This is a genomic window from Burkholderia sp. AU4i, from assembly GCF_000466765.1.
GTDB lineage: Bacteria > Pseudomonadota > Gammaproteobacteria > Burkholderiales > Burkholderiaceae > Burkholderia > Burkholderia cepacia.
Genome location: NZ_ASSI01000093.1, coordinates 1 through 56,047, shown reverse-complemented (window position 1 = coordinate 56,047; position 56,047 = coordinate 1). Strand labels below are relative to the sequence as shown.

At 66.8% G+C, this 56,047-nt stretch carries 54 protein-coding genes; 29 read left to right on the top strand and 25 right to left on the bottom strand.

Annotated features, from left to right (window positions below):
- Positions 1-153: 153 nt before the first annotated feature.
- Positions 154-987, top strand: coding sequence for a presqualene diphosphate synthase HpnD (gene hpnD / locus L810_RS21425; protein ID WP_021160390.1), 834 nt, complete (start codon positions 154-156; stop codon positions 985-987).
- A 13-nt stretch (positions 988-1,000) separates the two neighbouring features.
- Here the strand turns inward: hpnD and L810_RS21420 are convergent, their stop codons facing one another.
- From L810_RS21420 to L810_RS21410, 3 genes are all read right to left on the bottom strand, one after another.
- Positions 1,001-2,209: a DUF1501 domain-containing protein gene (locus L810_RS21420; protein WP_021160389.1), complete on the bottom strand. Its 1,209-nt coding sequence runs from the start codon at positions 2,207-2,209 to the stop codon at positions 1,001-1,003.
- 67 nt (positions 2,210-2,276) lie between these two features.
- The gene (locus L810_RS21415; protein ID WP_042975615.1) at positions 2,277-3,779 is read right to left on the bottom strand and encodes a DUF1800 domain-containing protein; all 1,503 of its coding nucleotides are present in this window, start codon (positions 3,777-3,779) and stop codon (positions 2,277-2,279) included.
- 140 nt (positions 3,780-3,919) lie between these two features.
- Positions 3,920-4,198 (bottom strand): hypothetical protein, encoded by a 279-nt coding sequence (locus L810_RS21410; RefSeq protein WP_011352385.1) that lies wholly within the window; start codon positions 4,196-4,198, stop codon positions 3,920-3,922.
- Positions 4,199-4,456: 258 nt separating this feature from the next.
- On the opposite strand from L810_RS21410, the gene ompR reads away from it, so the two are divergent.
- From ompR to L810_RS21390, 4 genes are all read left to right on the top strand, one after another.
- Positions 4,457-5,191 carry an osmolarity response regulator transcription factor OmpR gene (ompR, locus tag L810_RS21405; protein ID WP_006478565.1) on the top strand — a complete coding sequence of 245 codons (735 nt, stop codon included), beginning with the start codon at positions 4,457-4,459 and terminating at the stop codon, positions 5,189-5,191.
- A 40-nt stretch (positions 5,192-5,231) separates the two neighbouring features.
- Positions 5,232-6,593 carry an ATP-binding protein gene (locus tag L810_RS21400; RefSeq protein WP_021160387.1) on the top strand — a complete coding sequence of 454 codons (1,362 nt, stop codon included), beginning with the start codon at positions 5,232-5,234 and terminating at the stop codon, positions 6,591-6,593.
- Positions 6,594-6,782: 189 nt separating this feature from the next.
- Positions 6,783-7,331, top strand: a complete 549-nt coding sequence (locus L810_RS21395; protein ID WP_006478563.1) for a peroxiredoxin — start codon at positions 6,783-6,785, stop codon at positions 7,329-7,331.
- A 76-nt stretch (positions 7,332-7,407) separates the two neighbouring features.
- Positions 7,408-7,935, top strand: coding sequence for a carboxymuconolactone decarboxylase family protein (locus L810_RS21390; protein ID WP_011352388.1), 528 nt, complete (start codon positions 7,408-7,410; stop codon positions 7,933-7,935).
- Positions 7,936-8,071: 136 nt separating this feature from the next.
- On the opposite strand, the gene ispF is transcribed toward L810_RS21390, so the two are convergent.
- Positions 8,072-8,557: a 2-C-methyl-D-erythritol 2,4-cyclodiphosphate synthase gene (ispF, locus tag L810_RS21385; protein WP_021160386.1), complete on the bottom strand. Its 486-nt coding sequence runs from the start codon at positions 8,555-8,557 to the stop codon at positions 8,072-8,074.
- 28 nt (positions 8,558-8,585) lie between these two features.
- Positions 8,586-9,296 (bottom strand): 2-C-methyl-D-erythritol 4-phosphate cytidylyltransferase, encoded by a 711-nt coding sequence (gene ispD, locus L810_RS21380; protein WP_021160385.1) that lies wholly within the window; start codon positions 9,294-9,296, stop codon positions 8,586-8,588.
- Positions 9,297-9,403: 107 nt separating this feature from the next.
- On the opposite strand from ispD, the gene mfd reads away from it, so the two are divergent.
- The 4 genes from mfd (at position 9,404) to L810_RS21360 (ending at position 15,906) form a co-directional block, all read left to right on the top strand.
- On the top strand, positions 9,404-12,874 hold the full coding sequence (gene mfd, locus L810_RS21375; protein ID WP_042975611.1) for a transcription-repair coupling factor: 3,471 nt from the start codon (positions 9,404-9,406) through the stop codon (positions 12,872-12,874).
- A 115-nt stretch (positions 12,875-12,989) separates the two neighbouring features.
- Positions 12,990-14,210 (top strand): acetylornithine deacetylase, encoded by a 1,221-nt coding sequence (gene argE, locus L810_RS21370; protein ID WP_021160382.1) that lies wholly within the window; start codon positions 12,990-12,992, stop codon positions 14,208-14,210.
- A gap of 60 nt (positions 14,211-14,270) precedes the next feature.
- Complete coding sequence (locus tag L810_RS21365) at positions 14,271-15,290, top strand: threonine/serine dehydratase (protein WP_021160381.1); 1,020 nt, start codon at positions 14,271-14,273, stop codon at positions 15,288-15,290.
- 196 nt (positions 15,291-15,486) lie between these two features.
- Entirely contained in the window at positions 15,487-15,906 is a 420-nt protein-coding gene (locus L810_RS21360; protein WP_021160380.1) for a DUF3574 domain-containing protein, read from the top strand.
- Positions 15,907-15,990: 84 nt separating this feature from the next.
- On the opposite strand, the gene L810_RS21355 is transcribed toward L810_RS21360, so the two are convergent.
- On the bottom strand, positions 15,991-18,510 hold the full coding sequence (locus L810_RS21355; RefSeq protein ID WP_021160379.1) for a penicillin-binding protein 1A: 2,520 nt from the start codon (positions 18,508-18,510) through the stop codon (positions 15,991-15,993).
- 443 nt (positions 18,511-18,953) lie between these two features.
- On the opposite strand from L810_RS21355, the gene L810_RS21350 reads away from it, so the two are divergent.
- The 4 genes from L810_RS21350 (at position 18,954) to L810_RS21335 (ending at position 22,332) form a co-directional block, all read left to right on the top strand.
- Positions 18,954-19,634, top strand: coding sequence for a PspA/IM30 family protein (locus tag L810_RS21350; protein ID WP_021160377.1), 681 nt, complete (start codon positions 18,954-18,956; stop codon positions 19,632-19,634).
- A 90-nt stretch (positions 19,635-19,724) separates the two neighbouring features.
- On the top strand, positions 19,725-20,888 hold the full coding sequence (locus tag L810_RS21345; protein ID WP_021160376.1) for a tetratricopeptide repeat protein: 1,164 nt from the start codon (positions 19,725-19,727) through the stop codon (positions 20,886-20,888).
- Positions 20,889-21,120: 232 nt separating this feature from the next.
- A complete protein-coding gene (gene mscL / locus L810_RS21340; protein ID WP_006487991.1) occupies positions 21,121-21,552 on the top strand; it encodes a large conductance mechanosensitive channel protein MscL in 432 nt (143 codons plus the stop codon).
- Positions 21,553-21,885: 333 nt separating this feature from the next.
- Positions 21,886-22,332 (top strand): hypothetical protein, encoded by a 447-nt coding sequence (locus L810_RS21335; RefSeq protein ID WP_027784713.1) that lies wholly within the window; start codon positions 21,886-21,888, stop codon positions 22,330-22,332.
- Positions 22,333-22,398: 66 nt separating this feature from the next.
- Here L810_RS21335 and L810_RS21330 read toward each other — a convergent pair whose 3' ends face one another.
- Entirely contained in the window at positions 22,399-23,292 is an 894-nt protein-coding gene (locus L810_RS21330; protein WP_021160373.1) for an NAD(P)-dependent oxidoreductase, read from the bottom strand.
- A 135-nt stretch (positions 23,293-23,427) separates the two neighbouring features.
- Here L810_RS21330 and L810_RS21325 point away from each other — a divergent pair, with 135 nt between their 5' ends.
- Together L810_RS21325 and L810_RS21320 are read left to right on the top strand one after the other, a co-directional pair.
- The gene (locus L810_RS21325) at positions 23,428-23,637 is read left to right on the top strand and encodes a dodecin (protein WP_021160372.1); all 210 of its coding nucleotides are present in this window, start codon (positions 23,428-23,430) and stop codon (positions 23,635-23,637) included.
- Between the two features lie 222 nt (positions 23,638-23,859).
- On the top strand, positions 23,860-24,789 hold the full coding sequence (locus L810_RS21320; protein ID WP_006478550.1) for a LysR substrate-binding domain-containing protein: 930 nt from the start codon (positions 23,860-23,862) through the stop codon (positions 24,787-24,789).
- Positions 24,790-24,936: 147 nt separating this feature from the next.
- Here the strand turns inward: L810_RS21320 and L810_RS21315 are convergent, their stop codons facing one another.
- Positions 24,937-26,349 (bottom strand): 8-oxoguanine deaminase, encoded by a 1,413-nt coding sequence (locus L810_RS21315; protein ID WP_021160371.1) that lies wholly within the window; start codon positions 26,347-26,349, stop codon positions 24,937-24,939.
- A 518-nt stretch (positions 26,350-26,867) separates the two neighbouring features.
- Between L810_RS21315 and uraH the strand changes: the two genes are divergently transcribed.
- Together uraH and L810_RS21305 are read left to right on the top strand one after the other, a co-directional pair.
- Positions 26,868-27,221, top strand: a complete 354-nt coding sequence (uraH, locus tag L810_RS21310; protein WP_021160369.1) for a hydroxyisourate hydrolase — start codon at positions 26,868-26,870, stop codon at positions 27,219-27,221.
- 52 nt (positions 27,222-27,273) lie between these two features.
- Positions 27,274-28,467 (top strand): urate hydroxylase PuuD, encoded by a 1,194-nt coding sequence (locus tag L810_RS21305; protein WP_021160368.1) that lies wholly within the window; start codon positions 27,274-27,276, stop codon positions 28,465-28,467.
- 101 nt (positions 28,468-28,568) lie between these two features.
- On the opposite strand, the gene L810_RS21300 is transcribed toward L810_RS21305, so the two are convergent.
- Together L810_RS21300 and L810_RS21295 are read right to left on the bottom strand one after the other, a co-directional pair.
- Positions 28,569-28,979, bottom strand: coding sequence for an ACT domain-containing protein (locus L810_RS21300; protein WP_021160367.1), 411 nt, complete (start codon positions 28,977-28,979; stop codon positions 28,569-28,571).
- An 81-nt stretch (positions 28,980-29,060) separates the two neighbouring features.
- Positions 29,061-29,981, bottom strand: a complete 921-nt coding sequence (locus tag L810_RS21295) for a LysR substrate-binding domain-containing protein (RefSeq protein ID WP_021160366.1) — start codon at positions 29,979-29,981, stop codon at positions 29,061-29,063.
- Positions 29,982-30,115: 134 nt separating this feature from the next.
- Here L810_RS21295 and L810_RS21290 point away from each other — a divergent pair, with 134 nt between their 5' ends.
- Positions 30,116-30,931 (top strand): aminotransferase class IV family protein, encoded by an 816-nt coding sequence (locus L810_RS21290; protein WP_042975610.1) that lies wholly within the window; start codon positions 30,116-30,118, stop codon positions 30,929-30,931.
- Between the two features lie 26 nt (positions 30,932-30,957).
- On the opposite strand, the gene L810_RS21285 is transcribed toward L810_RS21290, so the two are convergent.
- A complete protein-coding gene (locus tag L810_RS21285) occupies positions 30,958-31,362 on the bottom strand; it encodes a RidA family protein (protein WP_042975609.1) in 405 nt (134 codons plus the stop codon).
- A 152-nt stretch (positions 31,363-31,514) separates the two neighbouring features.
- On the opposite strand from L810_RS21285, the gene L810_RS21280 reads away from it, so the two are divergent.
- Positions 31,515-32,480 carry a LysR family transcriptional regulator gene (locus tag L810_RS21280; RefSeq protein WP_021160364.1) on the top strand — a complete coding sequence of 322 codons (966 nt, stop codon included), beginning with the start codon at positions 31,515-31,517 and terminating at the stop codon, positions 32,478-32,480.
- Between the two features lie 86 nt (positions 32,481-32,566).
- Here L810_RS21280 and L810_RS21275 read toward each other — a convergent pair whose 3' ends face one another.
- From L810_RS21275 to L810_RS21225, 11 genes are all read right to left on the bottom strand, one after another.
- Positions 32,567-33,079, bottom strand: a complete 513-nt coding sequence (locus L810_RS21275) for an ureidoglycolate lyase (protein WP_021160363.1) — start codon at positions 33,077-33,079, stop codon at positions 32,567-32,569.
- Positions 33,076-34,089, bottom strand: a complete 1,014-nt coding sequence (gene alc / locus L810_RS21270; RefSeq protein WP_021160362.1) for an allantoicase — start codon at positions 34,087-34,089, stop codon at positions 33,076-33,078. Before alc ends, L810_RS21275 begins: the two co-directional genes overlap by 4 nt.
- A gap of 62 nt (positions 34,090-34,151) precedes the next feature.
- Positions 34,152-34,673: a 2-oxo-4-hydroxy-4-carboxy-5-ureidoimidazoline decarboxylase gene (gene uraD, locus L810_RS21265; protein ID WP_021160361.1), complete on the bottom strand. Its 522-nt coding sequence runs from the start codon at positions 34,671-34,673 to the stop codon at positions 34,152-34,154.
- On the bottom strand, positions 34,670-35,623 hold the full coding sequence (gene puuE / locus L810_RS21260; protein WP_027787128.1) for an allantoinase PuuE: 954 nt from the start codon (positions 35,621-35,623) through the stop codon (positions 34,670-34,672). Before puuE ends, uraD begins: the two co-directional genes overlap by 4 nt.
- Positions 35,624-35,771: 148 nt before the next feature.
- Positions 35,772-36,563, bottom strand: a complete 792-nt coding sequence (locus tag L810_RS21255) for an aspartate/glutamate racemase family protein (RefSeq protein WP_021160359.1) — start codon at positions 36,561-36,563, stop codon at positions 35,772-35,774.
- 10 nt (positions 36,564-36,573) lie between these two features.
- Positions 36,574-38,058 carry an NCS1 family nucleobase:cation symporter-1 gene (locus tag L810_RS21250; RefSeq protein ID WP_021160358.1) on the bottom strand — a complete coding sequence of 495 codons (1,485 nt, stop codon included), beginning with the start codon at positions 38,056-38,058 and terminating at the stop codon, positions 36,574-36,576.
- 149 nt (positions 38,059-38,207) lie between these two features.
- Positions 38,208-38,912, bottom strand: coding sequence for a GntR family transcriptional regulator (locus tag L810_RS21245; protein ID WP_021160357.1), 705 nt, complete (start codon positions 38,910-38,912; stop codon positions 38,208-38,210).
- Positions 38,913-39,219: 307 nt separating this feature from the next.
- The gene (ldcA, locus tag L810_RS21240; protein WP_021160356.1) at positions 39,220-40,158 is read right to left on the bottom strand and encodes a muramoyltetrapeptide carboxypeptidase; all 939 of its coding nucleotides are present in this window, start codon (positions 40,156-40,158) and stop codon (positions 39,220-39,222) included.
- Between the two features lie 100 nt (positions 40,159-40,258).
- The gene (gene tadA / locus L810_RS21235; RefSeq protein WP_021160355.1) at positions 40,259-40,855 is read right to left on the bottom strand and encodes a tRNA adenosine(34) deaminase TadA; all 597 of its coding nucleotides are present in this window, start codon (positions 40,853-40,855) and stop codon (positions 40,259-40,261) included.
- Complete coding sequence (locus L810_RS21230) at positions 40,852-41,253, bottom strand: DnaJ family domain-containing protein (protein ID WP_006478536.1); 402 nt, start codon at positions 41,251-41,253, stop codon at positions 40,852-40,854. Before L810_RS21230 ends, tadA begins: the two co-directional genes overlap by 4 nt.
- A gap of 278 nt (positions 41,254-41,531) precedes the next feature.
- Positions 41,532-42,770, bottom strand: coding sequence for an MFS transporter (locus L810_RS21225; protein ID WP_021160354.1), 1,239 nt, complete (start codon positions 42,768-42,770; stop codon positions 41,532-41,534).
- Between the two features lie 324 nt (positions 42,771-43,094).
- On the opposite strand from L810_RS21225, the gene L810_RS21220 reads away from it, so the two are divergent.
- From L810_RS21220 to L810_RS21185, 8 genes are all read left to right on the top strand, one after another.
- Complete coding sequence (locus L810_RS21220; RefSeq protein WP_021160352.1) at positions 43,095-43,865, top strand: GntR family transcriptional regulator; 771 nt, start codon at positions 43,095-43,097, stop codon at positions 43,863-43,865.
- The gene (locus tag L810_RS21215; protein ID WP_042975607.1) at positions 43,862-45,601 is read left to right on the top strand and encodes a fumarate reductase/succinate dehydrogenase flavoprotein subunit; all 1,740 of its coding nucleotides are present in this window, start codon (positions 43,862-43,864) and stop codon (positions 45,599-45,601) included. The genes L810_RS21220 and L810_RS21215 overlap by 4 nt, the downstream gene beginning before the upstream one ends.
- 11 nt (positions 45,602-45,612) lie before the next feature.
- On the top strand, positions 45,613-45,858 hold the full coding sequence (locus L810_RS21210) for a 4Fe-4S dicluster domain-containing protein (protein ID WP_006764074.1): 246 nt from the start codon (positions 45,613-45,615) through the stop codon (positions 45,856-45,858).
- Positions 45,859-46,024: 166 nt separating this feature from the next.
- Complete coding sequence (locus L810_RS21205) at positions 46,025-47,020, top strand: HEAT repeat domain-containing protein (protein WP_021160349.1); 996 nt, start codon at positions 46,025-46,027, stop codon at positions 47,018-47,020.
- Positions 47,017-47,340, top strand: a complete 324-nt coding sequence (locus L810_RS21200; protein WP_021160348.1) for a gamma-butyrobetaine hydroxylase-like domain-containing protein — start codon at positions 47,017-47,019, stop codon at positions 47,338-47,340. The genes L810_RS21205 and L810_RS21200 overlap by 4 nt, the downstream gene beginning before the upstream one ends.
- Positions 47,341-47,437: 97 nt before the next feature.
- Entirely contained in the window at positions 47,438-48,322 is an 885-nt protein-coding gene (locus L810_RS21195) for an NAD(P)-dependent oxidoreductase (RefSeq protein WP_021160347.1), read from the top strand.
- A 46-nt stretch (positions 48,323-48,368) separates the two neighbouring features.
- Positions 48,369-48,860, top strand: a complete 492-nt coding sequence (locus tag L810_RS21190) for an NUDIX hydrolase (protein WP_021160346.1) — start codon at positions 48,369-48,371, stop codon at positions 48,858-48,860.
- Between the two features lie 102 nt (positions 48,861-48,962).
- On the top strand, positions 48,963-49,427 hold the full coding sequence (locus tag L810_RS21185; protein ID WP_021160345.1) for an acetyltransferase: 465 nt from the start codon (positions 48,963-48,965) through the stop codon (positions 49,425-49,427).
- A gap of 129 nt (positions 49,428-49,556) precedes the next feature.
- Here L810_RS21185 and L810_RS21180 read toward each other — a convergent pair whose 3' ends face one another.
- Positions 49,557-50,111 carry a TetR/AcrR family transcriptional regulator gene (locus L810_RS21180; RefSeq protein WP_042975612.1) on the bottom strand — a complete coding sequence of 185 codons (555 nt, stop codon included), beginning with the start codon at positions 50,109-50,111 and terminating at the stop codon, positions 49,557-49,559.
- Between the two features lie 108 nt (positions 50,112-50,219).
- Between L810_RS21180 and L810_RS21175 the strand changes: the two genes are divergently transcribed.
- Together L810_RS21175 and L810_RS21170 are read left to right on the top strand one after the other, a co-directional pair.
- On the top strand, positions 50,220-50,873 hold the full coding sequence (locus tag L810_RS21175) for a DJ-1/PfpI family protein (protein ID WP_021160343.1): 654 nt from the start codon (positions 50,220-50,222) through the stop codon (positions 50,871-50,873).
- 235 nt (positions 50,874-51,108) lie between these two features.
- Positions 51,109-51,726, top strand: a complete 618-nt coding sequence (locus L810_RS21170; RefSeq protein WP_042975604.1) for a 3'-5' exonuclease — start codon at positions 51,109-51,111, stop codon at positions 51,724-51,726.
- A 205-nt stretch (positions 51,727-51,931) separates the two neighbouring features.
- Here the strand turns inward: L810_RS21170 and L810_RS21165 are convergent, their stop codons facing one another.
- Together L810_RS21165 and guaA are read right to left on the bottom strand one after the other, a co-directional pair.
- Positions 51,932-53,287, bottom strand: coding sequence for a glycosyl hydrolase family 18 protein (locus L810_RS21165; RefSeq protein WP_021160341.1), 1,356 nt, complete (start codon positions 53,285-53,287; stop codon positions 51,932-51,934).
- Between the two features lie 845 nt (positions 53,288-54,132).
- Entirely contained in the window at positions 54,133-55,752 is a 1,620-nt protein-coding gene (gene guaA / locus L810_RS21160) for a glutamine-hydrolyzing GMP synthase (RefSeq protein WP_021160340.1), read from the bottom strand.
- Positions 55,753-56,047: the final 295 nt, after the last annotated feature.

Here is a 56,047-nt window from a genome sequence, read left to right as displayed (position 1 = left end):
CCCGATCAGGCGAGCGCGAGATTCTACCCGATCCGGGCGGCGTTGTCTCGCCCCGCCGGCACCCGTCGTGCGGCGGTGCTAGAATGCCGCGCTCGACGTTTCGGCACCGCGCCGCCGCGCGTCCCCCGAACCCGCCCCCACACGATTCCGCCCGTGAACTTCGACGACTACTGTCAGCAAAAGGCCGCCCCTGCGGGCTCCAGCGTCTACTACGCGCTGCGTCAGGCGCCGCTCGCCACGCAACCGCGCCTGACCGCGCTGTTCGCGCTGCGCCGCGAACTCGAGGAAACCGTCAAGGAAACCAGTGACCCGACCGTCGGACACACGAAGCTCGCGTGGTGGCACAAGGAACTCGCAGCGCTGGCCGACGGACAGCCGTCGCATCCGGTCACGAAGGCACTCGCGCAGCATCACCCCGCGATCGTCGCCGAAGCCGACGCGTTGCGCACGCTCGTCAACGGCTACGGGATGGATCTCGAACAGGCGCGCTACCTCGATTTCGCGAATCTGCAGCGCTACATCGCGCTGGTCGGCGGCACGTTCGCGTCGCTGGTCGCGCGCGCCAGTTCAGCCAACCCGGCCGACCCGCAGCCGTGGGCCGCGGACGCCGGCCGCGCGCTGATGCTCGCGCAGTTCGTGCAGGAACTCGGCAACGACGCGCGCCACGGCCGCATCTACCTGCCGATCGACGAACTGCAGCGCTACAACGTGACGGCGGCCGACCTGCTGAACCGTCGCTACAGCCCGGCGTTCACCGAGCTGCTGCAATTCCAGACGGCACGGGCGCGCGAAGCGCTTGCGGCCGCCGAAGCGGCGATCCCCGCATCCGGGCGCCGCGCACAGCGCACGCTGCGCGCGCAGATTGCACTGGCCGGCGCGCTGCTCGACGAAATCGAGCGCGACGATTACCAGGTGCTGCACCAGCGCATTGCGCTGACGCCGATCCGCAAGCTGTGGATCGCGTGGCGCGCCGCGCGCCGTCGCTGAACGTCACGACGCATCACGCCTTCAACAACGGCAGCGTGTCGAAGCGCTGCTGCAGCACGCGCGTCGCATCGAGCCCCCACCACGGCCCGAGCACGGTCGCATAAAGCTGGCGGAAATCGACCGCGACCGGCAGGTTGCCGTTGCCGTCGAGCCGCCCGAGCGCCGGCGGTGCGCCGTACAGCCCGCCGGCCACGCGACCGCCCATCACGAAATGCGGCGCGGCCGTGCCGTGATCGGTGCCGTTGCTCTGGTTCTCCCGCACGCGCCGCCCGAATTCCGCATACGTCATCACGAGCGTCTGGTTCCAGCGCCCGAGTTCGATCAATGCGCCGCGCATCGCGCTCATCCCTTCCGCGAACTGCTTGAGCAGCGCGGCCTGCTGCCCCGGCTGGTTCTGGTGCGTGTCGAAGCCGTTGAGCGTCAGGCGCAGCACCGCGACACCATCCTGCGCGCCGGGCCCGGACGCTTCGCACGCGGCCAGCACCTGCATCGCGGTCTTCACCGACGTGCCGAACGCGCCGGCCGGAAACGCCGTCCGGAATTCGCGCATCCCGCCGCGCGGGCGCAGCCGGTCGGCGGCCTTCACGATGTCGTTCTCGACGTCGATGATGTGTGCGAGCGCGGGGTTCTGTTCGCGCAGCGACGACGGCTCGGCGAGGCGGGCCGCACGGATGAACTGCGCGGGATTGACGAGCGCGATCGCGCGCGCGCCGTTCGCGAGCGGCCCCATCTCGGCGCTGCCGAGCACGACGCCGTCCGCCGCGAACCCGGGCGGCACCGGCGCCTGCGCGAACGTCCGCGTGAGCCAGCCTTCGTGCAGGTACTGGTCGGAGCGTGACGCGGTATCCCAGATCTCGATCGAGCGGAAATGCGACAGGTTCGGCTGCGGATAACCGACGCCCTGCACGACCGCGACCTGCCCGTCGCGCCACAGCGGCATCAGCGGCGCGAGCGACGGATGCAGCCCCGTGTGGGCGTCGAGTTGCAGCACCTGCTCGCGCTTGATGCCGATGCTGCGCCGGAACTGGTAGTACAGCGGATCGGCATACGGCACCACCGTGTTGAGGCCATCGTTGCCGCCCTTCAGCTCGACGAGGATCAGCACGTTCGCATACCCTGCCTCCGGCTGCCGTCCGGTGGCAGCCATCGCGGGCGCCTGCCACAGCGACACGCCGGCTGCGGCCGCGGCGCCCGTCAGCGTCAGAAAATCACGTCGGTTCATCGCGCATCCTTTGGTTCGCCGCCCGGCACCTTTGCCGCACCGGCTCCCCGCTTCATCGTCGTTCGAATCATTTCAGTTGATAGGCCGGGTCCATCAGCAGCGCCTCGAGATACGCGCTGCCGGTCGAATCCGTGTCGATCGCCGCGACCGGCGAAAGCTGCAGCACCGCGTGCTGCAACTGAAGCTCGGTCGACAAGCCCGCGATCGCCTGCGGCCGCGCCCGATATTGCGCGAGCCAGCGTTCGAGGTCGAAACGCAGGCCGCCGCGCGCGGGCCTGGCAGGCGCCGCGCGCATGCCGGCGGCGGACGCCGCATCGACCACCGGCATCGCGTGCGCGCGGACATTCGGCGGCGGCACCGTCGCACGCGCCGGCGGGTGCATGCCGGCCGTCTCGGTCGCGCGGAACAGTTGCTCGACGAACTGCTTGCGCGCGAGCAGCGTGGTGCTGTTGATCCACAGCGCGCCGCCCGGCCAGCCCTTCACGTTCGGCGGATAAAACAGGTTCTGCCCGAGCGTGCGCACGGTGTTCGCAAGCATCTGCGGATCGCCGTACGCAACGTCGAACAGCCGTACCGAGCCGACGACGAATTCCGCCGGCGACTTGACGAGCACGCCGCGATTGCGCGGGTCCCAGAAGGCGTCGGTCGACCACAGCGCGGCGAGCGCCGCGCGAATGTCGTAGCCGCTCGAGCGAAACCGCTCGGCCACCGCATCGAGCGCGCCCGGGTCGGGCGTATCCGACACGAACTCGCGCCACAGCTTGCCGGCGATGAAGCGCGCGGTGCCGGGCCGCTTCAGCAGGATGTCGAGAAAGCCGTCGCCGTCGAACGGCCCGGTTTCGCCGAGGATCGTCTTGTCGCCCGCATCGTGCCATTCCGGCCGCACCTCGAAGCGCAGCGTGTCGGGATCGACCGTCCAGCCCGTCATCGCGCGCGCGGCTTCGGTCACGTCGTATTGCGTGTAATGCCCTTCGCCGAGCGTGAACAGCTCCATCACCTCGCGTGCGAAGTTCTCGTTCGGGCGGCCCTTGCGATTGCTCGCACCGTCGAGATACTGAAGCATCGCCGGATCCTTCGCGACCGCGTGCAGCAGCACGCCGAAGTTGCCGAGCGCCTCGCGGCGAAACAGCGCGTTCTGCGCGGCCATCGTCTGCGGGTAAGGCACCTTGTCCTGCCCCGACGTGAAGTGCCCGTGCCAGAACAGCGTCATGCGCTCGGTCAGCGGCGACGGCGTGACGATCATCTCGTTGATCCAGGCCGCGCGCAGCGCATCGTAGCGGACATTGCGCTCGCGCTGCTCGTCGCGCCGCATGTCGGGGGTCAGCGCCTGGCGTTGCGCGCGCGTCGGCGGCAACTCGGCGATCCAGTCCGGCCACGTCGTGACGGGCTCGCGCCGAACACTGCCGAGCGTGTCGGCCACGACCTGCGCGCGCGTCATGCCGACGATGCGCGCGACATCGGCGGGCGCGGGAGAAAAACCGGTACGGCTCAGGAAAAACAATGCATCGTCGGCGTCGAGCGGCGACTGCATGGCGGGCGACGGCGCCGGTGCGGCAGCGTTCGCTTTCATCGTCATGGACTCCCGGTGCGCACCGGCGGTGCGGATGCCGGTACAACGGCAATCGGCAGGCGAAAGTTGACGGAAAAATTGCTACGAATCTTTTCCGCGCGATGGATCGCGTTGTGATCCGCAGGGCGAAAGACGGCGCGTCAGCGCTTGTACAGCTCGCGAACGGCGTCCTCGATGTGCTGGCGCAAAAGGTGGCGCTCCTCGGGCGTCATGTGCCCGTCGCGGCGGCGCTGTTCGAGATCGGGAGGCACGGCGGAACGAACCGTCATCTCGGCGGTACGATCCGACTGCGGCGCTTTGCCGCGCGGCAGCTTGCGCGACGATGCGCCCTGCTCGGGGCGCTGCGCATACGCGAAGTTCGACGCATACGGACCGGCGAGCGCGATCGTCAGCATCAGTGCAATCCGGGCAGATCGCATGACCGTCCTCGCTTCTTTGGTCGATTTGTTCCCTTCGTCACGCGGCAACCGGTTACCTCTGGTACTTGAAAAACCCTGCGGAATTCGGGTGTGCAAAGATGAATGATGGAGTGCAGGGGAGTATCTACCGAATTTCGGCTTCGAGTAAAGGAATCTCTATAGCCTGCCTTTACTCGGCGCGACACTACGGGTAAATTTTGTAACCGACTGTAACGCACGAAAATACGCGGCCGTGCGTCAATTCCCATTCGCGATAAGATGCCGATCATGGAAACGAAAAACCCCTCCAAGATTCTCGTCGTCGACGACGACCCGCGCCTGCGCGATCTGCTGCGCCGCTATCTCGGCGAGCAGGGTTTCAATGTCTACGTCGCCGAAAACGCGACCGCAATGAACAAGCTCTGGGTCCGCGAGCGTTTCGACCTGCTCGTGCTCGACCTGATGCTCCCGGGCGAAGACGGCCTGTCGATCTGTCGCCGCCTGCGCGGCAGCAACGACCGCACGCCGATCATCATGCTCACCGCGAAGGGCGAGGACGTCGATCGCATCGTCGGCCTCGAGATGGGCGCCGACGATTACCTGCCGAAGCCGTTCAACCCGCGCGAGCTCGTCGCGCGCATTCATGCGGTGCTGCGCCGCCAGGCGCCGGCCGAACTGCCGGGCGCACCGTCGGAAACCACCGAGGTGTTCGAGTTCGGCGAGTTCTCGCTGAACCTCGCGACCCGCACACTGACGAAATCCGGCCAGGAAATTCCACTGACGACCGGCGAATTCTCGGTGCTGAAGGTATTCGCGCGCCATCCGCGCCAGCCGCTGTCGCGCGAGAAGCTGATGGAGCTCGCGCGCGGCCGTGAATACGAAGTGTTCGACCGCAGCCTCGACGTGCAGATCTCGCGCCTGCGCAAGCTGATCGAACCGGATCCGGGCAGCCCGCGTTTCATCCAGACCGTCTGGGGCCTCGGCTACGTGTTCATCCCGGACGGCGCCGCCTGATCTTTTTCCTTTCCGGTTTCGCCCGCCCACGGCCCGTCCCATGCGTATCGACCGGCGCCTCCTGCAGCTCGCGTTCGGCGGGCTGTTCTGGCGCACCTTCCTGCTGATCGCGCTGCTGATCTCGGTCAGTCTCGCCGCGTGGTTCCAGAGCTTTCGTGTGATCGAGCGCGAGCCGCGCGCGCAGCGCGTGGCGCTGCAGCTCGTCGCGGTCGTGAAGCTCACGCGCACCGCCCTGCTCTACTCCGATCCCGACCTGCGGCGCGCGCTGCTGCAGGATCTCGAGAGCAACGAGGGCGTGCGCGTGTACCCGCGCGAAAAGACCGACAAGTTCAAGCTGCAGCCCGACGAATCGCTGAACCGCCTGATCGAGCACGACATCCGCAGCCGCCTCGGCGACGATACCGTGATCGCACAGTCGGTCAACGACATTCCCGGCGTGTGGATCAGCTTCAAGATCGACGACGACGATTACTGGGTCGCGCTCGACCGCGACCAGCTCGACAACGTCACGGGCCTGCAGTGGGCCGGCTGGGGGTTGTTCGCGCTCGCGCTGTCGCTGTTCGGCTCCGCGTTCATCACCAGCCTCGTGAACCGGCCGTTCTCGCGGCTCGCGCTCGTCGCGCGCCAGGTCGGCTCGGGGCAGGCGCCCGACCCGCTGCCCGAGCGCGGGATGGGCGTCGCGGCCGACACCAACCGCAGCTTCAACCAGATGGTGCGCGACCTCGAGCAGCTCGAGGCCGATCGCGCGCTGATGCTCGCTGGCATCTCGCACGACCTGCGCACGCCGCTCGCGCGGCTGCGGCTCGAGACCGAGATGAGCCCGTCCGACCAGGCGACCAAGGACGCGATGGTCGACGACATCGAGCAAATGGATCGCATCATCGCGGCCTTCATCGACTACGCGCGTCCGACCCAGCGCAAGCCGGAGCCGGTCGACCTGTCGTCGATCGCGCACGAAGTCGCTGCGCGCGTGTCGGGCGAGGACGGCGTCCAGATCCGCACGCGGCTCGCGCCGAATGCCGTGATCGAAGCCGACGAGACCGACATGCGCCGCGTGATCGGCAACCTCGTCGAAAATGCGCGCAAATACGGCCAGAGCCGCGACGACGGCGTGTCGCGCATCACGCTCGAGACGCGCGTGACGCACGCGCGCGTCGAGTTGTCGGTGAGCGACGAGGGCCCCGGCATCCCCGAGGACCAGCTGCCGCTCGTGATGCGGCCGTTCTATCGCGTCGACACGGCGCGCACCAAGGCGGACGGCACGGGGCTCGGGATGGCGATCGTGCTGCGCCTCGTCGGCCGCTATCGCGGTGCGCTGCGCCTGCGCAACCGCAGCCCCGACGCGGGCCTCGAAGTCACGCTCGAATTCCCCGGCGCCGGCAAGGCACGTGCGACGGCGTGACGCGCTCGCGTACGCCTGCCGCCCTTCACACTATCGATCCGGTTGAAAAAAACTATGGATGGCGTTAGTCAAAATCTATTGAAGCGCCTTACTAATAGTGTTACAGTCCCACCCATGCTGTCACACCATCGTTGCAGCACCGAGGTAGCTTGACTCAGTCTTCTTCCCAACTCATACAGGAGTATCCGCATGAAAACCGTTGGCGATAAACTCGAAGCTTTCACCGTCGTGGCCGCGAAGCCGGGCTTCAACAACCACGAAGAAAACGGCCAGTCGGCATTCGAGACCGTCACCGAAGCGTCGTTCCCGGGCAAGTGGAAGATCATCTACTTCTACCCGAAGGACTTCACGTTCGTGTGCCCGACGGAAATCGTCGAATTCGCAAAGCTCACGAAGCAGTTCGAAGAGCGCGACGCCGTGCTGCTGGGCGGCAGCTCGGACAACGAATTCGTCAAGCTCGCATGGCGCCGTGAGCACAAGGACCTCGACAAGCTGAACCACTACTCGTTCGGCGACGTCAAGGGCGAGCTGATCGACCAGCTCGGCGTGCGCGACAAGGAAGCCGGCGTGGCCCTGCGTGCAACGTTCATCGTCGATCCGGACAACACGATCCAGCACGTTTCGGTGAACAACCTGAACGTCGGCCGCAGCCCGGAAGAAGTCCTGCGGATTCTGGACGGCCTGCAAACGGACGAACTCTGCCCGTGCAACCGTGCAGTCGGCGGCGCAACGCTGTAAGCGCATCGATGCACGAAGCCCGCGGCGCACGTCCTGCCTGCGGGCTTTTTTAACGGCCAACCCATAGGAGATATCAATGGAATTCATCGATTCGATTAAGGCACGTATTCCCGACTACGCGAAGGACATTCGCCTGAACCTCGACGGCACGATCTCGCGCTCGTCGCTCGAAGGCACCGACGCTGTCGGCGTCGCGCTGGCGGCGGCGATCGCGGCGAAGAGCACGGTGCTCATCAAGACGATCCGCGAAGCCGGCGTCCTGTCGCCCGAAGAGACGAACGCCGTGCTGACGGCGGCCGCGCTGATGGGGATGAACAACACCTGGTATCCGTATGTCGAGATGGCCGACGACGCCGACCTGAAGACGCAACGCGCCGAACTGCGGATGGGCGCGTACGCGACGCACGGCGGCGTCGACAAGCGCAAGTTCGAGATGTACGCGCTCGCCGCGTCGATCGTCGGCAAGTGCCACTTCTGCGTGAAGTCGCACTATGCGCTGCTGAAGAACGAGCAAGGGATGACCGTCACGCAGCTGCGCGACGTCGGCCGTATCGCATCGGTGATCAACGCCGCCGCGCAGGTGATCGCCGCCGAAGGCGAATAAGCGGTTGCGCCGCGCGCACCGGCGGCGATGCCGGGAGCGACGCCCGCTTCAAACGAAAATGCCACGCTGATGCGTGGCATTTTCGTTTCCTCGGGGACGACGTGCGGCGCGAACCGCGCGCCGCCACGGACAACCGTCAGCCGCCCTGCTTCACCAGCAGCGCGGCGGCCTGCGCCTCGATCCCTTCGCCGCGGCCGAGATAGCCGAGCTTTTCGTTGGTCTTCGCCTTCACGTTCACACGATCGAGCGGCAGCCCGAGATCGGCCGCGATGTTCGCGCGCATCCCGTCGATATGCGGTGCCAGCTTCGGCGCCTGGGCGATCACGGTGCTGTCGACGTTCTGGATCGTGAAGCCGGCCGCCTTGATGCGGGCCGCGCACTCGCGCAGCAGCACGCGGCTGTCGGCGCCCTTGAATGCCGCGTCCGTGTCGGAGAAGTGGCGGCCGATGTCGCCGAGCGCCGCCGCGCCGAACAGCGCGTCGGTGATCGCGTGCAGCAGCACGTCCGCGTCCGAGTGGCCGAGCAGGCCGCGTTCGTACGGAATCGTCACGCCGCCGATGATGAGGGGGCGCCCCTCGACGAGCTGGTGCACGTCGTAGCCTTGTCCGATTCTGAAATCCATGCGTGTTCCGATAAAGAGGGGGTGAAAGTCAGGAGGCGTTCGCGGGGCGCGCGAGGATCGCTTCCGCGAGCGCGAAATCTTCGGGGTACGTGACCTTGAAATTGCGCAGGCTGCCCTGCACGACGCGCGGCGTATGGCCGGCCCATTCGATCGCGCTCGCTTCGTCGGTCAGGTCGTGCCCTTCGCGCTGCGCGCGCAGGATCGCCTCGCGCAGCATGCCGATGCGGAACATCTGCGGCGTCTGCGCCTGCCACAGCGCGTCGCGCGACTCGGTGCGCGCGATCGCGTCGCCGCCGGCCGGCACGCGCTTGAGCGTATCGGCAACCGGCAGCGCGACGATGCCGCCGACCGGATCGTCCTTCAGCGCCGCGACGAGCGTGCGGATCAGCTCCGGCGTGATGCCCGGGCGCGCGGCGTCGTGCACCAGCACCCAGTCCTGGTCGGTCGCGCCGAATTCGGCCAGCTCGAGCAGCCCGTTCAGCACCGACGCCTGGCGCGAGCCGCCGCCGCAGCGGCGCACCGCGAAGCGCAGGCCCGCGAAGCGGCGCGCGTCGAAATGGGAATCGTCGGGCGCGAGCACGACGAGCGTCTGCGCGAATTCGCTGCACGCGTCGAACGCGGCGAGCGTGTAGTGCAGCAGCGCGCGGCCGGCCAGCGTGCGGTATTGCTTCGGCACGGCCGAACCGGAACGGCTGCCCGTGCCGGCACAGGGAATCAGGGCGAAAAGTCGGGGAGTCACGAAGGGAAACGCCGGAAAGATGAAATCGAGAAGCGGATTTTATAATAGGTCTTTCGTCTCGACCGGCGCACCGCGATGCGCCCGTGCACGCCACCCCTGTCGTCCCTATGCCAGATAACGCTTCCACCCCGTCCGCCTCGCCCATTGCCCGCGTCAAGTCCGGCCAGTGTTTCGCCTTCGACGGCGCGCATGGTTCCGCCGACGCGCTCGCCATCGCCCGTTATCTCGCCGACAACCGCCAGGACGTGCCGCTCCTCGCGGTGATCTGCGCGAATGCGGTCGACGCGCAGCGGCTTTCGCAGGAAATCCGCTACTTCTCGCCCGACGCCCGCGTGCGCCTGCTGCCGGACTGGGAAACGCTGCCGTACGACACGTTCTCGCCGCACCAGGACCTCGTATCGGAGCGTCTCGCGACGCTGCACGATCTCGGCGAGGGCCGCTGCGACATCCTGCTCGTGCCCGCGACCACCGCGCTGTACCGGATGCCGCCCGCGTCGTTCATGGCCGCGTACACGTTCGCATTCGCGCAGGGCGAGCGGCTCGACGAGGCGAAGCTGAAGGCGCAGCTCACGCTGGCCGGCTACGAGCACGTGAGCCAGGTCGTGCGGCCCGGCGAATACTGCGTACGCGGCTCGCTGATCGACCTGTACCCGATGGGCTCGCCGCTGCCGTACCGGATCGACCTGTTCGACGACCAGGTCGACTCGATCCGCGCGTTCGACCCCGACACGCAGCGCAGCCTCTACCCGGTGCGCGACGTGCGCCTGCTGCCCGGCCGCGAGTTTCCGTTCGACGAAGCCGCGCGCACGGCCTTCCGCAGCCGCTGGCGCGAGACGTTCGAAGGCGACCCGAGCCGCGCGCCGATCTACAAGGACATCGGTAACGGCGTGCCGTCGGCCGGCATCGAGTATTACCTGCCGCTGTTTTTCGACGAAACCGCCACGCTGTTCCACTACCTGCCGCAGGATGCGCACCTCGTGTTCGCCGGCGATCTCGACGCGTCGATCCGCCGCTTCACGGCCGATACGAAGCAGCGTCACGCGTTCCTCGCGCACGATCGCGAGCGGCCGATCCTCGAACCGCAGCGCCTGTTCCTGTCCGACGAGGATTTCTTCGCGTTCGCGAAGCCGTTCGCACGCGTCGTGCTGCCCGCGCAGCCGGCCGGCGGCTGGGCGACGGCGCTGCCCCAGCTCTCCGTCGATCGCCATGCCGACGATCCGCTCGCGTCGCTGCGCACGTTCGTCGAATCGTCGGGCAAGCGCGTCCTGCTGACCGTCGAATCGGCCGGCCGTCGCGAGACGATCCTGCAACTGCTCGCCGAACACCATCTGCGCCCCGCGTCGAACGACCACTTCGCGGGCTGGCTCGAGAGCGACGAACGTTTCGCGCTCGGCGTCGCGCCGCTCGCGAACGGCTTCGCGGTGCCGGGCGAAGGTTACGCGGTCGTCACCGAGACCGAGCTGTACGGCGCGCTCGGCCGCCGCGCGGGCCGCCGCCGGCAGGAACAGGCCAGCAACGTCGACGCGATGGTGCGCGACCTGTCGGAACTGAAGGTCGGCGACCCGGTCGTCCACGCGCAGCACGGCATCGGCCGCTACATGGGCCTCGTGTCGATGGACCTCGGCGAAGGCGAGACCGAATTCCTGCACCTCGAATACTCGGGCGACAGCAAGCTCTACGTGCCGGTCGCGCAATTGCACGTGATCTCGCGCTACAGCGGCGCCGATCCGGACAGCGCGCCGCTGCACGCGCTCGGCTCCGGCCAGTGGGAACGCGCGAAACGCAAGGCCGCGCAGCAGATCCGCGATACGGCCGCCGAGCTGCTGAACCTGTACGCGCGCCGCGCGGCCCGCGAAGGCCACGCGTTCTCGCTCGATCCGCGCGACTACGTGAAGTTCGCCGAAAGCTTCGGCTTCGAGGAAACGCCCGACCAGGCGGCAGCCATCGCGGCCGTGATCGGCGACATGACGAGCGGCAAGCCGATGGACCGCCTCGTGTGCGGCGACGTCGGCTTCGGCAAGACCGAGGTCGCGCTGCGCGCCGCGTTCATCGCGGTGCTGGGCGGCAAGCAGGTCGCACTGCTGTCGCCGACCACGCTGCTCGCCGAGCAGCACACGCAGACCTTCGCCGACCGCTTCGCGGACTGGCCGGTGCGGATCGTCGAGCTGTCGCGCTTCAAGACGACGAAGGAAGTGAACGCGGCGATCGCGCAGATCAACGAAGGCAGCGTCGACATCGTGATCGGCACGCACAAGCTGCTGTCGTCGGACGTGCAGTTCAAGCGCCTCGGCCTCGTGATCATCGACGAGGAACACCGCTTCGGCGTGCGCCAGAAGGAAGCGCTGAAGGCGCTGCGCGCGGAAGTCGACGTGCTGACGCTCACCGCGACGCCGATTCCGCGCACGCTCGGGATGGCGCTCGAGGGGCTGCGCGACTTCTCGGTCATCGCGACCGCGCCGCAGAAGCGCCTCGCGATCAAGACCTTCGTGCGCCGCGAGGAAGAAAGCGTGATTCGCGAGGCGATGCTGCGCGAACTGAAGCGCGGCGGCCAGGTGTACTTCCTGCACAACGAGGTCGAGACGATCGAGAACCGCAAGGCGATGCTCGAGGCGCTCGTGCCCGAGGCGCGCATCGTGATCGCGCACGGCCAGATGCACGAACGCGAGCTCGAACGGGTAATGCGCGATTTCGTCGCGCAGCGCGCGAACGTGCTGCTGTGCACGACCATCATCGAGACCGGCATCGACGTGCCGAGCGCGAACACGATCATCATGCATCGCGCGGACAAGTTCGGCCTCGCGCAGCTCCACCAGTTGCGCGGCCGCGTCGGCCGCTCGCACCACCAGGCATACGCGTACCTGCTCGTGCACGATCCGCAGGCGCTGACCAAGCAGGCGCAGCGCCGGCTCGAAGCGATCCAGCAGATGGAGGAACTCGGTTCGGGCTTCTATCTCGCGATGCACGACCTCGAGATCCGCGGCACCGGCGAGGTGCTCGGCGACAAGCAGTCGGGCGAGATCCACGAGATCGGCTTCCAGCTCTATACCGACATGCTGAACGACGCGGTGAAGGCACTGAAGAACGGCAAGGAGCCCGACCTCACCGCCCCGCTCGCCGCGACGACGGAAATCAACCTGCATGCGCCGGCGATCCTGCCGGCCGACTACTGCGCGGACGTGCAGGAGCGGCTGTCGCTGTACAAGCGGCTCGCGAACTGCGAGCACGGCGACGCGATCGACGGTATCCAGGAGGAACTGATCGACCGCTTCGGCAAGCTGCCGCCGCAGGCGCACGCGCTGGTCGAGACGCACCGGCTGCGGATCGCCGCGAAGCCGCTCGGCATCGTGAAGATCGATGCGAGCGAGGCCGCGATCGGACTGCAGTTCGAGCCGAATCCGCCGATCGATCCGATGCGGATCATCGAGATGGTGCAGAAGCACCGGCACATCAAGCTGGCGGGACAGGACAAGCTGCGGATCGAGACGCGCTCGCCCGACCTCGCGATCCGCGTGTCGACGATCAAGGAAACGCTGCGCGCGCTCGCCCCGAGGCAGGGCGCGGTGGCCGCGGCGCGCTGACGGGTCGTGACGCGGTACTGACGGCCATGCCGATGCTGCACCGCACTGCGCGCGGCGCGGGCGGGCCGGCGCGTTTTTGAGTATGATTTTCGCATTCATCAGACGGAGTTTTGCCATGTCCACTCTCGACGCCACGGCGCCGTCCACCGACACCCAGGGCGACGCGTCGCTCGTCAGCCTGCCCTGGATCAAGCAACTGGTGTCGATGGACACGACGAGCCGCGTGCCGAACCTCGGCCTGATCGAAACGGTGCGCGACGCGCTCGCCGCGAAAGGCATCGCATCGACGATCACGCACGATCCACGCGAAGGCTGGGCGAACCTGTTCGCGACCGTGCCCGCGCACGACGGCTCGACGAACGGCGGCATCGTGCTGTCGGGGCATACCGACGTCGTGCCGGTCGACGGCCAGCAATGGGACAGCAACCCGTTCGCGCCGGAAATCCGCGACGGCCGCCTGTATGGCCGCGGCACCTGCGACATGAAGGGTTTCATCGGCGCCGCGCTCGCGCTGCTGCCCGAGATGCAGGCGACGAAGCTCGCGAAGCCGATCCATTTCGCGCTGTCCTACGACGAGGAAATCGGCTGCGCCGGCGCGCCGCTGATGATCGCCGACCTCGTCAAGCGCGGCGTGCAACCGTCGGGCTGCATCGTCGGCGAGCCGACCAGCATGCGGCCGATCATCGCGCACAAGGGCATCAACGCATACCGCTGCTGCGTGCGCGGCCACGCGGCGCATTCGTCGCTGACGCCGAAGGGGCTGAACGCGATCGAGTATGCGGCGCGCCTCATCTGCCACATCCGCGACATCGCCGACCGCTTCCGCGCCGAAGGCCCGTTCGACGCGCTGTACGACGTGCCGTTCACTACCGCGCAGACGAGCACGATCCAGGGCGGCAACGCGATCAACACGGTGCCGGCCGAGTGCCGCTTCGACTTCGAATTCCGCAACCTGCCGACGCTCGATCCCGAGCAGATCTTCACGCGCATCGAAGCGTATGCACGGGAAACACTGCTGCCGCAGATGCTTCGCGAGCATCCGAATGCCGCGATCGAATTTTCGAAGATCGCCGCGGCGCCGGGCCTCGACGCAACCGAACAGGCCGCGATCACGCAACTCGTGCGCGCGCTGACGGCGGACCAGGACAAGCGCAAGGTCGCATACGGCACCGAGGCCGGCCTGTTCGAACGCGCGGGCATCCCGAGCGTCGTATGCGGGCCCGGCAACATCGAGCAGGCGCACAAGCCGAACGAATATGTCGAGCTCGCGCAGCTCGCCGGCTGCGAGCAGTTCCTGCGCAAGTTCATCCGCAGCATGTCGGTCGACGCGCACTGACTGCCTCCCGCCACGCCGGCCCGCGTGTGCGGGCCGGCCCACTCCGCCACCCGCCACGTCATGTCGACTGAACAACAGGGCACGGCCCATACGACGATCGACGGCGAGCCGATCCCGACGCTCGACGAAATCGCCGCGCAGCATTTCGCACTGTCGCCCTGGGTCGCGCGCACGCCCGTGTTCGAACGCGCCGACCTGCCGTCCCTCGAGGGCACGCACGTCAACTTCAAGTTCGAGCTGCTGCAGGTGAGCGGCAGCTTCAAGGCGCGCGGCGCATTCACGAACCTGCTTGCGCTCGACGAGGCCCGCAAGAACGCGGGCGTCACCTGCGTGTCGGCCGGCAATCACGCGGCGGCCGTCGCGTATGCGGCCATGCGGCTCGGCAGCAGCGCCAAGGTCGTGATGTTCCACACCGCGAGCCCGACGCGCATCGCGCAGTGCAAGCAGTACCGCGCGGAAGTCGTGCTGGCCGGCAGCGCGTCGCAGGCGTTCGATCTGGTGCGCCGGATCGAGGCCGAGGAAGGCCGCTTCTTCATCCATCCGTTCAACGGCTATCACACGATCCTCGGCACCGCGACGCTCGGCTACGAATGGGCGACGCAGACCCCCGACCTCGACGCGGTGATCGTACCGATCGGCGGCGGCGGGCTGGCGGCCGGCATGGCGACCGCGCTGCGGCTCGCGAATCCGCGCGTGCACGTGTACGGCGTCGAGCCGGAAGGCGCCGACGCGATGAGCCGCAGCTTCGCGGCCAATCACACGATCAAGATGAGCGCGATGCAGACGATCGCCGATTCGCTGATGGCGCCGCATACCGAGGAATACAGCTACCAGCTGTGCCGGCGCCACGTCGACCGCATCGTCACCGTGTCCGACGACGCGCTGCGTGCCGCGATGCTGTTCCTGTTCTCGCAACTGAAGCTGTCGGTCGAACCGGCATGCGCGGCCGCCCTCGCCGCGCTGCTCGGCCCGCTGCGCGAAACGCTGCAGGGCAAGCGCGTCGGCGTGCTGCTGTCGGGCACGAATACCGACCCGGGCACGCTCGGCATGCATCTCGCGCACGCGAAACCGCAGCACTGATCGCGCGCCGGGCGTCAGCGAACCAACCTAGGGTTATCCCCAGATTATGTTGACAGCCCTGTTGATAACCCGCCGGACAAGCACGCAAGTGGTTGAGCGCGCAGCGTTTTGCGCGCGCGGAGGTCGATCGACACGAATTGGGCAGATGCGGCCTTCAGCCGCGTGCCCCAAGACCTGGTGGCACCGCGCGGCGCCCATGATCGGCGGCGTCGCGATCGCACTGCTCGCCGGTTGCGCGGCACCGCCCCCGCCCGCCGCCGGCACGGCGCCGGCCTGCACCCAGCCGGGCGAGAGCCGCATGCTGCAGGCCGACCTGCTGTTCGGGCGCGACATCGCGGGACACGGCTCCGTCACCGATGCGGAACGCGCGGCGTTTCTCGCCGACACGGTCACGCCGCGTTTTCCCGACGGCCTGACCTACTGGGATACGCACGGCCAATGGCGCGACCGCACGACCGGCGGTATCACGCGCGAGGACAGCTTCGTGATCCGTATCATCGCCGACGATACGCCCGACACGCGCGTGCGGCTCGCCGCGATCCGCAGGGCCTATATGGAGCGGTTTCATCAGGAATCGGTCGGCATGACGGTGGTGCCTGCGTGCGCGTCGTTCTGATTCAGCCGCTCCCGCTTGCGTCGACGCACAAAAAAAACGGGCGCCCGAAGGCGCCCGTCGCATGCATGAACAGCGGTATCCCGCTTACTTGTTCTCGAACATGTCCATGATCTGCTGCTTCTCCTGCGGCGTGACGGGCGGCGGCGCGAGCCCTGCCGCACCGGCCGAACCCAGCGCGTCGTTCGCGCTGATCGCGTTCTCGGCCGGGTTGATGTCGACGTTCGCGACGAAGCCGTTGCCCGGCGTCCGATCGGCGTAGTACAGCTCGCCGTCGATCGAGGTCAGGCCGTCCGGCATCGGCATCTGCTGCTCGGGCACACCGTTCAGCGCGGTGCGCATGTAGTTCACCCAGATCGGCAGCGCGAGCTGCGCGCCGAACTCGCGGCTGCCGAGGCTCTTCGGCTGGTCGAAGCCCATCCATGCCACCGCGACGAGCGATTGCTGGTAGCCGGCGAACCAGCCGTCCTTCGCGTCGTTCGTCGTACCGGTCTTGCCCTGCAGGTCGCTGCGGCCCAGTGCGTTGGTGCCCGCGCCCGTGCCGGCCGTCGCGACCGAATGCAGCAGGCTGTTCATCACGTACGCGTTGCGGCCTTCGATCGTGCGCGGGGCCGTGCTGCCCGCCAGCACCGGCTGCGACTTCTGCAGCGGCTGGCCGCGCGCGTCGTCGACCTCGGCGATCAGGTACGGATCGACCTTGTAGCCGCCGTTCGCGAACACCGCATAACCCGTCGCGAGCTGCAGCGGCGTCACGAGGCCCGCGCCGAGCGCCATCGGCAGGTAAGGCGGCGTCTTCGCGGGATCGAAGCCGAAGCGCTGCGTCACGTACTGCTGCGCATACTGCGTGCCGATCGACGCGAGGATCCGGATCGACACGAGGTTCTTCGAACGCTGCAGGCCGGTACGCATCGTCATCGGGCCGTCCGGCTGGTCGTCGTCCTTCGGCTCCCAGGCGGTGCCGCCCGGCACGCTCGGCGGGAAGTACAGCGGCGCGTCGTTGATCATCGTCGCCGGCCCCATGCCCTTGTCGAGCGACGCCGAGTAGATGAACGGCTTGAACGACGAGCCCGGCTGCCGCCATGCCTGCGTCACGTGGTTGAACTTGCTCTTGTTGAAGTCGAAGCCGCCGACGAGCGAGCGGATCGCGCCATCCTGCGGCGCGATCGCGACGAGCGCGCCTTCGACCTGCGGCAGCTGCACGACCTGCCAGCCCGTCTTGCCGTCCTTCAGCACGCGCACGACCGAGCCCGGCTTGATGCGCAGCGTATCGTTCGCGCGCGGGCTCAATGCGGCCGACACGAAGCGCAGCCCGGCCGGCCCGATCGTCGTGGTCGCGCCGCCGACGAACTGCACCTCGACCGCGTTCGGCGACGCCGACAGCACGACCGCCGACTGCAGGTCGCCGTTGTCCGGGTGATCGGCGAGCGCATCGTCGATCGCCTCGTCGCGGTCGTCGCCGGCCGCGGGCAGCTGGATCGACGCTTCCGGCCCGCGATAGCCGTGGCGGCGCTCGTAGTCGAGAATGCCGCGACGCACGGCCTGGTACGCGGCTTCCTGGTCGGCCGAATTGATCGTCGTCGTGACGGTCAGCCCGCGCGTATAGGTTTCGTCCTTGTACTGCTGGTACATCATCTGCCGCACCATCTCGGCGACGTACTCGCCGTGCACCGCGTACTGGTTGCCCGGCGTGCGCACGTGGATCTCTTCCTTCACGGCCTCGTCGTACTGCGGCTGCGTGATGTAACCGACCTCGAGCATGCGCTTCAGGATGTATTCCTGGCGCACCTTCGCGCGCTTCGGATTGACGACCGGGTTATAGGCGGACGGCGCCTTCGGCAGCCCCGCGAGCATCGCCGCTTCCGCGAGCGTGATGTCCTTCAGGTCCTTGCCGAAATACACGCGCGCGGCGGCCGCGAAACCGTACGAGCGCTGGCCGAGATAGATCTGGTTCATGTACAGCTCGAGGATCTGGTCCTTCGTCAGGGCCTTCTCGATCTTGTACGCGAGCAGCATTTCGTAAATCTTGCGCGTGTAGGTCTTCTCGCTCGACAGGAAGAAGTTGCGCGCGACCTGCATCGTGATCGTGCTCGCGCCCTGGCGCGCGCCGCCGTGCATCAGGTCGGCGACGCCCGCGCGCAGGATGCCGACGAAGTCGACACCGCCATGTTCGTAGAAGCGGTAGTCCTCGATCGCGAGCACGGCCTTCTTCATCACGTCGGGAATGTCCTGGAACCGCACGAGGCTGCGGCGCTCCTCGCCGAACTCGCCGATCAGTACGTGATCGGCCGTGAACACGCGCAGCGGCACCTTCGGCTGGTAGTTGGTCAGCGCATCGAGCGACGGCAGTTGCGGCGCCATCACGACCAGCGCGTAGCCGACGATCAGCGCACCGACGATCGCCAGCGTCGCGAACAGGCCGGCGAACCACAGCGCGACGCGCGAGCCGAACGAGCGACGGCGCCCTCCGCCGCCGCTGCTGCGCTGGGTGCGGCGGTCGTCGTCGCGATCGTCGTCATCGGGGTAATAGGCTCCGGACGGCGAACGGCGCAGCGTGTAGTGGGGTTCGTTCCTGTCGGAAGAAGAAGGCGGTCGTTTGATAATTGGCATGTCGGAATGGCGGGCGTACGTGGCACCCTCGGACGCATGCGGAAATGCAAGCGGATGAATCAGAGCGGGTACAGCGTGATGCGGCTGTCACGTCGACAGACCCCGCCGCGCGGCGATCCGTTCCCGCGACGTGACAGCGCATTTTAATGAAATCGACCGGGTGCCTTCGCGATTTTTTGTAAAAATTCCCGCAATGCCGTGATTTGAGGAACGTATTGTCGGCATCCTCTGCCTATCATGGACACGCAATATGGTGCGCACGGTCGATTTTCTTTCAACCGCGAAAGGTTCGACATCCTGATGCGCACGCCGCTTGAACTCGCGCGTTTAAGCCGTATTTAAGTGAACCGGTGGTGTAATATCCGCCGGCTCATGCGGGTCGGAACCGGCTCGCTACGGGCACTGCCGCGGTGACGCGGCGCCTTTCAATCACGGAGGATTTCATGTCGCTTTTCGACTCTGTTTCGCGCACGATCAAAGGCCTGCTGAACGATGCGGCCGATTCGGTACAGGATCCGTCGCGCGACGCACGGCAGATCGTGCGGGAGCTCGACGACAGCATCGGTCGTGCCGAGAATTCGCTGATCGAGATCGAGGCACAGGTCGCGACCCAGCGCAGCAAGCGCGATGCGGCCGACGACAAGGTGAAGAAGTACGAGGACGGCGCGAAACGCGCGCTGCAGGCCGGCGACGAGGCACTCGCACGCGAGGCGCTCGGCGCGCAGTCGAACGCGGAAGCCGAGCGTGACGCGCTCGCGGCCGAACTGTCGACGCTCGAGCCGTCGGTCGACAAGCTGAAGGGGCAGATCGCCGACATGCGTCAGCGCCGCAACGACCTGAATGCACGCTCGAACATCCTGCAGGCCAAGCAGGAAATCGCACAGGCGAAGGACGTCGCGGCCAGCGCGCTGGGCGGCATCGGCGGCAAGAACCTGTCCGAAGACTTCCAGAAGCTCGAGGACAAGGTCGCGCTGCAGAACGCCCGCTCGGACGCGCGCCTCAATTCCGCCGACACGTCGAGCGGCAAGGCACTCGACGACAAGCTCGCCGCGCTGAACAAGGGTCCGTCGGTCGAGGATCGCCTCGCCGCGCTGAAGAAGCAGCTCGACACGCCCGCGCAGTAACGGCAACTGCGGGCAACCGCGCCGCCGCCCGTCCCGGGCGTGCGGCGCGAACCGATCGTCAGGAGACGGGCGCCTGCGCCCGGTTCGACCATGAAGAAATCTCTCGCCGCACTCGGCTTCTCGCTGATGTTGCTGTCGTCCGCCGCGTTTGCGGTCCCGTCGCTGCAGCAGGTCGAGCAGTCGATCGCGCAACGCAACTGGCAGCAGGCCGACACGCAGCTGTCGCAAGTCATCGACGCCCATCCGAACAACGCGCACGCGCGCTACCTGTATGCACAGGTGCTGGACCGCGAGGGCCGCGCGTCCGATGCGCTCGCGCAGCTGCAGCGCGCGAAGTCGCTCGATCCGCAACTGAAGTTCACCGATGCGTCGCGCTTTGCCCAGACAGAGTCGCGCATTCGCGCCGACGCCGCGCGCGTGAGCGGCAACGTGCCGTCGGCGACGCAGGCCGGTACGCTGCAATCGTCGCTCGCGCCCGCTGCCGCGCCGGCAGAAAAACACGGCCCGTCGACCGGCATGTGGATCGGCCTCGGGCTGATCGTCGCGGTGATCGCGCTGGTGCTGCGCTGGACGCTGCGGCGCGCGCGCACGGCCGACGACAGCCGCGCCGACGACGAGCGCCGCACGCAACTCAAGCGCGCCACCGGCGTGCTGAACGACATCCGCCCGCTGAAGCTCGACGCGAAGCTGTCGACGGCGCCGGGGGCCGCGGCGCTCACGGGCGAACTCGAAGCGATCGAGACCGACGCGCGCACGCTCGTCGAAACGCTGTCCAACGGCAAGAATCCGGTACCGCCCTATCGCGTCGACGAGCTCGAACAGCGCCATGCGAGCGTGAAGGCACGCGTCGAAGGGCGTCCCGACCCGGCCGCGCAACCTGCTGTACCGGCGAACGGCAGCGGCTCCGTGTATGCGCAGGAAGCCGATCGCATGACGGGCGCGCAGGGCCAGCCGTATCCGCCGCCACCCTACCCGCAACAGCAGCCGCCCGTCGTGATCCAGCAAGGCGGCGGCGGTTTCGGCGGCGGCATGGGCGGGCTGCTGACGGGCGTCTTGCTCGGCGAGGCGATGTCGGGCGGCCGCGAGCGCGTGGTCGAACGCGACGTGATCGTCGACGGCGAACGCCGCCGGCAGGAGAACGACCCGGGCTTCGACCTGGGCCGCGGCGATGCGTCGAACTGGAGCGACGGCAACGGCGGCGGCGGCATGGACCTCGGCAGCAACGACGACGGCTGGACCGACGACAACACCTGACGCCGCGCAGCGCGTCGACACACCCGCGACGCGCTGCAACGCACGCCACGCTCCCCTTCATCGCCGGCCGCGCCGGCGCGCGGATTTGTCAATCATTTCAAGATGGACTACCGGCAATGGGGAGCGTTCGCTATCATGCGGCCATCGGCGTGCCACCGACCCTCATTCGACGCTCCGCATCCCCGCGCGTCGCGGCACGCCTCCCCTCGCCCCCAACAGGAGAAAGCCGCTCATGAGCATCATCAAGGAATTCAAGGAGTTCGCCGTCAAGGGCAACGTCATGGATCTCGCCGTCGGCGTGATCATCGGCGGCGCGTTCTCGAAGATCGTCGACTCGGTCGTGAAAGACCTCATCATGCCGGTGATCGGCGTGCTGACGGGCGGTCTGGATTTCTCGAACAAGTTCGTTCTGCTCGGCACCATCCCCCCGACGTTCAAGGGTAATCCCGATTCGTTCAAGGACCTGCAGGCCGCGGGTGTCGCCGCGTTCGGCTACGGCTCGTTCATCACCGTGGCGATCAATTTCGTCATCCTCGCGTTCATCATTTTCCTGATGGTGAAATTCATCAACAAGCTGCGCAAGCCGGAAGAAGCCGCACCGGCCGCGACGCCGGAAGACACGGTGCTGCTGCGCGAGATCCGCGATTCGCTAAAGCAGCGCTGATCGCCGAGCACCCCGCCTGCCAGGCCCGCCCCGTGCGGGCCTTTTTATTGCGCGCGCGATGCACCGCCGCATGCGGCCTATCTCACTTTTTTGTGACGGGCGAATGCACGCGCGGGAAAAGCAGGTCTATGATGGAGACTAAACGACAGTACGGGCGCCAAGACGCTGGCTGTGTCGATCATGGCGAGCAGGTCGACGGGAGACATTGATCGTCGTACTGCACGAAGGCAGCATTTTCGTGTGCTATAAAGGATCGACATGCGGCGTACATAGCCGGGAGTGGGTCGCATGAAAATGCCGCATTTCTTGCAATTGTTTTTGAGGCGAGTGTTTATGTCCTTCCCGAAAAAACGTCGGCGTGCCCAGCAGGATGGCCAGGAGTCATTCCTCGCGGTATTGCGCCACTCGAAACCGTTTGCCCAGCTCGACACCAAGATTGCCCGCGCCCGCGCGCAGGACGAACCCGTCCTGTACGCCCACGTGCTGCCTGGTCTCGACGTGCTCCTGTGCAGCGTGCGCGGCGCCCAGCCGCCCTATCCCGCCATCGCCGAGCTGCGCAAGCGCTGCATCGAATCGATCGCCAACGCACTCGAGCAGCCGCTCGACGGCCTCGAGAACGGTGGTTATTGGTACGAAGCGAACGGCTTCGGTTTCCTCGTGTTCGCCAGCCGTGCGCGTGCGCGCATCCTGCCCGAGTTTGGTGCAGGCACGAAAGCGAGCCTGCGCGGCGGGCTCGGCCGCCAGAACGCCGGCGACACGACACCCCGCTCCCTCGGCTGATCCGCCTGCCATTCGATGGGCCGCCTCCGGGCGGCCCATCTGCCATTCACGCACCCCGCTTGCCTGTCACGACGCCTGGCGACGCCCGTTGCCGGGCCGCACGATGTCGATGAACGCGGCGAAATCGGCGCCGGCGAGCCCTTGCGCGGCGCCCAGCCGCAGCACCTGCTGCACGGTGGCCGACACCGGCATCACCGCACCCGTGTCGCGCGCCGCGTCGGCGATCGCATCGACGTCCTTCTGGAACGTGCCGAGCGCGCCGATCGGTGCATGACCGCCCGACGTCATGCGCGGCACGAACGTCTGCAGCAGCACCGAATCGGCCCAGCCGCCGGCCAGCGCTTCAGCCAGGCGGGCGGCATCGATGCCGCTCGCCTGCGCGAGGCCGACGGCCTCGGCAATCGCGGTCACCGTCGCGGTGACGATCGCCTGGTTGCACAGCTTCGCCGTCTGCCCCGCGCCCGCGTCGCCCATGTGCGTGATGCGCGACGCGTACGCGTCGATCAGCGGCCGCACCGTGTCGAGATCGGCCGCGCGGCCGCCGGCCATCACCGCGAGCGTGCCGGCCTGCGCGCCGGGCACGCCGCCCGATACGGGCGCATCGATCCAGCCGACGCCGAGTGCGGCCGCGCGCGCCGCGTAATCGCGCGTCGCGGCGGGCGGGATGCTCGAATGATCGACGATGCGTTGCAGGCGACGCGCGGCGGCATCGCCGGCCAGCAGCCCGTGCTCGCCGAACACGACGTCGCCCACCGCGCGGCCGTCGAGCACGCACACGAATACCGTATCGACGCGCTCCGCCAGTTCACGCGGCGTGCCGGCTACATGCGCGCCGTCCTTCACGAGCGCCTCGGCCTTGTCGCGCGAACGATTCCACACGCTGACCCGATGCCCGGCCGCCAGCAAATGCCGAATCATCGGCGCGCCCATCAATCCCGGTCCGCAAAATCCGACTTCCACGATGTTCCTCGTCTCCGATATGGGTTGCACTTGCCGCCCATCATACCTATCACTCAAGAAGCCGGGCACGCGCGGCGCCGCTTCGGGAACGCGACCTGCACCGGCGATATATGCCGATATCCCAGGGAGCGCATCATGAGCGACCACGTGTACAAGATGATCGAACTGACCGGTTCGTCACAGCAATCGAGCGACGACGCCATCCGCAACGCGATCTCGAAAGCCGGCAAGACGCTGCACAACCTGCACTGGTTCCAGGTGACCGAAACGCGCGGCCACATCGAAGGCGACCAGGTCGTTCACTGGCAGGTGACGCTGAAGGTCGGCATGCGCATCGACGACTGACGCGCCCGTCGCATCCCACGCCGCGCCGCGATCCGGAGTCGCGCTACACGTGCCTCCGCGCGGCGCGGCGCGCCCGCTTGCAGCCCCGTTCAGGCCCCTTGTCGAGGCCCGGCCGGCGGGTGCCTGCGGGTATCCATCTCTTGACGCTGACTTTCGTTCATATTAAAAACGATATACCCACAGCACCCCTCGATCAGCCCAGACATATAACCCGGAGAAATCATGAGTCAGCAACGCGAGGCGATCGACACGTACCTCTTGCGCGTCTTGCACACCTTGTTGATGGAGCGCAGCGTCACGCGCGCGGCCGTCAAACTGAACCAGTCGCAACCGGCGATCAGCGCCGCGCTGCGGCGCCTGCGCGACATCACCGGCGATCCGCTGCTGGTGCGCGGCAAATCCGGCATGGTGCCGACCGAATACGGGCTGCGCCTGCTCGAGCCCGTGCAGAACGCGCTGCGTGAAATCGAGCGGATCAAGTTCCAGCAGCACAACTTCGACCCGGCCACGTCGATCCGCTGCTACCGGATCGGCTGCCCCGACTACCTGAACGTGCTGTTCGTGCCGACCGTCGTCGAGCGCTTTCGCCTGGCCGCGCCGAACGCGACGCTCGAGTTCCATTCGCTCGGCCCCGCATTCGACTACGAGCTCGCGCTGGAGGACGGCAAGCTCGACATCGTCGTCGGCAACTGGCCCGAACCGCCCGAGCAGCTGCATCTGTCGAACCTGTTCGTCGACGAAATCGTCTGCCTGATGAGCAACACGCACCCGTTCGCGAAGCGCGGCGGGCTCACGCTCGACCAGTACCTGAACGCGCCGCATCTCGCGCCGACGCCGTACTCGGTCGGCCAGCGCGGCGCGATCGACGTGCATCTCGCGCGCGAACGCCTGAAGCGCCACGTGGTCGTCACGCTGCCGTACTTCAACCTCGCGCCGTACGTGCTCGTGAAATCCGACCTGATCTTCACGACGACGCGCCTGTTCGCCGATCACTACGCGAAGTTCCTGCCGCTGTCGGTCGTGCCGGCGCCGCTCGACTTCCCGCCGATGCAGTACTACCAGCTGTGGCACGAGCGCTGCCACTACTCCGACGAAGTGCGCTGGCTGCGCAGCCTCGTCGCCGAAGCCACCCGCACGCTGATCGAAGCGTAAGCGCGCACGACGCGCGCGCCGGCCACGCCGCTGCGGCGTGGCCCGAAGTGGCCCGACGTGGCCTCGTGCGGCCGCGCGTGACGGATCCCGGCCTCGACCGCCACGCGCCCGACGTGCAGCGCGCGGCGCACTCTCCCGCTCAGTGCATCAGCGCGACGCCTCCACGAGTGCCTGCGCCAGCGCGTTATGCCGCGCGATGACAGGCGGCAGATCGAGCGTCGCCAGCCGCCCCTCCCGCACCACCACCTTCCCGTTCACCACCGTGTACGCCGTCTGCGACGGCGCGCAGAACACCAGCGCCGCGACCGGATCGTGCAGCGCGCCCGCGAACAGCGGCTGGCGCAGGTCGAATGCGGCGAAGTCGGCGGCCATGCCGGGCTTCAGCGCGCCGATATCGTCGCGGTTCAGCACCTTCGCGCCGCCGAGCGTCGCGATCTCGAGCGCTTCGCGCGCGGTCATCGCATCGGGCCCGAAACCGACCCGTTGCAGCAGCAGCGCCTGCCGCACTTCCGCGACCATCTGTGCGCCGTCGTTCGACGCGGAGCCGTCGACGCCAAGGCCGACCGGCACGCCCGCGAGACGCATCTTCTTCACCGGCGCGATGCCCGACGCGAGCCGCATGTTCGAGCACGGACAGTGCGCAACGCCGGTGCCGGTGCGCGCGAACAGGCCGATGCCCGCATCGTCGAGCTGCACGCAGTGCGCATGCCACACGTCGTGGCCGACCCAGCCGAGATCTTCCGCATATTCGGCCGGCGTCATCCCGAACTTCTCGCGGCTGTACGCGATATCGTTGACGTTCTCCGCGAGGTGCGTGTGCAGCGACACGCCGTATTCGCGCGCCAGCACGGCCGCGTCGCGCATCAGCTCGCGGCTCACCGAGAACGGCGAGCACGGCGCGACCACCACGCGCAGCATCGCGTAGCGGCCTTCGTCGTGATAGGTCTCGATCAGGCGCTGCGTGTCGCGCAGGATCTCGGGCTCGCGCTCGACGACCGAATCGGGCGGCAGCCCGCCGTCGCGCTGGCCGACGCTCATCGAGCCGCGGCTCGCGTGAAAGCGCATGCCGATCCGCTGCGCGGCGCCGATGCTGTCGTCGAGGCGGCTGCCGTTCGGGTAGATGTACAGGTGGTCGCTCGACGTCGTGCAGCCCGACTGCAGCAGCTCGGCCATCGCGGTGAGCGTCGACACCTCGATCATCTCGGGCGTCAGGTGCGCCCAGATCCGGTACAGGTTCGTGAGCCAGCCGAACAGTTCGGCATTCTGCGCGGCCGGCACCGCGCGCGTCAGGCTCTGGTACATGTGGTGGTGCGTGTTCACGAGCCCCGGGATCACGAGATGGCCGCGCAGGTCCAGCACTTCGTCGGCCGTGTCGGGCAGTTCGGCGCTCGGGCCGACCGCGACGATCCGGTTGTCTTCGATGTAGAGCCCGGCGTCGCGCAGCTCGCGGCGCGTGTCGTCCATGGTCACGAGCACGTCGGCGTGCTTGACCAGCAGGGTTTTCGGGCGGGATGAGGAAGGGTTCGGCGCGCGTGCGCCAGCGTGCTGCTCGAGGTTCATGCGTTCTCCGCGTCGGTCTGCCCCAGGCGCTGATCCTGGTGGCGGTCACACAGCCGTTCGAACGCTGAATCGCGGCACGCTCCGGTGCCTGCGTCCGTTCGAACGCCCTGGCCCGGTTACCCGGCGTGCTCGCCGTCTTCGGGGTACGCGCGGGCCACAGGCCGACGCGCACGGCGGGAGGATCGCCCAAGCACGCGCCGCACACAATGCGCGATCCGGAATACCGCGCTTCACGGTTTCGATATGGTACGCCGCGCACCGCCCGGCGGAAGGCCGGAAACACCCGAAAAGCGCGCCGGAAGCGGTGTCCGGCGTACCGTCGACAGCCGCTCATGCGCGGCGCATTATCTTTGATATCGCGCCCGTATTTGCGCGGGGAACCTTTTTACAATGCCTGCACGGCGCTCGCTTCAATCTCGCCGACGGGTATGTAGCCACGTGACGTGGAGCCTCGATCCGCCGCACAGTCAATGGATCGAGTCGCCGCCGAACCTCGCATTCACACAAGGACTCAACGAATGGGAAAGCTCACTACCCACGTACTCGATACGGCGCACGGCCGTCCCGGCGCGGCAATCAAGGTGGACCTCTACGCGCTGGACGGCGAATCGCGCCGCGCGCTCAAGACCGTGCTGACCAATAGCGACGGCCGCTGCGACGAACCCCTGCTCGAAGGCGCCGAGCTCGCCGCCGGCGAATACGAACTCGTGTTCCATGCCGGCGACTACTTCGCGTCGCTCGGCGTGAAGGTGCCCGAACCCCGTTTCGTCGACCGCGTCGTGCTGCGCTTCGGCATCGCCGACACCGCTTCGCACTACCACGTGCCGCTGCTCGTGTCGCCGTGGTCGTACAGCACCTATCGCGGCAGCTGACATTCGAATCAGCGCCCGCATCAAACAAACGATTTGAGTCTGGAGGAGTTTCATGGAAGGCTTCATCACCGACTGGCTGAACCTCGCGCTGCGATGGCTGCACGTCATCGTCGCCATTGCGTGGATCGGCGAGTCGTTCTATTTCGTCGCGCTCGACAACAGCCTGAAACCGCCGACCGACCCGAACCAGCGCAAGCGCGGTGTGTTCGGCGAGCTGTGGCATGTCCACGGCGGCGGTTTCTACAACATGCAGAAGTACACGGTCGCCCCGCCGGAAATGCCGGATGACCTGCACTGGTCGAAGTGGCCGTCGTACACGACCTGGCTGTCGGGCTTCTCGCTGTTCTTCGTGCTGTACCTGCTCGCACCGAACACCTACCTGATCGACAAGAGCGTGCTCGACATGGGCCCGGTGGTCGCCGTCGCGTCCGCACTCGGCTTCCTCGCGGCCGGCTGGATCGTCTACGACTCGCTGTGCCGCATCCTCGGCACCAACGACCGCGTGCTCGGCATCTGCGTCGGCATCTACGTGGTCGCCGCCGCCTACCTCGCGTGCCATATCTTCGCGGGCCGTGCCGCCTACCTGATCGTCGGCGCGATGCTCGCGACGATCATGTCGGCGAACGTGTTCTTCGTGATCATCCCCGGCCAGCGCAAGATGGTCGACAAGATGCTCAAGGGCGAAGAGCCGAACCCGATCTACGGCAAGCGCGGCAAGCAGCGCTCGGTGCACAACACGTACTTCACGCTGCCGGTCGTGTTCGCGATGCTGTCGAACCACTACGCGATGACCTACACGAACAAGTTCAACTGGGTCGTGCTCGTGCTGATCATGCTGGCCGGCGCGCTGATCCGCCAGTTCTTCGTGATGCGTCACCGCGGCAAGCAGCTGTGGTACCTGCCGATCGGCGGCGTCGCGCTGCTGTCGGGCGCGCTGGTCTGGACGATGCCGAAGCCGGTCGCGCCGGAAGCGCAAGCGGCCAACGCACCGAAGATCGTGATCAACGACATCATGCCGATCCTGCAGCAACGCTGCGTCGAGTGCCACTCGTCGAAGCCGACGCTGATGGGCAGCGCGCCCGCGGGCGTGATGTTCGACACGCCGGACGAAGTGTCGAAGAACGCCCAGCGTATCTACGAACAGGCCGTGCGCCTGAAGGCGATGCCGATCGGCAACGTCACGCACATGACCGACGACGAGCGGACGAAGCTCGCCGCCTGGTTCGAGGGTGGCGCGAACAAATAAGCCGCCGTGCGCCGGGTGTGAGTGCCCGGTGCAATCCTCTCCGTTCTCGGGCCCGGTGACGGGCCCGTTTTTTTGGGCGCGGCCCGGATGCCCTTCGCGCGTCAGCCGCGCGTCGCGCCGCGCTGGAGCGCGACGAGCGCATCGAGCGCGCGCGGGCCGTCGTCGAACGGCACGAAGATGTGATCGTGGTACGCGGCCGCCATCACGTTGCAGCTGATGCCGGCCGCGCCGAGTGCCCGCGCGAACGCCGCCGTGAGGCCGACGGCCGCCAGGTCGGAATGCACGGTCAGCGTGATCCAGGCCGAGCGGAACAGCACCGGCCAGCCGCGACGTGCAGCCGTTTCCTCGTCGACCACGACCGTCAGCCCTTCCGCTTCGCGGAACGTCGCAATGACTTCGGATAACGATACGTCTGCATCGGCCGGCAGCGACACGAAGGCGAACGCACCCGGATGCAGTTCGGGCTGCATCGTGCGCAGCAGGATCGCGAGGTCGTTTTCAGGTTGGCTCATCGGAAGAACACGCCCGGAACCGGGCATCGTGCGGTGGAGGTGCGGGCACGATAGCATGCGCCGTCGCTACCACAGCTGCAACTACGCACGCATCGTCGCGACTTCGTCCGCGAGCCAGCCGCGCAGTGCGACGATACGCGGATCGTCCTGCGTGCGTTCGGGATACACGACGTGATACGCAAGGCCCGGCGCCACCCCGACGTTCACGTCGAACAGCTGCACGACGCGCCCTTCCGCGAGATCGCGCGCGATCATGTGCGGTTCCGCAAGACCGACCGCCGTGCCGTCCGTCACGGCCTGCACGACGTGGCTCGAATCCGGAAACGACACGCACCGGCTGTCGTCGAAACCGTCGACGCCGGCCGCGGCCATCCACGCCGACCAGCGCGGCCAGGTCACGCCGTCGACTTCGCAGTCGACATGACAGAGCGTATGGCGCAGCAGATCGCGCGGCTTGCGCAACGGCGGCCCGGCCGACAACAGTGCCGGGCCGCAGACCGCGACGACCGACGTATCGAACAGGCGCTGCGCGCACGCGTCGCGATAACGCCCGGTGCCGAAGCGGATCGCGACATCGACGTCGTCGTCGTCGAAATCGCGCAACCGGTCGGTGATGTCGAACGTCAGCTCGAACGCCGGATGCGCGGCCCTGAAACGCGGCAGGCGCGGCAGCAGCCAGTGCGTCGCGAAACGCGCGCCGACCGACACGCGCAACTCCGTCTGCTCCCGCGCGATGCGCCGCGCCCGGGCCGTCGCGCGCTGCAGGCCCGCCAGCGCATCGGCGGCCGCGGCAGCCAGCACGACACCGGCCGGCGTCAGCCGGATGCTGCGGCTCGTGCGAACGAACAGTACGACGTCGAGCTGCGCCTCGATTTCCTTGATCTGATGACTGACTGCCGCCGGCGTCAGCCCGACCTCGTCGGCCGCCCGCGAGAAATTCAGGTGCCGCGCCGCCGCATCGAACGTCCTCAGCGCGCGCGTACCGGGCCACATGCGTTCCATCGATCTTCAAACCGGATTTGATGACCGTTCCAAAACTACTCGTTTTTCAAGGTGCCATCAATCCGCAAACAATAGGCTTTCTTGACGATGCCGCGAGCCGCCCCGCGCTCGCGACCGAACCCGGAGATCCGCCGATGACCATTGCCCCGTTCCCGTCCGTCGTTCAGCTCAACGGCGGCGCCGCCACCCCGGACGCGCTCGCGCCGCTCGCATTCGCGGGCCACGCGCATTTCACCGCGATGCAGGTGCGCGACGGCCGCGTACGCGGCCTCGACCTGCATCTCGCACGGCTGCACGATGCGTCGAACGCACTGTTCGGCCAGGCGCTGCCCGACGACCGGATTCGCGCGCTCCTGCGCGCTGCGCTCGAGCGCGCGCCGTCGGCGCTGTCGCTGACGGCGACCGTGCATGCGACGACGGGTGAATTCGTCGCACCGCGCGACGACGAAACGCTCGACGTGCTGGTGCGCACCGCCGCGCCGTCGTCGGGGCCGGCGGGCCCGCTCGATCTCGCGCTGTTCGACCACGAGCGCGTGCTGCCGGAAATCAAGCATGTCGGCGAAGTCGCCAAGACGCACTTCCTGCGCCGCGCGATCGCGCAGGGATTCGACGATGCGGCATTCGTCGATCGCCACGGGCGCATCAGCGAAGGATCGATCTGGAATCTGGCGTTCTGGACCGGCGACACGGTTGTGTGGCCGGTGGCGGGCATGCTCGGCGGTGTCACGATGCGCATCGTGCGCCGGCAACTGGCACGCCTGGGCGTCGCACAGCGCGATCGCGAACTGACGCCGGCCGATCTGCCGTCGATGGCCGGCGCCGTCGTGATGAACTCGTGGACACCCGGTGTCGCCGTGCGACGGTTCGGCACGGCGACGCTGCCGGACTCGTCGTCGCTCGTCGCGCTGCTGCATCGTGCGTATGAACAGGAGATGCCCGTCGCGCCGTGACGCGCGGGCCCCGTGTCGGGCATGGCTCACCCGTCGACGGTCTCCGGCAGCCGCGCGATCGCCTTGATCTCGAACTGGAAGCCGTACAACCAGGTCACGCCGACGGCAGTCAGCGTCGGATAAGGCGCGTCGCCCCAGTACTCGGGGACGATCTCCCAGATCCGCTCGAACGTCGCTTCGGGATCGACGAGGAACACCGTCACGTCGACGACGTCGTCGAACGTGCAGCCGGCCGCGCGCAGGACCGCGTTCAGGTTGTCGAACGCGCGGCGGACCTGCGCGCCCAGTTCCGGTTCGGGCGAGCCGTCCTCGCGGCTGCCCACCTGCCCGGACACGAACAGGAAGCCGTTCGAGCGCAGCGCCGGCGAATAGCGGTTGCGCTCGTACAGTGCCCGCCGACCGGGCGGAAAAACCACGCTACGCTTTACCATTCAGCACCTCCTTCGGTTGGTGGGGCGAAACCGCCCCGGCATCGACGATGAAGGCACTTTAAGGACGGTGGCGCGGCGAATAAACCGGCAACCCTGTCCAACACTGTTTGCGCGCCCCAAACAATTCCCGACCGACGCGGAGCCCTGACCCGATGGACCGATTCGACGCAATGCAGGCATTCGCCCGCGTGGTGGAAGCCGGCAGCTTCACGAAAGCCGCCGAGACACTGCACATGAGCCGCACCACCGTCACGCAACTCGTGCAGCAGCTCGAGGCACGGCTGCGCGTGAAGCTGTTCAACCGCACGACGCGCAAGGTTGTCGTCACCGCGGACGGCGCCGCGTACTACGACCGCGTCGTGCGGCTGCTGGCCGACATGGACGATGCCGAAACCAGCCTGTCCGCGGCGTCCGCGACGCCCCGCGGGCGGCTGCGCGTGGACGTGCCGAGCCCGTTCGCGCGCCTGATCCTGATCCCCGCGCTGCCCGCGTTCCACGCGCGCTATCCGGACATCCAGCTCGACATGGGCGTGAGCGACCGCGTGGTGGACGTGATCGGCGAAAACGTCGACTGCGTCGTGCGCGGCGGCGAGCCGACCGACCGCTCGCTGGTCGCGCGGCATGTCGGCGACCTGCGGCTCGGCGTGTACGCGTCGCCGGCCTATCTCGCGCGTGCCGGCACGCCGGTTCATCCGGACGAGCTGGAGGACTCGCATCACCGGATCGTCGGGTTCCTGTGGGCGCGCACCGGCAAGCCGTTGCCGTTTGCGATGGCATGCGACGGCGAGCGGATCACCGTGCGCGGACGCTACGTGCTCGCGGTCGACGACGGCAATGCGTACCTCGAGGCCGGCCTCGCCGGGCTGGGCATTCTGTGGCTGCCCGACTACATGGCCGGCGTGCATCGCGCCCGTGGCGAACTGGTGCCGCTGTTCGAGCGATGGCAGCTCGAACCGATGCCGATGTACGTCGCGTTCCCGCCGAACCGGCACGTCAGCGCGAAGCTGCGTGTCTTCATCGACTGGGCCGCCGGGCTGATCGCCGAGCATGCGCCGGTCGCGAACCGGCGCCGCGGCGCCCACGGTTTGCGCGACGCGCGCAAGACCGCGGCGACCTGAATCGCGTCGAAACGGCGGCACCATGAAAAAACCCGCGCAGCGTGCGCGGGTTTTGGACCGGGAATGGCAGAACCGCCGGCGACGACTCAGGCCGTCAGCGCGTGCAGCGCCTCGTCGGTGAGCCACAGCGATTCCTGCAGGTCCTGCTCGTTCAGGTTCAGGCCGTCGCCGCCGCGATCGACGACGATGAAGTCGCTGACGCCGCCGAGCGCGATCAGCGGATGATGCCACACGCCCTTCGCATAGTTGACGCCCTGCCACCCGCTCGTCACGAACGCGCGGATCTTCGCCGGATCGAGATCGCCCGCGGGCGCCACGACGACGAGATACGGCTGGTCGTTCAGCGGCACGAACGCCTGGCTGCCGAGCGGGTGCCGTTCGAGCATCTTCACTTCGAACGGCAGCGTGCGCGGCTGGCCGCGGAACAGGTTGACGAGCGTGCGGCCGTCTTCGTCGGTCACGTCGACTTTCGCGAGATCGTGGAAGCGGATCGTCGTGCCGAGGTTGATCGGGATCTGCTTTGCTCCTTCCGTTTCGATCACGTCGCCGAACGGCGCGAACGCTTCCTTTGTCAGCGGTTCGATGACAAGCGTCTTCATTTGTCGAGCGTCCCCCACAGACGCAGGCGCGATACGCCGCCGTCCGGAATGATGTTCAGTCGCACGTGCGTGACGGGGCCGAGCGACGCGATCTCCTGTTCGAAGTAATGCTGCTTGTCCATCTGCAGCTTCTGTTCGCCGAGCAGCACCGGCCAGAACATCGACTGCGTGATCAGCGAGCTGTCCGTTCCGCCCGACACGTACGCGGCCTGGATCGAGCAGCGATCCGGATAGTTGCCCTTGAAGAACGCGGTATCGACTTCGATCTTGCGGATCACGCCCGGCTGCGCGAGCGCGATGATCGCCCAGTCGTTGCCTGGTTCGCGGCGGCGGCGGGTTTCCCAGCCGTCGCCCATGTTCACGCCGCGACCCGGCAGCAGCAGGTTCGACGCGACGCCGAAGTGCTGGTTGTTCGCGGCCACCACGTAACCGCCGTTTTCCATCGCCGCGAGGTCGAACTGCTCGGTCGCGCTCGCGCCGGCCCAGTCGAGCTGCGGCTGGCCGTACACGCGCAGGCGTGCAATGCCGCCGTCCGGGTAGATGTTCACGCGCAGGTGCGTGAACGCACGCGCGTCGCTCGCGTCGACATAGTGATGGCTGTTGCCCTGCAGCGTCGTCGACGGCACGATCTCGACCCACTCGGTCGCATGCGTCGGCGCGCCGTCGGCCACGAACGCGGCCTCGATCGACGCGGCCGGCGGGAAGTTGCCGGTGAAGTGGCTCGTGTCGATGTCGAAGCCCTTGATCACGCCCGGGCGCGCGAGCTTGACGATGCACCAGTCGTAGCCCGTCGTGCGCTTGCGGCGCGTTTCCCAGCCGTCCATCCACTTGCCGTGGTCGTCGTACTTGCCGGGAATGAAGACGGCCGGCTCGGGGTTCAGCATGCGGTCCTTCGGCGCGAAGAAATCGTCGCTGGCCTCGAGCGCCTGCGCACCGAGACGCGGGTCGGCAAGATTCACGTAGCGCCGCGTGAATTCGGGTGCGTTGGGATCGAGAAGCGGAACAGCCATGATGTTTCCTTGTTTCAGTGAGGCGATCCGGCCGCTGCGACGCAGCGGGCCGTACTGCGGTGTCAGGCGTCGATCAGGTCGTCGAGGCGAAAGCGCGCGATCCGGTAGATCTGGTCGAGGCTCGCGCGCAGTTCCTCGGTGCGCGAATGATTCACGCGCGACTCGAAGTTCGCGATGATGCCGTGCCGGTCATAACCGCGCACCGCGAGGATGAACGGGAAGCCGAACTTCTCGCGATACGTGCGGTTCAGCGTCAGCAGCTTGTCGAACTCTTCCTGCGTGCACTGGTCGAGGCCCGCGCCGCTCTGCTCGCGCGTCGACTCGGCCGTCAGCTCGCCGCGCACGGCGGCCTTGCCGGCCAGTTCCGGGTGGGCGTTGATCAGCGCGAGCTGGCGCGCTTCGCCGGCCGATTCCACGGCACCCGACATCGTCTTGTGCAGCGCGTCGATGCTCGCGAACGGTCGCTCGCCGGCGGCGACTTCGGCCACCCACGGCGAATGTTCGAAGATCCCCGACAGCGCCGCGACAAATGCGCTCGGCGCCATCGTGTTCAGTTGATCCAACGTGTAGCGCATCGCCTTCATGCTTTCCCTTCGTTTCGATGATTGGGCTGATACGGATGATGTTCACGCCAGTGACGCGCGATATCGACACGGCGCGTCACCCATACGCGATCGTGCTTTTCGATGTGATCGAGGAAACGCTGCAGCCCGCGGAAACGGCCCGGCCGGCCGAGCAGCCGGCAGTGCATGCCGATCGACAGCATCTTCGGCGCCTCGTCGCCCTCCGCGTACAGCACGTCGAACGCGTCGCGCAGGTAGTCGAAGAAGTGATCGCCGGTGTTGAAGCCCTGCGGCGTCGCGAAGCGCATGTCGTTCGTGTCGAGCGTGTACGGCACGATCAGCTGCGGCGACGTCTTGCCGCCCGACACTTCGACGTCCATCCAGAACGGCAGGTCGTCGCCGTAGTTGTCGGAGTCGTACAGGAAACCGCCGTATTCCGCGACGAGACGGTGCGTGTTGGGGCTGTCGCGGCCGGTGTACCAGCCGAGCGGGCGCTCGCCCGTCACGCGCTCGATCGCTTCCATCCCGAGGCGCATGTGTTCGGCCTCGAGCTCCGGCGTCATGCTCTGGTAGTGGATCCAGCGCCAGCCGTGGCACGCGATTTCATGGCCCAGCTCGACGAACGCGCGCGCGAGCTCCGGGTGGCGTTCGATCGCCATGCCGACGCCGAATACCGTCAGCGGCATCCCGCGCTTCTCGAATTCGCGCAGGATGCGCCACACGCCGGCCCGCGAACCGTACTCGTAGATCGACTCCATGCTCATGTGGCGGTCGGGATACGCGGCCGCCCCGACGATTTCGGACAGGAACTGCTCGGAGCCCGGATCGCCATGCAGCACGCAGTTCTCGCCGCCCTCTTCGTAGTTCAGCACGAATTGCACGGCGACGCGGGCGCGCCCCGGCCAGTTCGCCTGCACGGGATGGCGGCCGTAGCCGATCAGGTCGCGAGGATAGTTGGGATCGAGTGACATGGTTCGAAGTGCGGCGAAAGCTCGCTGAAATAATGGGTTCGCATCGACCGCGCGGGTGCCGCAGGCCGGCCGCGCGGGCCGATGCGATGACGGCCCAGTGTAGCGAAAACGCCCATACGCGCCCATACAGCGGCGCAGATAGTGCGTGTCAGACGGTGTGTATGTGCGGTTGCGGCAAATTCGGGGCCGGCTCTGCCTCGTCCCCGCCCGGCGGGCTGAAGCGGGCGAACGCGCCGTCGTAGCGCTTGGGCAGCGGGCGCGCGTAATCGCCGCGCTTCGCCGTCGCGAGGCGCAGCGCGACGAGCGCCTCGGCCCATTTGACCGCCGCGGTGACGCCCTCGACCACCGGCGCGCCGATCTGCTGCTCGATTTCGTGCGCGAACTCGGCCATCCCCGCGCAGCCGAGCACGATCGCGTCGGCACCGTCCTCGTCGAGCGCGCGCCGGCATTCGTCGACGATGATCCGCCGCGCGGCCGAGCCCGGCCGGTCGAGCTCGAGCACCGCGACGTCGGTCGCGCGCACATTGCGGCAGAACCGCTTCATTCCGTAGCGCTCCGCGAGGTGCCACGCCATCCCGCAGGTGCGCGCGAGCGTCGTGACGACCGAGAAGCCGGGCGCGAGCACGCTCGCCGCATGCATCGCGGCCTCGGCGATGCCGATCACCGGCCCGCGCGCGAGTTCGCGCGCCGCGTACAGGCCCGGATCGCCGAAGCACGCGATCACGTATGCGTCGCAGCCGTCGCGCTCGCCTTGCGCGATCTCGGCAAGCAGCCCCGGTGTCGCGAGCGCCTCGTCGTAATACCCTTCGATCGACGGCGGCCCCATCGGCGGGCTCACCGCCACGATCTCCGTGCCGGCGGCCGCGACCTCGCGCGCGCAGCGGCCCATCGCGTCGGTCATCCGCTGCGTCGTATTCGGATTGATCAGCCGGATCTTCATCGCATGCTCCTCAGGCCTTCGCGTTCACGAGCAGCCGGTAGAACACGAAGCCGAGCCCCGCGCCGATGAACCACGAGAAGTTCGCGACGCCCTGCCAGCCCGGCACCATCACGCACACGATCGCGATCACCGCGGCCGGCAACAGCGCGGCGAGCGCGCGGCGGTTCACGCCGCCCGTGTACCAGTACGTCCCGCTTTCCGACATCGTGTACAGGTCGTCGCGCACGAGCCGGCCGCGCTTGACGAGGTAGAAGTCCGCAATCAGCACGCCGTACAGCGGGCCGATGAACGCGCCGAGCACGTCGAGCGTGTAGTGGATCACGGCCGGGTTGTTGAACAGGTTCCACGGCGTGATGAAGATCGACGCGACGGCCGCGAGCATCCCGCCCGCGCGCCAGCTGATCAGGCGCGGCGCGACGTTCGAGAAGTCGAACGCGGGCGACACGAAGTTCGCGACGATGTTGATGCCGATCGTCGCGATCGTGAACGTCAGCGCGCCGAGGATCACCGCCGTCGGATGGTCGATGCGGCCGACCGTCTCGACCGGGTCGGTGATGAGTTCGCCGAACACGGGCAAGGTCGCTGCCGTCGTGATCACCGTGACGAGCGAGAACGCGAGGAAGTTGACCGGCAGCCCCCAGAAATTGCCGCGCTTCACGTCGCCGAACGAGCGGCAGTAGCGCGAGAAATCGCCGAAGTTCAGCATCGGCCCGGAGAAGTACGACACGACCAGCGACACGGCCGTGATCATCACCGGAATCACTTCCGCGCCGTGATACTTGACGCCGCCGAGGTTGATGCCGATGTTGCGCCAGCCCGCGCGCCACACCATGTAGCCGGCGAGGATGAACATCACGACGTAGACGGCCGGGCCCGCGAAGTCGATGAACTTCTTGATCGTCTCCATCCCGTTCCAGAACACGAACGCCTGGAGCACCCACAGCAGCATGAAGCCGGCCCAGCCCACCGCCGACAGCCCGAGGAAGCCGTAGCGATGCACGTCCGCGTAAGGCAGCCATTGCGGGAAGAATTTCAGCACGACGATCACGAGCGCGCTCGACGCGAGATAGGTCTGGATGCCGTACCACGCGATCGCGATCAGCCCGCGAATCACGGCCGGCACGTTCGCGCCGAGCACGCCGAACGTCGCGCGGCACGCGACCGGATACGGCACGCCGATCTGCTGGCTCGGCCGTGCGATCAGGTTGCACAGCACGTTCACGAGGCTGATCCCGACGATCAGCGCGATCAGCACCTGCCAGCTCGTCAGCCCGAGCGCGAACAGGCTGCCCGCGAACACGTAGCCGCCCACACTGTGCACGTCCGACATCCAGAACGCGAAGATATTGTACGAACCCCATGTCTGGTTTTTAAGGGGTGCCAAATCTTCGTTGTACAGACGTTCGCTGTAACCCTTCGGCAGCGTCGGGTCGCCGCCCTCGCCGCCTTCATCCGCCGGATAGGCGCTATCGTGCGCCACACTGAACTGAGCCATGACTTCTCCTTGACGCGACCGGATGGCCGCTCCACCGTCATCGATATCGCTCCGGATCGACGCCCGGAGTCGGACCAGCGGCCCGCGGCAAACGCCGCGGGCCTGCATTTCGCTCGTTCTGTGGCGCGCGGCCGGGTTCGCGTCGCCGCTCAGGCGCCGCCGAACACTTCGCGCAAATCGACCTGCCCTTGTGCGGGCCGGTCCAGCATCTTCAGTTCGACATGCTGCAGGTGGTGCGCCATCAGCGTCACCGCCCGCTTCGGATCGCCCGCCTCCAGCGCGGCGAGGATCTCGTCATGGTCGTCGCACGAGCACGGGCTGCGCCCGTGCGATTCGTACAGCGCCGACATCAGCGTCGAGCGTGCGACGAGCCCTTCGAGGCACTCGCTGAGCGTCGCATTGCCCATCAGCGTGGCGAGCGCCGTGTGGAATTCGCCCGACAGCCGGATCCACGCCGCGAAGTCGTGCCGCTCGAACGCCTTGCGTTCCTTGTCGATCAGCGCGGCGACGCCCTTCAGCCGCTTCGCGCCGGGCCCGGTCGCGAGCCGCTCGACCACGGCAAGCTCGATGATCCGGCGCATCTCGAACACCTCGTGCACGTCCTGCAGCGTCGGGCTCGCGACGAACGCACCGCGGTTCGGCTCGAGCTCGACGAGCTTGTCGGTCGCGAGCTGCGCAAGCGCCTGGCGGATCGCCCCGCGCTTCACGCCGAATACGTCGCAGAGCTGCGCCTCCGTCAGCTTCGCGCCGGGCGCGAGCCGATGCTCGAGGATCGCCGTGCGGATCCGCTCGGCGATCGCTTCGGGGCTGGCTGCACCGGACAGGTGGGCTTCGGGCTCGTTCATGATCGGCATCGTGTGATGATCCTCATCCTAGGGCGGACATAAAGATTGTCAACAATTCTTTTCCGGCATTGCGCACAATCGGCGTGCATCGACGCGACCCCGTTTAGTGCATGATGCGTCGAATCCATGCACGACAAGGCTGCGACCTATGACCGAGGCCCTTCTCGTCGTATACCCTTCCGGCATTTTTGTTGACAAAACTGGTGCAAGATTCGGCGATCGCACTGCAGATGCCGACGAAAAAACTTGATCGTTAGTTGCGAATCCACATAAAGAAAAAGGCGGGGAACCCGCCTTTCGATCGATCGCGCCCACCTCAGCCGAGGTGCGGATAGTCCGACAGCGTGAGCCGGAACCCGTGTGCATTCGCGACCAGTTGCGCGTGCGCGCCGAACGGCAGCGTCAGCAGGTCGGGCACGTGGCCGAACTGGAGCCCCGTGACGACCGGAATCCCGACCACCGCGCGCACCTGCTCGATCATCGCCTGCATGTCGTAGCCGTTGTCGTACTCGAACGGCCGCGCACCGGTGAACTGGCCGAGCACCAGCGCCTGCTGGCGCGCGAGCAGCCCCGACAGGTGCAGTTGATAGATCATCCGTTCGATCCGGAACGGCTGCTCGTTGACGTCCTCGATGAACAGGATGCCGCCTTCGATGTCGGGCATGTACGGCGTGCCGACGAGCGACGTGAGGATCGCGAGGTTGCCGCCCCACAGCGTGCCCGTCACGTTCACGCTCTGCACCTGCGGCGCGTCGGCGATGATCGTCGTGCTCGGCTGCGTCAGCGTCTGCCAGAAGTGCTGCATCGTGAAGTCGCTCGGCGTTTCCGCGCCGAAATCGGCGGACAGCATCGGGCCGCCGAACGTCTTGATGCGTGCCTTCGCATACAGCGCGAGCTGGAGTGCCGTGAAGTCGCTGTGGCCGACGAGCGCGACCGGCTGGTCGCGCAGCCTGCGTTCGAGCCCGCGATAGTCGAGCCCGTGCAGGATGCGCGCGGCGCCGTAGCCGCCGCGCACCGCCAGCGCGATGTCCGGCAGCGGCCGCTCGGGGTCGGCAAGACGGTTCAGGTCGCCTGCCCGCTCGCCGTCGGTGCCGCCGAACCGCTGGAAGCGCCGCTGCGTCGCCTCGATGTTCTCGATGCGGTGCTGTGCGGTGCTGAGGCGCTCGAGCGCGCGGTTGATCGCGTCGGGGTCGTGCGGATAGCCGGACGGCGCAAGCAGCCGGATGGTGTAGGACGCGGCGGGCTGGAAGGACATGGCGAAAGGTGTCGGGTCGTCAAACCTGCTTAGAGGGTCTGAACCGTCTCCGGTTCACGAAGCCGTGCACGCCCGGCTCGGGCCGGGGCGGCGGGCGCGCCTATGACGCGCCGGATTCGGCGTCGCGGGCCAGCCGCGCTTCGCGCAGCGCGCGACGGCGCTCGGCGAAGAACGACTTCAGCGCGGCGCCGCACTCGTCGGCGAGCACGCCGCCGGTCACTTCGGTATGGTGGTTCAGCTGCGGATTCGCGAACGCGTCGATCACGCTGCCGCAGGCGCCCGTCTTCGGATCGGCGGCACCGTAGACGACCCGCGCGATACGCGCATGCATGATCGCGCCCGCGCACATCAGGCACGGTTCGAGCGTCACGTACAGCTCGCAGCCGGGCATCCGGTAATTCTGCAGATGCTGCGCGGCCATGCGCAGCGCGGCCATTTCCGCATGGGCCGACGGGTCGTGCCCACCGATCGGATGGTTGAAGCCGCGCGCGATCACTTCGTCGCCGCGCACGAGCACCGCACCGACCGGCACTTCGCCGGCCGCGCGCGCCTCTTCGGCGGCGGCCTGCGCGAGACGCATGAAATGCAGGTCGCGCGCCGATACGGGCGCAGCTTCGGGAACGGGAGAATCGGCGGCGGGTTCGGCCGCCGGGGTGTCTGCCGGGCGGGCTGCGTCGTGCAGCGCGTCGGACGTCACATCGGCCCCGCTTCGGCGGACGCTTCGTCGAGCCCGCGCTCGCACAGGCGCTCCGCGATGCGCCGGCAGTAGTCGCGCGGCATCACCATCGGGCCGCCGCGCAGCGATTCGAGCGCCATGTCGAGCGCGAGGATCTTCGCCTGCAGCCGGCACCGCGCGGCACGGTCGCTGACCGCCTGCACTTCGTCGTGCAGGTTGCGCAGCGCGCGCAATTGCTCGACGGCCGGCGGCACGAAGCCTGCATTCTTCAGGATACGGTTGGCCACCCGCACCTCCTCGGGCACGAGCAGGTCGTCATCCAGCGCCTGCGGCGCGCCGGTACCCGGCAAATCGTCGAACTCGCCCCGCGCGGCGGCGGCGGCAATACGTTGTTCGACCAGGGCGTCAAGCAATCTCATCAGTCAATCGGAACAATGCGGCAGGCCGAATTCTAGCAGGGTGACGCGGGTATGACAGGCCCTTCGAATATATGCTCGATATTGCGTTTTTAGGGGCCGAATCGCGGCGCATGCGTGCCGATCGGCATCATTTGCCGCGCTGCTGCGCCGCAGCGGGCTGCAGGCTGCCCAGACACCCGCGAACGGACGCAATGCCGGCCCTGTTTTTTGTCCGTGGCAACGCGGGCCGCGCCGCGCCGATACGGTGAAATTCAGGCCGCCTCGTTTCCGCCGCCGGCTCACGCGGCCGCCGTGTCCGGCCGCGCTTTCACGAACGGGCGGAACATCATCGCCATCAGGAACGCGCCGACGCCGATCGCGAACGAACCGACGTACAACCAGCCATAGCTGCCGAACGTATCGACGATCAGGCCGCCGGCCACAGGGCCCGCGGCCATCCCGAGGCTACCGGCCATCGCGCAGCCGCCGATCACGGTGCCCATCATCCGCAGCGGGAAATTCTCGCGCGCGAGCACCGCATACAGCGGCATCACGCCCGCATAGATGAAGCCGAACAGAGTCGCGACCGCGTAGAACCCGTCGAGCGTGCGCACGAAGTCGTACCCGAGCGCGCCGAGCGCCTGCGCAAACAGCCCGGCCACCAGCGTGCGCTTCGCGCCGATGCGGTCGCCCAGGATCCCGAACACGATCCGGCCGCCCATGCCGGCGAGCCCTTCGACGCTGTAGATCGACACCGCGACGATCAACGGAATCCCGCACGTCACCGCGTAGCTGACCGTATGGAAGATCGGGCCGGAATGCGTCGCGCAACAGAAGAAGTTGGTCAGCAGCAGCACGATGAACTGCGGCGAACGCAGCGCGTGCGCGACCGACATCGCCGCGGGGTCACCGGCCGGCGCGGGGGCCGCCGGGGCCGCCGGAGCCGCCGGGGCCGCATGCGCGCCGTCGAGCGCGGGCGCCCGGCGCACCAGCAGCGACACCGGAATCATCACGACGGCCGCCAGCGCCGCAATCAGCAGCATCGACGTACGCCAGTCGCGCACCGACACGAGCCACGCGGCCAGCGGGGCCATCGTCATCGGCGCCATCCCCATGCCGGCCGACACGAGCGACACCGCCAGGCTGCGGTGTGTGTCGAACCAGCCCGTCACGCATGCCATCATCGGCGCGAATATCGCGGCCGTCGCACCGCCGACGGCGAGGCCGAAAGTCAGCTGGAACGCGAGCAGCGACGGCGCGCGGCTCGCCAGCGCCAGGCTTGCCGACAGCAGGACGGCACCCGTCATGACGACCGGGCGCGTGCCGACGCGGTCCGACAGGCTGCCCCACCCCATGCTCGCGAAGGCCATCGCGATGAAGCCGAGCGTCATCGCGCCGGAAATGCCGGTCATCGACCAGCCGGTGTCGCGCGCGATCGCGCGCAGGAAAACGGGCAGCGAAAACATCGCACCGATGGCGATGCAGCCCATCAAGCCGCCTGCGGCGACGATGACCCAGCGGTATCGGGAATCCGGCATGGGATGTCTCCTTTTCGTTACGGCAATTCTCGGTACCCGGGCGCTACCCGCGTGGCGCAATGCCCGGTCGACATGGATACGACGGGCGACGCATCGGGAAATCGACACGCGCGACACATGCGCCTGCGAATTGCCTTGATTGTCCGCCGCTCCACTTTGCCCGTCATGGGTGGATCGGGCCGACACCGCACGCCGGATCGCCCTCTCGGTCCGCCCCTCCCGCCGTGCTTTTCCGGAATCGGAAAGTCGAAATCAGAAATCGTTGGTTGGGGCGCGCGATCGCGCTGACTACACTCGAGCAATCTTGTCATAACAAGTTGATCGATGACCTCACCCAACGTCGTGCCGCTGTCGGCGGCCCCGCTCTACGTGCAGATCAAGGACACGCTGCGCGCACGCATCCTCGACGGCACCTACGCGCCGCACAGCCGGATGCCTTCCGAGCACGAACTCTGCGCGGCGTTCGGCGTCAGCCGGATCACGGTGCGCCAGGCGCTCGGCGATCTGCAGAAGGAAGGACTGCTGTTCAAGCTGCACGGCAAGGGCACCTTCGTATCGAAGCCGAAGGCATTCCAGAACGTGACGTCGCTGCAGGGTTTCGCCGAGGCGATGTCGTCGATGGGCTACGAGATCGTCAACCAGGTGCGCAGTGTCCGCACCGTCAAGGCCGACCGCCATCTCGCAACGAAGCTGAACGTGCCGGAAGGCGCGCCGCTCGTCGAGATTCACCGCGTGCGGCTGCTGAATCGCGAGCCCGTGTCGCTCGAACAGACCTGGGTGCCAGAAGCGCTCGGCAAGCGCCTCGCGGGTGCCGATCTCGCGACCCGCGACATCTTCCTCGTGCTGGAAAACGACTGCGGCATTCCGCTCGGCCATGCCGACGTGTCGATCGACGCGATCCTCGCCGACGACGAGATCGTCGATGCGCTGCAGGTCGAGGAAAGCAGCCCCGTGCTGCGCATCGAGCGCCTCACGCATGACGCGTCGGGTGCACCGATCGACTACGAATACCTGTACTTCCGCGGCGATGCCTTCCAGTACCGGCTGCGCATCGACCGGCAAAAACCGCGCAAACCTGCAAGGAAACAACGATGACTACCCCTGTGCTCGAATACGACATCGTCGTGGTCGGCGGCGGCACGGCCGGCCCGATGGCGGCGATCAAGGCGAAGGAGCGCGACCCGTCCCTGCGCGTGCTGCTGCTCGAAAAAGCCAACGTGAAACGCAGCGGCGCGATCTCGATGGGGATGGACGGCCTGAACAACGCGGTGATTCCCGGGCATGCGACGCCCGAGCAATACACGCGCGAGATCACGATCGCCAACGACGGGATCGTCGACCAGGAAGCCGTGTACGCGTATGCGACACACAGCTTCGCGACGATCGAGCAGCTCGACCGCTGGGGCGTGAAGTTCGAGAAGGACGGCACCGGCGACTATGCGGTGAAGAAGGTCCATCACATGGGTTCGTACGTGCTGCCGATGCCGGAAGGACACGACATCAAGAAGGTGCTGTACCGGCAACTGAAGCGCGCACGCATCGCGATCACGAACCGGATCGTCGCGACGCGCGTGCTGACCGACGCACTGGGCCGCGCGAGCGGCGTACTCGGCTTCGACTGCCGCACGGCCGAGTTCCACGTGATCCGCGCGAAGGCCGTGATTCTCTGCTGCGGCGCGGCCGGCCGCCTCGGCCTGCCGGCCTCGGGCTACCTGATGGGCACGTACGAGAACCCCACCAACGCGGGCGACGGCTACGCAATGGCCTATCACGCTGGTGCCGCGCTCGCGAATCTCGAATGCTTCCAGATCAATCCGCTGATCAAGGACTACAACGGCCCCGCGTGCGCGTACGTGACCGGCCCGCTCGGCGGTTTCACCGCGAACGGCAAGGGCGAACGCTTCATCGAATGCGACTACTGGAGCGGCCAGATGATGTGGGAGTTCTATCAGGAACTGCAAAGCGGCAACGGCCCCGTGTTCCTCAAGCTCGACCATCTCGCGGAGGAAACGATCCAGACCATCGAGCAGATCCTGCATACGAACGAGCGGCCGAGCCGCGGCCGCTTCCATGCGGGGCGCGGCACCGACTACCGCAGCCAGATGGTCGAGATGCACATCTCCGAGATCGGTTTCTGCAGCGGCCACAGCGCGTCCGGTGTGTACGTGAACGCACGCGCGGAGACGACCGTGCCCGGCCTTTACGCGGCCGGCGACATGGCGGCCGTCCCGCACAACTACATGCTCGGCGCATTTACGTACGGCTGGTTTGCCGGGCAGAACGCGGCCGACTACGTGGCCGGCCGCGAGCATGCGCCGGTAAACGACGAACAGGTCGCCGCCGAACGCAAGCGCGTGCTTGCCCCGCTGCTGCGCGAGCGCGGCCTGGCACCGGCGCAGGTCGAATACAAGCTGCGCCGCATGGTGAACGACTATCTGCAACCGCCGAAGGTGACGCGAAAAATGGAAATCGGCCTCCAGCGCTTTGACGCCATTACTGAGGATATCGAAGAGATAAAGGCAAGCCATCCGCACGAACTGATGCGCGCCGCCGAGGTGCGCGCGATCCGCGACTGCGCGGAAATGGCCGCGCGCGCTTCGCTGTTCCGCACCGAGAGCCGCTGGGGGCTGTACCACCATCGCGTCGACTTTCCGCATCGCAACGACGCCGAATGGTTCTGCCACACCTGGCTGCGCAAGGACGCCGACGGCGCGATGCGCAGCGAGAAGCGCCCGGTCGAGCCGTACATCGTGCCGCTCGCCGACGACGATCGCGGCGCCTACACGAATCTGCGCATCCGCGAACCGTCCGCGCTCGCGGCCGCCCTCTGAGGAGCCCTACCGTGCCCCATACCCCGCACGACATCTTCCTGCGCAGCAGCGCGCCCGTGACGATCGACGAGGAACGCTGCATTGCCGACAAGGGCTGCACCGTCTGCGTCGACGTGTGCCCGCTCGACCTGCTCGCGATCGACGTGACCAAGGGCAAGGCCTACATGCAGTTCGACGAATGCTGGTACTGCATGCCGTGCGAGCGCGACTGCCCGACCGGCGCGGTCAAGGTCGACATCCCTTACCTGCTGCGCTGAGCGCGCGCGGCCGGTCGTCGTCGTGCCGCCCGTGCCGCCTGTGCAGGCCGTGCATCGACGACGTGACGGCCGGGCCGGCGTTCGCCAGGTTCGCATCGCCATGCCGTGCCGCCCATGCATCGCGCTCCGCGACCAGCGGCTTTTTCACCGAACCGATCCTTTGCCCATGACCGCTTTCTCTTCCACCGCCTCGCTGCCCGGCACGCACGATCCGGATCGTGCCGCACTCGCCCTCCGCCTCGCCGCGCCCGACGCATCCGTGCGCCGCATCGCACTGATCGAGCTTGCCGATCTCGAGGAATCCGATCTGGTGCCGTCATTCGTTGCGGCACTGTGCGACGATCCGTCGGCCGACGTGCGCAGCGAGGCCGCGCGCGTACTCGGCGCTTGGGAGCAGCCCGACGTCGTCGACGCACTGTGCGGCGCATTGCTCGATCCGGACGAAGGTGTACGCGCCACCGCCGCGCAGAGCCTGTCCGAACTGAAGGACGCGGCATCGGGTACCGTGCTGTGCCGATGGGCCGACCGGCCCGAGTCGTTCGTGCGCCGCGCCGTGCTGCGCGGATTGCGCGAGTTGCGCGACCCCGGCGCGTTCGCGCCCGCGCTGCGCGCACTCGATGCCGAACACCCCGCGGTGCGCGCTGAAGCCGTCGCGGTGCTCGGCTGGCTCAGGGACCCACGTGCGCTGCCGCCGCTCGCGCGCATCGCGACCACCGATGCCGCAGCGGACGTGCGACGCGCCGCGGTCGGCGCGATCGGGTTCGCGGCACCCGACGATGCGGCCACCATCGACGCACTGCTCGCCGCGCTGCGCGACCGCGAATGGCAGGTGCGCGAGGAAGCGGCCACGACGCTCGGCAAGTTGCGTGTCGCGGCCGCGCGCGACCCGCTCGCCGCCGCGCTCGACGACGACTACTGGCAGGTGCGCTTGCGTGCCGCGCGTGCGCTCGGGCAACTGCGCGATGCTGCGGCGGCGCCGGCCGTCGCCGCACTGCTGTCGCATGCGATCAGCAACCTGCGCAAGGAAGCCGCGCTTGCGCTCGGTGAACTGCGCGACCGTGCGACGTTGGCCGCGCTCACTCACGCATTGGAGGATCACGATCCGGAAGTGCGCAAAGCCGTGCGAATCGCGATCCGGCAAATCGACGAGGCGTCGCGATGATCGCGCCGACCGAAATCGCGCTCGATCACGCTGCGCGCACGTTGACACTCCGCTGGCCGGACGGCCGCACGCAACACATCGGTTATGCGCGGTTGCGCGGTGATTGCCCGTGCGCGGAATGCCGAAGGATCCGGCTCGACGGCGGTCGTGTCGATGCGCGGCCCGACCTGACGCTGGCCGGCCTCGAGGCAGCCGGATACGGCATCCGCGCCCTCTTCGGCGACGGCCATGCCCGCGGCATCTATCCGTGGCCGTTTTTGGCCGACATGGCCGATAGGGCTGATAGGGCTGAAAGGGCGGACACGACGGCGCGGCCGTGACGTGGCTCCCGCGGGTGCGCGGACGACATGGCAGACGTGCGGAAACGCTGCGATACTGACGCCCACGATCGTCTCCACCCACCGTGGGAGTCAGAACATGCAAACCGCAGTCGGATTCATCGGCCTCGGCGTGATGGGCACGCCGATGGCGCTCAATCTCGCGCGGGCCGGCACGCCGCTCGTCGTATGGAGCCGGTCGCACGGCAGCGACGATGCGTTGCGCGACGCCGGCGCACGCGTGGCCGAGCACGCCGACGACGTGTTCGCCGCCTGCTCCACCGTGATCCTGATGCTCGCGAACGACGCGGCGATCGACGCCGTTCTCGCGCGCGGCACGTCCGGTTTCGCTACCCGTGTCGGCGGGCACACCATCGTGAACATGGGCACGAACGCACCCGGTTATTCGCGCGCGCTGGCCGATGAAATCGCCGCCGCGTCGGGCCGTTACGTCGAAGCACCGGTGTCGGGTTCGCGCAAGCCGGCCGAAGCCGGTCAACTCGTCGTGATGCTCGCCGGCGCGCCGGACGACGTCGACGCCGTCCGCGCGCTCGTGAAGCCGCTGTGCCGCGACAGCTTCGTGTGCGGCGACGTACCGTCGGCGTTGACGATGAAGCTCGCCGTGAACCTGTTCCTCATCACGATGGTCACCGGCCTGACCGAAGCCACACATTTCGCGCAAAGCCACGGTATCGATCTCGCCCGCTTCGCCGACGTGCTGAACGCGGGACCGATGGCGAGCGACGTGTCGCGCGTGAAACTCGGCAAACTCGTCGCGGCGGATTTCTCGGTGCAGGCCGCGATCACCGACGTGCTGAAAAATGCACGCCTCGTCGCGGAATCCGCGCGCGGCGCCAACATCGCGTCGCCGCTGCTCGACATCTGCCACGCGCTTTACGGCGAGACCGAGCGGGCCGGACACGGCGCGGACGACATGGTCGCCGTGATCCGCGCGATCGAGCAGCGCACGCACGATGCGCAGTGAATCGCCACCGGCCGCCCCCTCGACCACACGCACGCATCGATCCGTCATGTCCGACTCGCCCCGCTCCCCGATCGGCGTCATCGCCGCCGTACGCCCCGTTCCCGCCGTGATCGGCGTCGTCCTGCGGGAACGCGACGTGCTGCTGGTGCGCCGCGCCAATCCGCCCGATGCGGGATGCTGGGGCTTTCCTGGCGGCAAGATCGAAGCAGGCGAATCGATTGCGAACGCGATCGTGCGCGAGATCGTGGAAGAGACGACCGTCGACGTCGAGGCACTCGACGTCTTTACCGCGCTGGATGCCTTCGATTACGATGCTGGCGGCAACGTGCACCAGCATTTCGTCATGGTCGCGGTGCTGTGCAACTGGCTGCGCGGCACACCTGCTGCCGGCGACGATGCGCTCGACGCACGCTGGTTCGATCTCGCCGAGCTCGACCGCGACGATTTACCGATGAGCGCGGGCGTTCGCGACGTCGCGCGCCGAGCGATCGAACGTGCAGCGGGCCTCGGCGACGCACGGCGCGCGGCCACTCCCTGAAACAACGCCGTCTGCCCGCATCCCTTGCGAGCGGCCCGATCGCGGCCATGACGGTGTCGGCGAGCCGCCGACCTTCAAACTACCAATCAAAACAGGTCAGACATGATCAGAATTCGCAAGTCCACCGAGGCCGACGGCGCACGCGTGCTGGATATCTGGCGCAACGCGGTCGACGCCACGCATCACTTCCTGAGCGACGACGACCGTCGCGCGATCGAATCCGAAGTGGTCGGGTTCCTGCCCGGTGCGCCGCTCGATCTCGCCGTCGACGAGGCCGACCATGCGATCGGCTTCATGCTGCTCGACGGCAGTCACATGGAAGCCCTGTTCGTCGATCCCGCGCACCATCGCGCAGGCATCGGGCGCCTGCTCGTGGAAGACGCACTCACGCGCCATCCCGACCTGTCGACCGACGTCAACGAGCAGAACGAATCGGCAGCACGATTCTATGAACGGCTCGGCTTCGAGCGCTGCGGGCGATCGGCGCTCGATGGACAAGGACGCCCCTATCCGCTGATCCACCTGCGCCGTCGCTCGGCACCGCCCTCGTCGCCACGGCACGCGTAACCCACTTTTCCGGGCCGGGATATCGCGCCGCCCGCCACGTCACACACGCCGGACACGCGAATGCGGCTGCGTACTACCGTGTCCGCGCCACGCATGCCGCGCGCACCGGTACGTGTGCCAGATGGCGCGTCATGGGCGACGCATCGGCAGCACGCGTTCGACCATTGAAAAAGCACGCTGCACGAAGCCGTTGAACCGGTCGGCATCGCGCCGCAGCCCGGCCTGTTGTCCGCCGATCAGGCACAAGTGCACGGCCTGCCCGACGATCTCGGCCTCGCCCGGCGTGCGCACCAGCCGGCGCGACGTGTCGATCGCAAACGCGAGCCGCGCCGCGTCGACGCGCTGCTGGCATTCCGCGACCAGCGGATCGTGCAACGCCCAGGCGCGGATCGCGATTTCACGCCCGGGCCGTTTCTCGGCGGCAATGCGCAGGTAGCGCAACAGCGTGTCGCCGGCACCGTGGCCCTCCGCCGCATACGCCAGCATGCGCGCGGTGTAGTCGTCCTCCCACGCGGTCAGCAACGTCCTGACGAAGTCCTCGCGATTGCGGAAGTGGTGATAGAACGATCCGCGCGTCACGTTCAGCCGACGCGCGAGGCTCTCGGCCGAAATCCCCGCGTACCCTTCTCCGTCGAGGGCGTCGAAACCCGCGGCAATCCAGTCATTTCGCGTCAGTGTGCTCATCGTCATCGCCATACAGGCTGTGTATGGTGCGGCATGGACAGATAGGCTGCGCACTCTATCACGGCCGCCGCCGCTTCCGGCAGCGCGCCATTACTTAAGGAGTCCGCCTTGAAAGACATTGCACTCGTCGCATTCGACCGGTTCACCGACGTCGACCTGTTCCTGATGTGGGACATCCTCGGTCGCAACAACAAGGACTGGCGCGTCCGGATCCTGGGTGCAACGCCGGTGCTGCATTCCGCCCATGGGCTGGCTATCCCGACGCACGGCCCGCTCGCCGACGCCAATCGCGCCGACGCGGTCCTGTTTTCGAGCGGCAAGGAAGGCGTACCGGCCGCGCTCGCCGATCCCGGTTTCCTGCCGTCGTTCGATCTCGATCCCGAACGCCAGCTTGTCGGGTCGATCTGCGGCGGCGCCTTCATTCTCGAACGGCTCGGGCTGCTGCCGCAGCGCCGCGCGACGACGCACCCCGAAGCGCGGCAGGGTTTGCAGGCAGTCGGGCTGCAAGTGATGGACCAGCCGCTGGTGTGCCACGGCAACGTCGCGACCGCGGGCGGATGCCTTGCGTCGCTCTACCTGACGGGATGGCTGGTGGAATCGATGTTCGACGCGGACAAGCGGCGCGAGACGCTGCTGCCCGTGCTGCCTGCCGGGCAACGGGAGATTTACGAGGACCTGATCGAGTTCAGCATCAGGCAGGGTGCGGGACAAGCGACGAGCCCGATCCGGATCGTCGAAGGCGAAAACGGGCTCGCGGCATGACGCGCGGGTCGATGGGCTGTCGATAGCCGGCAGCCAGTACGCTGTTGCAGCGTTGTGCGTCCTGCCGAGCCAACGGCGGATCGGGACGCATTCGCGGGCGATCCGGGCCATCGATCGGGTCGGCCTTCGCCGCACGGATGGTCGTTTCTCGAGCCGAACAAGTCTGCCACGGGCCTGGAGATGCTAACCTCTCGGCCTCTCTGAACGACACCGCGTGAAGCAACAGGATTCGACCATGCAAACCGTTGCGGTACTGGACTTCGAAACAACCGGACTTTCGCCTAACCTGGGTGATCGTGCGACCGAAATCGCCGTCATCCTCCTCCGGGACGGACAAGTCGTCGATCGTTTCCAGAGTCTGATGAATGCAGGCAGACGCATACCGTCGGACGTCGTCGCGCTGACCGGCATCACGAACGAGATGATCGCATCGGCGCCGCCGGCATCGAAAGTCATGAAGGAAGCGGCTGCGTTCGTCGGCAAACACGCGGTCGTGGCCCACAACGCCGGTTTCGACAAACGGTTCTGGCAGGCGGAACTCGGGTTGCTTGGCATGACGGCCGAGCATGCCTTTGCCTGCACGATGCTCGTGGCGCGCCGCATTTACCCGGACGCGCTGAGTCATCGCCTGTCGAGCCTCGCGGACATGCTGCGATTGCCGAAATCGGGACGGGCGCACCGGGCGATGGTCGATGCCGAAATGGCCAGCCACCTGTGGTGCAGGCTGCAGCAGGACATTGCCCGGACTTACGGGCTGGATCGTATCGATCACGCGCTCATGGCACGTGTCCAGGCAACGGCGAAGGCGAAAGTGCCGATGTACCTGCGCTCGCTCGCGGGCGCGCATGCGTGAGAATCGGTCGACGGCCACGGGCGATCGCTGTCGGGCACATGACGGATTGCCGCATCACGCGTGCCACGCGACGTTTCACGACTCAGGCAGCATGTGAGCGCAAAACGGCTTGGGAATCTCCCGACACGCATTGAAAAAAGGCCATGCAGTCGCATGGCCTTGGTCAACGATTGCCGCAGGTACTGAAAATTCGTTATCAGGTGCCTCAGGCGAAAACGGCATTCAGCGTTGCAAGAATTGCGGTCTGACTGCCCCCTGCCAACGGAACCGTCACCGTAGATCCACTGAAGCCGACCACGCTTTGTCCGGCCGGAGCAGACTGTACGAAACCATTCCGGGTGGTCGAGCCGGCCATACTGCCGAACGGGCCGTAAGTTGCCCCGCTTTTCCCGGTCAATGTGAGTTGCAAAACACATTGCCAGCCGTACCACACGCCCGTGTAGCCGGAAATGGACACGATCGGATCGTCAAGCGGAATATTGATGACCTGGGCAGTCCCGCTGTTTCCGCCATGTTGCAACAAGGTAAATATTCCGGTTCCCGTTCCCTGGGTACCGGTGTTATAGGGCCCCGTCCCGGTATTGACGGCCTGAACCGCGTTGAGTACGTCGCCTGACCGGATCGTCACTCGGGTTAGGTTGGGATTACCTGCGGCGCTGATAATCGGTGTGTCGTCGAAGGTGTTGCTGGTGGGCGGATTGCCGAGTTGATCGAGAATCATGAACTGCGCCTGCTCGAACTGGAAGTTTCCAGAATTGAAGCGCCAGACGAAAATATCCTGATAATCGTACCGCGTACCCCCGGAAGAAAAACCTTCCGAAACCATGCTCCAGACTTGTTGCGCACTGGCATTGGGGGCTGAATTTCCTGGTTCGAACTGAGCACCATAGCCGATCCTGGACGGCGATATGCCGGCATCAAGAAAATCCGATAGCGGCGTGCCGTCGTAGAATTGAGGCGAGACAAAATCGAACTGGCTATTGACCGTAGCGTAATCAATCGAACTGGTGGGCCATGCAGGCGTGAACGACAGATAATATTTCACCGGCTGCCGATCGAATTCGGCGCGAATTGCAGAGAACAGAATCTGGAACTGCGATTGCGTCATTTTATCGGAAACATCGCCTTCCCAATCGATATCCAGGCCATTCATTCCGTTATTCCGGAGATATGTCACCAGATTATTCGCAAAATTGGCCGCCTGCGTTTGCGGATCCCCACCTCCCGAGAAAACCGCCGCCAATGTATTGGCGCCGGAATACACCATCGTGGCCAGAAATTTGATTCCAGGATTCACCTGGCGCGCATCACGGAGTACAAAATTCAAATAATCCTGATTGGTCAGCCCACCCGAATGCGATGCGTTGCCGATCTGGATCGTGGAACCCTGTGCGGCGGGAACGACTTCGAAAAAAGCAATGCCAAGAAAATTTGCACTGTCGTAAACCTTGCAATCGATCAGCGATTGATAGCAACTTTCGGGACTGTTGTAGTTGGTTTGTGGCGGTTCGTCTTCGTTCAAGAAAATCCACGCATTGATGCCGTTTTGTAGGTTTGCCATTTTTCTTTCCTGTGACGTAGCGTTTTTTGGCGGTGGCGCACGACGCTGCAACTACAGTAGAAGGCCACCAAATACCACGGCCAATTGACCGTGGCGCATCGGCAATGCGGTCACGCCCGGAGACGATACAGCCACGTAATGAACCAAGGCGTTCCACGTTGCTGAAGACCATTATAGGAAGTGGCAAAAGATAAAACGGCGCAAACTGCGCGAAAAAAACATCGATCCTTTGGGGAAACACGTGACATCAATTCGACGACAAAATCCCTGTCGAGCGCAACAATGCACTTTCGGATTCACCATTCCGGCTTCATTACGCCAACTGGCGACGCATTCGGCGAAGGGCTTCGACGCGGCGCACGGCCGCCGCCGTTTCTCTTCACTCAATAATGCAGGTAATCGTATCGAAAAAAGGAAACGTGCCCGCCGGAGAAACTGCGACATGCATGCCGTCGCGGTCGGCGATCTTGTACTGGGCTGTACGGGATTCAAGAGGATTGCGGAATGCGAATTCAGTGAGCCTCGTTTTTTGTTCTCGTGATGGGCACCGCTTTTACCGTTACCAATCACGAGCCCTCGATGTGCCCGCAAACCCGCACCGCGTCCCGCATTCTGGAAGGAGTTTTACTGCCACGACCGAATCCCGTTGCCGGCAGATTATCGAGTCGCAATCGTGCATTCGGCTACTGCCCGCCCCACTGTCATTGGCAGCGCATACGCGGCGGGCAGTCTCCGGATTCGTAGAAAGTTCGCTTCTACGTCAATGGCTTAGAACCATGCGGATCGCAACGAAAACCCTGCAAGGTCCTGCGTCAGCCAATGATTCAAGAGGCGCTTTTTACCGCTCACTCCCACTCGATCGTCGCCGGCGGCTTGCCCGAGATGTCATACACGACCCGGTTGATCCCGCGCACCTCGTTGATGATCCGGTTCGACGCACGGCCGAGCAGCGCATACGGCAGGTGCGCCCAGTGTGCGGTCATGAAGTCGGTCGTCTGCACGGCGCGCAGCGACGTCACGTAGTCATACGTGCGGCCATCGCCCATCACGCCCACCGACTTGACCGGCAGAAACACCGCGAACGCCTGGCTCGTCAGGTCGTACCAGGTCTTGCCGATATCGGCTTCGCCGCACAGGCCGGCAGCCGCATCCTGCGCGGTCGCGGTCGTGTTGCGCAGTTCCTCGATGAAGATCGCGTCCGCGCGGCGCAGCAGGTCTGCATACTCGCGCTTCACTTCGCCGAGAATCCGCACGCCGAGGCCCGGGCCCGGGAACGGATGGCGGTACACCATCTCCGGCGGCAGGCCGAGTGCGACACCCAGCTCGCGCACTTCGTCCTTGAACAGGTCGCGCAGCGGCTCGAGCAGCTTCAGGCCGAGCGTTTCCGGCAGGCCGCCGACGTTGTGGTGGCTCTTGATCGTCGTCGCCTTCTTCGTCTTCGTGCCGCCCGATTCGACCACGTCCGGGTAGATCGTGCCCTGCGCGAGCCACTTCGCCTTCGACAGCTTCTTCGCCTCGGCCTGGAACACCTCGACGAACTCGCGGCCGATGATCTTGCGCTTCGCTTCCGGATCGGTCACGCCGGCCAGGTGGCCGAGGAACTGTTCGGATGCGTCGACGTGCACGACCTTCGCATGCAGGCGGCCTTCGAACATGTCGAGCACCATCTTGCCTTCGTTGAGGCGCAGCAGGCCGTGGTCGACGAACACGCAGGTCAACTGGTCGCCGATCGCGCGATGGATCAGCGCGGCTGCGACGCTCGAATCGACACCACCCGACAGGCCGAGAATCACTTCCTCGTCACCGACCTGCTCGCGGATCTTCGCGACGGCTTCCTCGATGTGGTTCTTCATGATCCAGTCGGGCTTCGCGCCGGCGATCTGCAGCACGAAACGCTCGATGATCTGGCGGCCCTTCACCGTGTGCGTGACTTCCGGGTGGAACTGCACCGCGTAGTACCCGCGCGCCTCGTCGGCCATGCCGGCGATCGGGCAGCTCGGCGTCGACGCCATCAGCGCGAAGCCCGGCGGCAGCTCGGCCACCTTGTCGCCGTGGCTCATCCAGACCTTCAGCATCCCGTGGCCTTCGTCCGTCTTGAAATCCTCGATGCCGTCGAGCAGGCGCGTATGGCCGTGCGCGCGCATTTCCGCGTAACCGAATTCGCGGTGGTCGCTCCACTCGACCTTGCCGCCGAGCTGCACGGCCATCGTCTGCATGCCGTAGCAGATGCCGAGCACCGGCACGCCGAGATCCCACACGGCCTGCGGCGCGCGCAGCTGGTGGTCTTCGTACGTGCTCGCGTGGCTGCCCGACAGGATCACCGCCTTCGGCGCGAATTCGCGGACGAAGTCGTCGGACACGTCGTTCGGATGGATTTCGCAGTAGACGTGCGCTTCACGCACGCGGCGCGCGATCAGTTGGGTGACTTGCGAACCGAAGTCGAGAATCAGGATTTTGTCGTGCATGGCTGCGGACGGGATGAAGAGAATAAGAAAAGCAGCGCATCGTTTGCATCATGCGCTGCGTCAAAAGCATGGACAGCGGCGTCGGGCGGAAGGCTGCACGCGCGACGCATAGCCGGTCAATCCTGCATCGGCGGGCGCTCGTCGAGTGCGACGGTGCCTGACGACGATTGGCCGGATGCGGCCGATGACGGTGCGGCGGCCGGCGACGCCGCCGCGGGACGGCTGACGACGGGTTCGACACGCTGCGGCGCGGCCGACGACGCTTGCGCCATCGCCGGCTCGGCCGGACGCGGCG

What these genes read in the sequence shown, in the direction of transcription:
- L810_RS21420 (WP_021160389.1), bottom strand. Translation starts at nt 2,209, where the DNA reads ATGAACCGACGTGATTTTCTGACGCTGACGGGCGCCGCGGCCGCAGCC.
- L810_RS21415 (WP_042975615.1), bottom strand. Translation starts at nt 3,779, where the DNA reads ATGAAAGCGAACGCTGCCGCACCGGCGCCGTCGCCCGCCATGCAGTCG.
- L810_RS21410 (WP_011352385.1), bottom strand. Translation starts at nt 4,198, where the DNA reads ATGCGATCTGCCCGGATTGCACTGATGCTGACGATCGCGCTCGCCGGT.
- ompR (WP_006478565.1), top strand. Translation starts at nt 4,457, where the DNA reads ATGCCGATCATGGAAACGAAAAACCCCTCCAAGATTCTCGTCGTCGAC.
- L810_RS21400 (WP_021160387.1), top strand. Translation starts at nt 5,232, where the DNA reads ATGCGTATCGACCGGCGCCTCCTGCAGCTCGCGTTCGGCGGGCTGTTC.
- L810_RS21395 (WP_006478563.1), top strand. Translation starts at nt 6,783, where the DNA reads ATGAAAACCGTTGGCGATAAACTCGAAGCTTTCACCGTCGTGGCCGCG.
- L810_RS21390 (WP_011352388.1), top strand. Translation starts at nt 7,408, where the DNA reads ATGGAATTCATCGATTCGATTAAGGCACGTATTCCCGACTACGCGAAG.
- ispF (WP_021160386.1), bottom strand. Translation starts at nt 8,557, where the DNA reads ATGGATTTCAGAATCGGACAAGGCTACGACGTGCACCAGCTCGTCGAG.
- mfd (WP_042975611.1), top strand. Translation starts at nt 9,404, where the DNA reads ATGCCAGATAACGCTTCCACCCCGTCCGCCTCGCCCATTGCCCGCGTC.
- argE (WP_021160382.1), top strand. Translation starts at nt 12,990, where the DNA reads ATGTCCACTCTCGACGCCACGGCGCCGTCCACCGACACCCAGGGCGAC.
- L810_RS21365 (WP_021160381.1), top strand. Translation starts at nt 14,271, where the DNA reads ATGTCGACTGAACAACAGGGCACGGCCCATACGACGATCGACGGCGAG.
- L810_RS21360 (WP_021160380.1), top strand. Translation starts at nt 15,487, where the DNA reads ATGATCGGCGGCGTCGCGATCGCACTGCTCGCCGGTTGCGCGGCACCG.
- L810_RS21355 (WP_021160379.1), bottom strand. Translation starts at nt 18,510, where the DNA reads ATGCCAATTATCAAACGACCGCCTTCTTCTTCCGACAGGAACGAACCC.
- L810_RS21350 (WP_021160377.1), top strand. Translation starts at nt 18,954, where the DNA reads ATGTCGCTTTTCGACTCTGTTTCGCGCACGATCAAAGGCCTGCTGAAC.
- L810_RS21345 (WP_021160376.1), top strand. Translation starts at nt 19,725, where the DNA reads ATGAAGAAATCTCTCGCCGCACTCGGCTTCTCGCTGATGTTGCTGTCG.
- mscL (WP_006487991.1), top strand. Translation starts at nt 21,121, where the DNA reads ATGAGCATCATCAAGGAATTCAAGGAGTTCGCCGTCAAGGGCAACGTC.
- L810_RS21335 (WP_027784713.1), top strand. Translation starts at nt 21,886, where the DNA reads ATGTCCTTCCCGAAAAAACGTCGGCGTGCCCAGCAGGATGGCCAGGAG.
- L810_RS21325 (WP_021160372.1), top strand. Translation starts at nt 23,428, where the DNA reads ATGAGCGACCACGTGTACAAGATGATCGAACTGACCGGTTCGTCACAG.
- L810_RS21320 (WP_006478550.1), top strand. Translation starts at nt 23,860, where the DNA reads ATGAGTCAGCAACGCGAGGCGATCGACACGTACCTCTTGCGCGTCTTG.
- L810_RS21315 (WP_021160371.1), bottom strand. Translation starts at nt 26,349, where the DNA reads ATGAACCTCGAGCAGCACGCTGGCGCACGCGCGCCGAACCCTTCCTCA.
- uraH (WP_021160369.1), top strand. Translation starts at nt 26,868, where the DNA reads ATGGGAAAGCTCACTACCCACGTACTCGATACGGCGCACGGCCGTCCC.
- L810_RS21305 (WP_021160368.1), top strand. Translation starts at nt 27,274, where the DNA reads ATGGAAGGCTTCATCACCGACTGGCTGAACCTCGCGCTGCGATGGCTG.
- L810_RS21300 (WP_021160367.1), bottom strand. Translation starts at nt 28,979, where the DNA reads ATGAGCCAACCTGAAAACGACCTCGCGATCCTGCTGCGCACGATGCAG.
- L810_RS21295 (WP_021160366.1), bottom strand. Translation starts at nt 29,981, where the DNA reads ATGGAACGCATGTGGCCCGGTACGCGCGCGCTGAGGACGTTCGATGCG.
- L810_RS21290 (WP_042975610.1), top strand. Translation starts at nt 30,116, where the DNA reads ATGACCATTGCCCCGTTCCCGTCCGTCGTTCAGCTCAACGGCGGCGCC.
- L810_RS21285 (WP_042975609.1), bottom strand. Translation starts at nt 31,362, where the DNA reads ATGGTAAAGCGTAGCGTGGTTTTTCCGCCCGGTCGGCGGGCACTGTAC.
- L810_RS21280 (WP_021160364.1), top strand. Translation starts at nt 31,515, where the DNA reads ATGGACCGATTCGACGCAATGCAGGCATTCGCCCGCGTGGTGGAAGCC.
- L810_RS21275 (WP_021160363.1), bottom strand. Translation starts at nt 33,079, where the DNA reads ATGAAGACGCTTGTCATCGAACCGCTGACAAAGGAAGCGTTCGCGCCG.
- alc (WP_021160362.1), bottom strand. Translation starts at nt 34,089, where the DNA reads ATGGCTGTTCCGCTTCTCGATCCCAACGCACCCGAATTCACGCGGCGC.
- uraD (WP_021160361.1), bottom strand. Translation starts at nt 34,673, where the DNA reads ATGAAGGCGATGCGCTACACGTTGGATCAACTGAACACGATGGCGCCG.
- puuE (WP_027787128.1), bottom strand. Translation starts at nt 35,623, where the DNA reads ATGTCACTCGATCCCAACTATCCTCGCGACCTGATCGGCTACGGCCGC.
- L810_RS21255 (WP_021160359.1), bottom strand. Translation starts at nt 36,563, where the DNA reads ATGAAGATCCGGCTGATCAATCCGAATACGACGCAGCGGATGACCGAC.
- L810_RS21250 (WP_021160358.1), bottom strand. Translation starts at nt 38,058, where the DNA reads ATGGCTCAGTTCAGTGTGGCGCACGATAGCGCCTATCCGGCGGATGAA.
- L810_RS21245 (WP_021160357.1), bottom strand. Translation starts at nt 38,912, where the DNA reads ATGCCGATCATGAACGAGCCCGAAGCCCACCTGTCCGGTGCAGCCAGC.
- ldcA (WP_021160356.1), bottom strand. Translation starts at nt 40,158, where the DNA reads ATGTCCTTCCAGCCCGCCGCGTCCTACACCATCCGGCTGCTTGCGCCG.
- L810_RS21230 (WP_006478536.1), bottom strand. Translation starts at nt 41,253, where the DNA reads ATGAGATTGCTTGACGCCCTGGTCGAACAACGTATTGCCGCCGCCGCC.
- L810_RS21225 (WP_021160354.1), bottom strand. Translation starts at nt 42,770, where the DNA reads ATGCCGGATTCCCGATACCGCTGGGTCATCGTCGCCGCAGGCGGCTTG.
- L810_RS21220 (WP_021160352.1), top strand. Translation starts at nt 43,095, where the DNA reads ATGACCTCACCCAACGTCGTGCCGCTGTCGGCGGCCCCGCTCTACGTG.
- L810_RS21215 (WP_042975607.1), top strand. Translation starts at nt 43,862, where the DNA reads ATGACTACCCCTGTGCTCGAATACGACATCGTCGTGGTCGGCGGCGGC.
- L810_RS21205 (WP_021160349.1), top strand. Translation starts at nt 46,025, where the DNA reads ATGACCGCTTTCTCTTCCACCGCCTCGCTGCCCGGCACGCACGATCCG.
- L810_RS21200 (WP_021160348.1), top strand. Translation starts at nt 47,017, where the DNA reads ATGATCGCGCCGACCGAAATCGCGCTCGATCACGCTGCGCGCACGTTG.
- L810_RS21195 (WP_021160347.1), top strand. Translation starts at nt 47,438, where the DNA reads ATGCAAACCGCAGTCGGATTCATCGGCCTCGGCGTGATGGGCACGCCG.
- L810_RS21190 (WP_021160346.1), top strand. Translation starts at nt 48,369, where the DNA reads ATGTCCGACTCGCCCCGCTCCCCGATCGGCGTCATCGCCGCCGTACGC.
- L810_RS21185 (WP_021160345.1), top strand. Translation starts at nt 48,963, where the DNA reads ATGATCAGAATTCGCAAGTCCACCGAGGCCGACGGCGCACGCGTGCTG.
- L810_RS21180 (WP_042975612.1), bottom strand. Translation starts at nt 50,111, where the DNA reads ATGAGCACACTGACGCGAAATGACTGGATTGCCGCGGGTTTCGACGCC.
- L810_RS21170 (WP_042975604.1), top strand. Translation starts at nt 51,109, where the DNA reads ATGCAAACCGTTGCGGTACTGGACTTCGAAACAACCGGACTTTCGCCT.
- L810_RS21165 (WP_021160341.1), bottom strand. Translation starts at nt 53,287, where the DNA reads ATGGCAAACCTACAAAACGGCATCAATGCGTGGATTTTCTTGAACGAA.
- guaA (WP_021160340.1), bottom strand. Translation starts at nt 55,752, where the DNA reads ATGCACGACAAAATCCTGATTCTCGACTTCGGTTCGCAAGTCACCCAA.